Source organism: Bacillus sp. LB7, from assembly GCF_030449715.1.
GTDB classification, from domain to species: domain Bacteria; phylum Bacillota; class Bacilli; order Bacillales; family Bacillaceae; genus Bacillus; species Bacillus paralicheniformis.
Genome location: NZ_JASGCA010000017.1, coordinates 1 through 56618, shown reverse-complemented (window position 1 = coordinate 56618; position 56618 = coordinate 1). Strand labels below are relative to the sequence as shown.

The 56618-nt window shown below is 44.8% G+C and carries 55 protein-coding genes, 17 tRNA genes, 2 pseudogenes and 2 riboswitches (1 of these 76 running past the window's edge); of the genes and pseudogenes, 12 read left to right on the top strand and 62 right to left on the bottom strand.

Going from position 1 to position 56618, the window contains the following annotated elements:
* Positions 1-805, top strand: partial view of an RluA family pseudouridine synthase gene (locus QMZ64_RS18535; protein ID WP_243939283.1) — the 3' portion only. The gene continues 113 nt to the left of window position 1, outside the view; only the last 805 of its 918 coding nucleotides appear in the window; its start codon lies off the left edge, out of view; it ends in the stop codon at positions 803-805.
* A 291-nt stretch (positions 806-1096) separates the two neighbouring features.
* Here QMZ64_RS18535 and QMZ64_RS18530 read toward each other — a convergent pair whose 3' ends face one another.
* From QMZ64_RS18530 to QMZ64_RS18520, 3 genes are all read right to left on the bottom strand, one after another.
* Positions 1097-1681 carry a class D sortase gene (locus QMZ64_RS18530; RefSeq protein WP_020450696.1) on the bottom strand — a complete coding sequence of 195 codons (585 nt, stop codon included), beginning with the start codon at positions 1679-1681 and terminating at the stop codon, positions 1097-1099.
* Positions 1678-5298, bottom strand: a complete 3621-nt coding sequence (locus tag QMZ64_RS18525; protein WP_301441513.1) for a 5'-nucleotidase C-terminal domain-containing protein — start codon at positions 5296-5298, stop codon at positions 1678-1680. The genes QMZ64_RS18530 and QMZ64_RS18525 overlap by 4 nt, the downstream gene beginning before the upstream one ends.
* A gap of 112 nt (positions 5299-5410) precedes the next feature.
* Positions 5411-7432 (bottom strand): ATP-binding protein, encoded by a 2022-nt coding sequence (locus QMZ64_RS18520; RefSeq protein WP_301441512.1) that lies wholly within the window; start codon positions 7430-7432, stop codon positions 5411-5413.
* A gap of 687 nt (positions 7433-8119) precedes the next feature.
* Here QMZ64_RS18520 and QMZ64_RS18515 point away from each other — a divergent pair.
* Positions 8120-8767: a spore coat protein gene (locus QMZ64_RS18515; RefSeq protein WP_265627500.1), complete on the top strand. Its 648-nt coding sequence runs from the start codon at positions 8120-8122 to the stop codon at positions 8765-8767.
* Here QMZ64_RS18515 and QMZ64_RS18510 read toward each other — a convergent pair.
* Positions 8757-9656, bottom strand: a complete 900-nt coding sequence (locus tag QMZ64_RS18510; protein WP_243939280.1) for a hypothetical protein — start codon at positions 9654-9656, stop codon at positions 8757-8759. The genes QMZ64_RS18515 and QMZ64_RS18510 overlap by 11 nt on opposite strands.
* Before the next feature lie 116 nt (positions 9657-9772).
* Positions 9773-10327 (bottom strand): YhcN/YlaJ family sporulation lipoprotein, encoded by a 555-nt coding sequence (locus QMZ64_RS18505; RefSeq protein WP_265627501.1) that lies wholly within the window; start codon positions 10325-10327, stop codon positions 9773-9775.
* Positions 10328-10472: 145 nt separating this feature from the next.
* On the opposite strand from QMZ64_RS18505, the gene QMZ64_RS18500 reads away from it, so the two are divergent.
* Positions 10473-12269: a S9 family peptidase gene (locus QMZ64_RS18500; RefSeq protein WP_301441511.1), complete on the top strand. Its 1797-nt coding sequence runs from the start codon at positions 10473-10475 to the stop codon at positions 12267-12269.
* 47 nt (positions 12270-12316) lie between these two features.
* Positions 12317-12658 carry a hypothetical protein gene (locus QMZ64_RS18495; protein ID WP_265627503.1) on the top strand — a complete coding sequence of 114 codons (342 nt, stop codon included), beginning with the start codon at positions 12317-12319 and terminating at the stop codon, positions 12656-12658.
* A 46-nt stretch (positions 12659-12704) separates the two neighbouring features.
* Here the strand turns inward: QMZ64_RS18495 and QMZ64_RS18490 are convergent, their stop codons facing one another.
* The 4 genes from QMZ64_RS18490 to QMZ64_RS18475 form a co-directional block, all read right to left on the bottom strand.
* Entirely contained in the window at positions 12705-14093 is a 1389-nt protein-coding gene (locus tag QMZ64_RS18490) for an L-cystine transporter (protein WP_265627845.1), read from the bottom strand.
* 123 nt (positions 14094-14216) lie between these two features.
* Entirely contained in the window at positions 14217-15035 is an 819-nt protein-coding gene (locus QMZ64_RS18485; protein WP_265627504.1) for a MetQ/NlpA family ABC transporter substrate-binding protein, read from the bottom strand.
* Positions 15036-15056: 21 nt separating this feature from the next.
* On the bottom strand, positions 15057-15707 hold the full coding sequence (locus QMZ64_RS18480; protein ID WP_145645902.1) for a methionine ABC transporter permease: 651 nt from the start codon (positions 15705-15707) through the stop codon (positions 15057-15059).
* A 2-nt stretch (positions 15708-15709) separates the two neighbouring features.
* Positions 15710-16711, bottom strand: a complete 1002-nt coding sequence (locus tag QMZ64_RS18475) for a methionine ABC transporter ATP-binding protein (protein WP_243939271.1) — start codon at positions 16709-16711, stop codon at positions 15710-15712.
* A 100-nt stretch (positions 16712-16811) separates the two neighbouring features.
* Positions 16812-16925, bottom strand: a riboswitch (SAM riboswitch).
* Between the two features lie 303 nt (positions 16926-17228).
* On the opposite strand from QMZ64_RS18475, the gene cspB reads away from it, so the two are divergent.
* A complete protein-coding gene (gene cspB, locus QMZ64_RS18470; protein ID WP_003155376.1) occupies positions 17229-17429 on the top strand; it encodes a cold shock-like protein CspB in 201 nt (66 codons plus the stop codon).
* A gap of 119 nt (positions 17430-17548) precedes the next feature.
* Here the strand turns inward: cspB and QMZ64_RS18465 are convergent, their stop codons facing one another.
* From QMZ64_RS18465 to queG, 18 genes are all read right to left on the bottom strand, one after another.
* Positions 17549-18490, bottom strand: coding sequence for an ABC transporter permease (locus QMZ64_RS18465; protein ID WP_020450683.1), 942 nt, complete (start codon positions 18488-18490; stop codon positions 17549-17551).
* Positions 18483-19406, bottom strand: coding sequence for an ABC transporter ATP-binding protein (locus QMZ64_RS18460; protein WP_265627505.1), 924 nt, complete (start codon positions 19404-19406; stop codon positions 18483-18485). Before QMZ64_RS18460 ends, QMZ64_RS18465 begins: the two co-directional genes overlap by 8 nt.
* Positions 19407-19425: 19 nt before the next feature.
* Positions 19426-20127, bottom strand: coding sequence for an ABC transporter ATP-binding protein (locus QMZ64_RS18455; protein ID WP_265627506.1), 702 nt, complete (start codon positions 20125-20127; stop codon positions 19426-19428).
* Complete coding sequence (locus tag QMZ64_RS18450; protein ID WP_165426480.1) at positions 20124-20498, bottom strand: GntR family transcriptional regulator; 375 nt, start codon at positions 20496-20498, stop codon at positions 20124-20126. Before QMZ64_RS18450 ends, QMZ64_RS18455 begins: the two co-directional genes overlap by 4 nt.
* A gap of 3 nt (positions 20499-20501) precedes the next feature.
* Entirely contained in the window at positions 20502-21269 is a 768-nt protein-coding gene (locus tag QMZ64_RS18445) for a hypothetical protein (protein ID WP_265627507.1), read from the bottom strand.
* A 131-nt stretch (positions 21270-21400) separates the two neighbouring features.
* A complete protein-coding gene (locus QMZ64_RS18440; protein ID WP_265627508.1) occupies positions 21401-21733 on the bottom strand; it encodes a hypothetical protein in 333 nt (110 codons plus the stop codon).
* A 13-nt stretch (positions 21734-21746) separates the two neighbouring features.
* Positions 21747-22277 carry an NAD(P)H-dependent oxidoreductase gene (locus tag QMZ64_RS18435; RefSeq protein WP_075755418.1) on the bottom strand — a complete coding sequence of 177 codons (531 nt, stop codon included), beginning with the start codon at positions 22275-22277 and terminating at the stop codon, positions 21747-21749.
* Positions 22278-22294: 17 nt separating this feature from the next.
* Positions 22295-23893 carry a DHA2 family efflux MFS transporter permease subunit gene (locus QMZ64_RS18430; RefSeq protein ID WP_279599701.1) on the bottom strand — a complete coding sequence of 533 codons (1599 nt, stop codon included), beginning with the start codon at positions 23891-23893 and terminating at the stop codon, positions 22295-22297.
* A gap of 30 nt (positions 23894-23923) precedes the next feature.
* The gene (locus QMZ64_RS18425; RefSeq protein WP_265627509.1) at positions 23924-24556 is read right to left on the bottom strand and encodes an HlyD family secretion protein; all 633 of its coding nucleotides are present in this window, start codon (positions 24554-24556) and stop codon (positions 23924-23926) included.
* Positions 24557-24863: 307 nt separating this feature from the next.
* Positions 24864-26030 (bottom strand): sporulation protein YhbH, encoded by a 1167-nt coding sequence (gene yhbH, locus QMZ64_RS18420; protein ID WP_020450675.1) that lies wholly within the window; start codon positions 26028-26030, stop codon positions 24864-24866.
* A 167-nt stretch (positions 26031-26197) separates the two neighbouring features.
* Entirely contained in the window at positions 26198-28093 is a 1896-nt protein-coding gene (prkA, locus tag QMZ64_RS18415) for a serine/threonine protein kinase PrkA (protein WP_165426475.1), read from the bottom strand.
* A gap of 143 nt (positions 28094-28236) precedes the next feature.
* Positions 28237-28452, bottom strand: a complete 216-nt coding sequence (locus tag QMZ64_RS18410) for a hypothetical protein (RefSeq protein WP_130627167.1) — start codon at positions 28450-28452, stop codon at positions 28237-28239.
* 37 nt (positions 28453-28489) lie between these two features.
* A complete protein-coding gene (locus QMZ64_RS18405) occupies positions 28490-29191 on the bottom strand; it encodes a hypothetical protein (RefSeq protein ID WP_265627510.1) in 702 nt (233 codons plus the stop codon).
* Between the two features lie 14 nt (positions 29192-29205).
* Complete coding sequence (locus QMZ64_RS18400) at positions 29206-29916, bottom strand: polymer-forming cytoskeletal protein (protein WP_265627511.1); 711 nt, start codon at positions 29914-29916, stop codon at positions 29206-29208.
* 14 nt (positions 29917-29930) lie between these two features.
* Positions 29931-30545 (bottom strand): YhbD family protein, encoded by a 615-nt coding sequence (locus QMZ64_RS18395; RefSeq protein ID WP_265627512.1) that lies wholly within the window; start codon positions 30543-30545, stop codon positions 29931-29933.
* A 99-nt stretch (positions 30546-30644) separates the two neighbouring features.
* Positions 30645-31118, bottom strand: coding sequence for a tRNA (uridine(34)/cytosine(34)/5-carboxymethylaminomethyluridine(34)-2'-O)-methyltransferase TrmL (gene trmL / locus QMZ64_RS18390; protein WP_301441510.1), 474 nt, complete (start codon positions 31116-31118; stop codon positions 30645-30647).
* Positions 31119-31165: 47 nt separating this feature from the next.
* Positions 31166-32074 (bottom strand): amidase domain-containing protein, encoded by a 909-nt coding sequence (locus QMZ64_RS18385; protein WP_059231799.1) that lies wholly within the window; start codon positions 32072-32074, stop codon positions 31166-31168.
* A 63-nt stretch (positions 32075-32137) separates the two neighbouring features.
* Entirely contained in the window at positions 32138-33289 is a 1152-nt protein-coding gene (gene queG / locus QMZ64_RS18380; protein ID WP_243939242.1) for a tRNA epoxyqueuosine(34) reductase QueG, read from the bottom strand.
* Between the two features lie 80 nt (positions 33290-33369).
* Between queG and QMZ64_RS18375 the strand changes: the two genes are divergently transcribed.
* Positions 33370-33999 carry a hypothetical protein gene (locus tag QMZ64_RS18375; protein WP_265627513.1) on the top strand — a complete coding sequence of 210 codons (630 nt, stop codon included), beginning with the start codon at positions 33370-33372 and terminating at the stop codon, positions 33997-33999.
* A gap of 108 nt (positions 34000-34107) precedes the next feature.
* Here the strand turns inward: QMZ64_RS18375 and QMZ64_RS18370 are convergent.
* From QMZ64_RS18370 to QMZ64_RS18340, 7 genes are all read right to left on the bottom strand, one after another.
* Positions 34108-34181, bottom strand: a tRNA-Gly gene (locus tag QMZ64_RS18370).
* Positions 34182-34324: 143 nt separating this feature from the next.
* Positions 34325-34594, bottom strand: coding sequence for a 30S ribosomal protein S14 (gene rpsN / locus QMZ64_RS18365; RefSeq protein WP_023856470.1), 270 nt, complete (start codon positions 34592-34594; stop codon positions 34325-34327).
* 105 nt (positions 34595-34699) lie between these two features.
* Positions 34700-34984 (bottom strand): hypothetical protein, encoded by a 285-nt coding sequence (locus QMZ64_RS18360; protein ID WP_065643533.1) that lies wholly within the window; start codon positions 34982-34984, stop codon positions 34700-34702.
* Positions 34981-35889 (bottom strand): PqqD family protein, encoded by a 909-nt coding sequence (locus QMZ64_RS18355; protein ID WP_265627514.1) that lies wholly within the window; start codon positions 35887-35889, stop codon positions 34981-34983. Before QMZ64_RS18355 ends, QMZ64_RS18360 begins: the two co-directional genes overlap by 4 nt.
* A complete protein-coding gene (locus QMZ64_RS18350) occupies positions 35879-37348 on the bottom strand; it encodes a hypothetical protein (protein WP_265627515.1) in 1470 nt (489 codons plus the stop codon). The genes QMZ64_RS18355 and QMZ64_RS18350 overlap by 11 nt, the downstream gene beginning before the upstream one ends.
* The gene (locus QMZ64_RS18345; protein WP_301441509.1) at positions 37314-38060 is read right to left on the bottom strand and encodes an ABC transporter ATP-binding protein; all 747 of its coding nucleotides are present in this window, start codon (positions 38058-38060) and stop codon (positions 37314-37316) included. Before QMZ64_RS18345 ends, QMZ64_RS18350 begins: the two co-directional genes overlap by 35 nt.
* 107 nt (positions 38061-38167) lie before the next feature.
* On the bottom strand, positions 38168-38380 hold the full coding sequence (locus tag QMZ64_RS18340) for a hypothetical protein (protein WP_020450662.1): 213 nt from the start codon (positions 38378-38380) through the stop codon (positions 38168-38170).
* Positions 38381-38929: 549 nt separating this feature from the next.
* Here QMZ64_RS18340 and QMZ64_RS18335 point away from each other — a divergent pair.
* Positions 38930-39136 carry a helix-turn-helix transcriptional regulator gene (locus QMZ64_RS18335; RefSeq protein ID WP_020450660.1) on the top strand — a complete coding sequence of 69 codons (207 nt, stop codon included), beginning with the start codon at positions 38930-38932 and terminating at the stop codon, positions 39134-39136.
* On the top strand, positions 39133-39591 hold the full coding sequence (locus tag QMZ64_RS18330) for a hypothetical protein (RefSeq protein WP_176276198.1): 459 nt from the start codon (positions 39133-39135) through the stop codon (positions 39589-39591). Before QMZ64_RS18335 ends, QMZ64_RS18330 begins: the two co-directional genes overlap by 4 nt.
* A 29-nt stretch (positions 39592-39620) precedes the next feature.
* Here QMZ64_RS18330 and ssuD read toward each other — a convergent pair whose 3' ends face one another.
* The 7 genes from ssuD to QMZ64_RS18295 all read right to left on the bottom strand — a co-directional run bounded on the left by ssuD (position 39621) and on the right by QMZ64_RS18295 (position 47177).
* Positions 39621-40751 carry an FMNH2-dependent alkanesulfonate monooxygenase gene (gene ssuD, locus QMZ64_RS18325; protein ID WP_265627516.1) on the bottom strand — a complete coding sequence of 377 codons (1131 nt, stop codon included), beginning with the start codon at positions 40749-40751 and terminating at the stop codon, positions 39621-39623.
* Between the two features lie 13 nt (positions 40752-40764).
* Entirely contained in the window at positions 40765-41601 is an 837-nt protein-coding gene (locus QMZ64_RS18320; RefSeq protein ID WP_265627517.1) for an ABC transporter permease, read from the bottom strand.
* The gene (locus QMZ64_RS18315) at positions 41598-42566 is read right to left on the bottom strand and encodes an aliphatic sulfonate ABC transporter substrate-binding protein (RefSeq protein WP_483298506.1); all 969 of its coding nucleotides are present in this window, start codon (positions 42564-42566) and stop codon (positions 41598-41600) included. Before QMZ64_RS18315 ends, QMZ64_RS18320 begins: the two co-directional genes overlap by 4 nt.
* A 41-nt stretch (positions 42567-42607) precedes the next feature.
* Positions 42608-43375, bottom strand: coding sequence for an ABC transporter ATP-binding protein (locus QMZ64_RS18310; RefSeq protein WP_265627519.1), 768 nt, complete (start codon positions 43373-43375; stop codon positions 42608-42610).
* A 201-nt stretch (positions 43376-43576) separates the two neighbouring features.
* Positions 43577-45352 (bottom strand): phosphomethylpyrimidine synthase ThiC, encoded by a 1776-nt coding sequence (thiC, locus tag QMZ64_RS18305; protein WP_301441507.1) that lies wholly within the window; start codon positions 45350-45352, stop codon positions 43577-43579.
* A 148-nt stretch (positions 45353-45500) separates the two neighbouring features.
* Positions 45501-45609, bottom strand: a riboswitch (TPP riboswitch).
* Between the two features lie 106 nt (positions 45610-45715).
* A complete protein-coding gene (gene aroD, locus QMZ64_RS18300; RefSeq protein ID WP_301441506.1) occupies positions 45716-46480 on the bottom strand; it encodes a type I 3-dehydroquinate dehydratase in 765 nt (254 codons plus the stop codon).
* 127 nt (positions 46481-46607) lie between these two features.
* Positions 46608-47177, bottom strand: a complete 570-nt coding sequence (locus tag QMZ64_RS18295; RefSeq protein ID WP_020450652.1) for a TetR/AcrR family transcriptional regulator — start codon at positions 47175-47177, stop codon at positions 46608-46610.
* 109 nt (positions 47178-47286) lie between these two features.
* On the opposite strand from QMZ64_RS18295, the gene QMZ64_RS18290 reads away from it, so the two are divergent.
* Positions 47287-47802 (top strand): HXXEE domain-containing protein, encoded by a 516-nt coding sequence (locus QMZ64_RS18290; protein ID WP_301441505.1) that lies wholly within the window; start codon positions 47287-47289, stop codon positions 47800-47802.
* Between the two features lie 461 nt (positions 47803-48263).
* On the opposite strand, the gene QMZ64_RS18285 is transcribed toward QMZ64_RS18290, so the two are convergent.
* The gene (locus QMZ64_RS18285) at positions 48264-49877 is read right to left on the bottom strand and encodes a hypothetical protein (protein ID WP_265627521.1); all 1614 of its coding nucleotides are present in this window, start codon (positions 49875-49877) and stop codon (positions 48264-48266) included.
* On the bottom strand, positions 49877-50905 hold the full coding sequence (locus tag QMZ64_RS18280) for a hypothetical protein (protein WP_265627522.1): 1029 nt from the start codon (positions 50903-50905) through the stop codon (positions 49877-49879). Before QMZ64_RS18280 ends, QMZ64_RS18285 begins: the two co-directional genes overlap by 1 nt.
* Positions 50906-51110: 205 nt before the next feature.
* Here QMZ64_RS18280 and QMZ64_RS18275 point away from each other — a divergent pair.
* Positions 51111-51895 (top strand): annotated as a pseudogene (locus QMZ64_RS18275) (transposase); the annotation flags it as partial.
* Positions 51896-52138: 243 nt separating this feature from the next.
* Here QMZ64_RS18275 and QMZ64_RS18270 read toward each other — a convergent pair.
* From QMZ64_RS18270 to QMZ64_RS18255, 3 genes and pseudogenes are all read right to left on the bottom strand, one after another.
* A complete protein-coding gene (locus tag QMZ64_RS18270) occupies positions 52139-52276 on the bottom strand; it encodes a hypothetical protein (protein ID WP_265627523.1) in 138 nt (45 codons plus the stop codon).
* Positions 52277-53372: pseudogene (locus QMZ64_RS23190) on the bottom strand (response regulator aspartate phosphatase).
* Between the two features lie 179 nt (positions 53373-53551).
* A complete protein-coding gene (locus tag QMZ64_RS18255; RefSeq protein ID WP_095289807.1) occupies positions 53552-53920 on the bottom strand; it encodes a tyrosine-type recombinase/integrase in 369 nt (122 codons plus the stop codon).
* A gap of 23 nt (positions 53921-53943) precedes the next feature.
* Here QMZ64_RS18255 and QMZ64_RS18250 point away from each other — a divergent pair, with 23 nt between their 5' ends.
* On the top strand, positions 53944-54168 hold the full coding sequence (locus tag QMZ64_RS18250; protein WP_265627846.1) for a DNA/RNA non-specific endonuclease: 225 nt from the start codon (positions 53944-53946) through the stop codon (positions 54166-54168).
* A 10-nt stretch (positions 54169-54178) separates the two neighbouring features.
* Positions 54179-54640, top strand: a complete 462-nt coding sequence (locus QMZ64_RS18245; protein ID WP_265627526.1) for a DUF600 domain-containing protein — start codon at positions 54179-54181, stop codon at positions 54638-54640.
* A 383-nt stretch (positions 54641-55023) separates the two neighbouring features.
* On the opposite strand, the gene QMZ64_RS18240 is transcribed toward QMZ64_RS18245, so the two are convergent.
* From QMZ64_RS18240 to QMZ64_RS18165, 16 genes are all read right to left on the bottom strand, one after another.
* Positions 55024-55105: transfer RNA gene (locus QMZ64_RS18240), tRNA-Leu, on the bottom strand.
* Between the two features lie 14 nt (positions 55106-55119).
* A tRNA-Leu gene (locus QMZ64_RS18235) sits at positions 55120-55208 on the bottom strand.
* A gap of 12 nt (positions 55209-55220) precedes the next feature.
* A tRNA-Cys gene (locus QMZ64_RS18230) sits at positions 55221-55291 on the bottom strand.
* 14 nt (positions 55292-55305) lie between these two features.
* A tRNA-Gly gene (locus QMZ64_RS18225) sits at positions 55306-55380 on the bottom strand.
* Between the two features lie 53 nt (positions 55381-55433).
* A tRNA-Gln gene (locus tag QMZ64_RS18220) sits at positions 55434-55505 on the bottom strand.
* An 8-nt stretch (positions 55506-55513) separates the two neighbouring features.
* A tRNA-His gene (locus QMZ64_RS18215) sits at positions 55514-55586 on the bottom strand.
* 20 nt (positions 55587-55606) lie between these two features.
* Positions 55607-55680, bottom strand: a tRNA-Trp gene (locus tag QMZ64_RS18210).
* 7 nt (positions 55681-55687) lie between these two features.
* Positions 55688-55772: transfer RNA gene (locus tag QMZ64_RS18205), tRNA-Tyr, on the bottom strand.
* 8 nt (positions 55773-55780) lie between these two features.
* Positions 55781-55853, bottom strand: a tRNA-Thr gene (locus QMZ64_RS18200).
* 3 nt (positions 55854-55856) lie between these two features.
* Positions 55857-55932, bottom strand: a tRNA-Phe gene (locus tag QMZ64_RS18195).
* A gap of 11 nt (positions 55933-55943) precedes the next feature.
* A tRNA-Asp gene (locus tag QMZ64_RS18190) sits at positions 55944-56020 on the bottom strand.
* A 44-nt stretch (positions 56021-56064) separates the two neighbouring features.
* A tRNA-Met gene (locus tag QMZ64_RS18185) sits at positions 56065-56141 on the bottom strand.
* Positions 56142-56162: 21 nt separating this feature from the next.
* Positions 56163-56238, bottom strand: a tRNA-Val gene (locus QMZ64_RS18180).
* Positions 56239-56355: 117 nt separating this feature from the next.
* A tRNA-Glu gene (locus QMZ64_RS18175) sits at positions 56356-56430 on the bottom strand.
* 14 nt (positions 56431-56444) lie between these two features.
* Positions 56445-56536 (bottom strand) — tRNA-Ser (locus QMZ64_RS18170).
* A gap of 6 nt (positions 56537-56542) precedes the next feature.
* Positions 56543-56617: transfer RNA gene (locus QMZ64_RS18165), tRNA-Asn, on the bottom strand.
* Position 56618 lies beyond the last annotated feature (1 nt).

Here is a 56618-nt window from a genome sequence, read left to right as displayed (position 1 = left end):
CTGGATCGCAAATGAGAAAATTAAAGTGAATCATAAACCCGTGGATCATAACGTTCAGCTTGAGAGCGGAGACAGCGTAATGATCGATCTCAGAGAGGAAGAAGAAAGCGGAATCGTCCCTGAATACGGGGAACTTCCCGTTCTGTTTGAAGATGATCATATGCTCATTGTCAATAAGCCGGCGGGAATGGCGACACATCCGAATGAAGCTGGCCAGACCGGCACGCTGAGCAACCTTGTGGCGTTTTATTTTCAAATGAACGGCGAGGAGCGGAAAGTCCGGCACGTCCACCGTCTTGACAAGGATACGAGCGGCGCTGTCGTTTTTGCAAAGCACCGCCTCGCCCACGCCCTTTTAGACGAACAGCTGCAAATAAAAGAACTGGCGCGTACATATCTAGCCGTAGCGGAAGGGAAATTCAGAAAAAAAACGGGATCCATTTCGGCGCCGATCGGCAGAGACAGGTACCATCCCGTCAGAAGAAGGGTATCCAATTCCGGACAGCCCGCCGTCACCCATTTTGAATCAAAAGGGTATGACAGCCGGCACGATGTTACACTATGCAGCCTGCGGCTGGAGACAGGCCGAACCCACCAAATACGTGTTCACCTTGCGAGCATCGGTCATCCTTTGTCAGGCGACACTTTATACGGCGGTTCAGAGGGGCTTTTTCCGAGGCAGGCTCTTCACGCGATCGAAATCAATGTCACCCATCCGATCACAAAAGAACGCGTCACTGTCACAGCACCGCTTCCGGATGACTTGAAAGACGAAATCGGACGACTGTTCGGCACGATTGTTTAAACATAAAAAGGCTGTCCATTAAGGACAGCCTTAGATTGTTGACAAAATCCCAAAACGACTTTTTGTTTTGGGATTTTGTCATCCTTTCAGCGTGATTGAAAACCCTTGCAGTCTAGGAAAGCCGAGCATCGGAAGCTGACTTTCACAGGATGTGATGACGGCGGCGTTCAGGCAGGACGCCTGGGCGGTTAGCCGCCGATCCTTCTCCTATTCGTGAGCACCGACTTAGCAGGCCTGACAACGAATGCGAGGGTTTGCCGACACGCTGAGGCCTGTCCATTAAGGACAGCCTTAAAGCGGTTTTGCATACATAATATAGCGCTCAGGCGCATTTCCGACATAAGAAAACGGATAGCATGTCGTTAACAGCAATTCTTCTTTTTCGTGCTGCAGCGTGATGATGGATGTATCATCTTGATCAACAATTTTCGTGTGTGTGATTTCATATTCGAAGCTTCCGTATGGAAGCTCGATTTTCAGCTTATCTCCGATTTCCAGCTCTCCTGTTCTGCGAAAAACCGTATCCCTGTGCCCCGAAAGAACAATTTGCCCGTTTTGTTTTGGATAATAGCTGTCTTTATAATGACCGACGCCTTTTTCCAAATCATCGGGACTTGTTCCTTCAACGATAGGAAGCTGAGCGCCCAGTCTTGGAATATGGAGGATGCCTGCCGCTTCGCCGTTGGCGGGCTTAAACGATGCAGGCGCTGAGGGGTGCTTTGCTGAACGGACAGATTGACTCGATGCAATGGCTTCTTTTGCTTCAGTTAAAGAAATATCGGTCTGTCTGTTCATATCGAATATTTTCCAGCCGCCGTATGCAAAAATGGCAAGCCCCGCCGTCATCAGCAGAAACGATAACATCTTCACTTTCATAGTTTTGCAATACCCCTTTTCCGCATATAAAGAATCGCTCCTAACATAAACGTCAGGAAGCCGTACAAAAGAAAACCGCCGTAAGAAGCCGCCGTATCGGGCAGCTTGTGCTCTTCACGTGTATCTGACAGAAACGCATCATTTGACAGACCGTCCATCTTCTTCTCCGGCGCATCCGCCCCTTCACCGATCGTCACGCCTGCAACAGGAACAGCACCGCTCTTTGACGCATCGCCGGTATCGCCATGAACCGGCTTTTCTCCGCTGTCATTGCCGGGCTTTTCTCCATTGCCCTTATCTCCAGCCGGTTTTTCTTCGTCATTCGGATCAGCGCCTCCGCTTCCCGGCTTTTCTTCAGCATCAGGATCAGCTCCGCTTCCGGGTTCTTCTCCCGGACGTGAATCATCTTCTGCTAATTTTTTGATTCGTCCTTCGGCAGCATAAGCGATCGGTTCTTTAAAGCTTTTGACAAACTTTACTGTGGCTTCGATATCTTCCGGCCCTGTGACCGGATTTTTTCCAAGCCGCGAAATCGGCAAATACTTGCTGCCTGAAGCAGATGCCATAAAGTTGTTTACTGTCAGCGTATATGTCCGGTCTAAATCAATCGGCGTTCCGTCCTCAAGAAAAATATCCGCGGTTTTGTTTGTTTTCGGGTCCCACGTGTAGGTAAAGCCGCTGATCGAGTAATCCGGGCCGTATGATGGGGATATTTGCGCGTCTATAATATCGTATAGATCCCTGCCTTTTATTTCAAGCCGGACGAGTACATTGCCGAAGGGCTGGATATTGAACAAGTCTCCCCATGTAATCGTTCCTTTTTTTAAATCTTGACGGATGCCGCCCCCGTTCATTAATGCAAAATCTGAATTCATCGCGCTCCGCATCCCGTCAGCAATCAGATTCCCGAGAGGGGTGTCTCCGTCATTTGAATAGCCTCCTGCCATATCGTGTGCAGCCTCACCGACTTTCTCGCCGATGATCGGCGCAACCATCCGCTCATATTTATCCAGTATCTGACCGACCGCCGGATCCGGCTTGAGCTTTTCCTGATTCACATATTCGATTTCCGCTTTCTTTTGAACGATGTCTTTCGTTTCCCGATCGATTTCAAGGTCGACAACACCGATTGCCTTCCCGTATTCGTATGCTTGAACGATTAAAATATCATTGACTTGGCCGTTGACCACTTCATGATTGTGGCCGGCAAAGATGACATCAATCTCAGGATCTGCTTTTTTAGCAAGCTCTGCTGATTCACCGGTCACAACTCCGCCGTCCTGGGAAGCTGTCATATGAGCGAGCACCGCTATCGCCCGGACCCCTTTCGCTTTCAGTTCTTTTGCAGCCTGGTTGACGGCCTTTGTTTCATCTGTAAATTCAATTGAGCGAATTCCTTTGGGCATAACCATATTGGCGGCCGCCTGTGTCACGACGCCGATAAAAGCGACAGGCACTCCTTCAACTTCAATGATTTCATATGGAGGAAGAAAGCTGTCCCCGCTTGTTTTCAACTTGCAATTGGCGCAGACAAGCGGGAAATCCTGTCCGTCATAACCTTTGGTCCCTTTCCCTTCAGGGTGTTCGCCGCCGTTCAACATGCGCAGCAGCTCTTCGGTCCCTTCATCAAACTCGTGGTTCCCGACGGTCCCTATATCAAATCCGATTTCCTCCATGACTTCAACTGTCGGTTCGTCCTGAAGCAGGGAAGAAACCGGCGAGCTTCCGCCGATCATATCGCCTGCGTGAACGATCAGCGTATTTTCCCGCTCGGCTTTTTTCTCTTTAATCAATGCTGCTGCATAATCCATCCTGCCGAATGTTCCATCCGTCCGGCCATCGCCGTTTAGATCGAGCTCATATTGCTGATCGATCTTTCCGTGCAGATCATTCATGCTTAACATGCGCAGTGGAATATTGCCGCTTTGTTCTTTTTTCGAATAGCCTGCAGCTTCCGCTTCTTCAGCCGACGCAAAGAAAATTCGTCTTTCCACCGGAATCTCTCGCCACTTTTCAGGCGCGACATACGTTTTTTCCGCAGAGTCACCGACATGCCGTGTCAGCCCTTTGCCCTGCTCCCTGGCACGAAATTCAAACGGCATTTCGAGGAGCGGATCAGCGGGATTCCAAATGCCGATTTTCTCGTCTTTCGCCTTTTTGACGGCGCTTTGAAACAATTGATAGTCTTCATCACTTCCAACCGGCCAAATGAAATAGGTGACGGCCATCCCCTTTTGGACAAGCTGCAAATTCGTATTGACGCCGTCTTCAGTGATGACTTGGGCAAGCAGGCGGCCGTAGCTGTCTTTTGCTTCCTTGCCGACTTTCACGATGACTTTGTCTCCCGGAGCCAATATAGACTGCAAATATTCCTTCGCTTTGTTGCCGTGTTTCAGCTGGTTTTCATCTAATTCATTTTTCGGCTTATGGTAGGTTTCGGCTGTATCAATGTTGACATAGCGGACTTTTGTAGATCCGAGAACCGGCTCTTTTAAGTGGATCGTATCCCCGTCGACAACTCGTTCGACAACGCTTTCGTATTCCCCTTCAGCAGCGGGGGGAGGATGCGCGATGCCGTCTAATTTTCGAAGATCTTCCTGTTTTCTCGGCAGAAGCTGCACCGTATCATAACGGCTTAATATGCCGGTAATTTCGTACCATTGTCCTTGTTCTATCGAATCGGCGGCATTCGTTTGTTCCATCACCCTTAGTGTGAGCGGATGATAGTTTTCATCGATCATCGTGATATTATAGCCGCCGCCTGCCGGCGCATCCGGCTTTGTTTCAATAAAGCCTTTCATCTTCACTAGCCGGCCTTCGTATTTAACTGCCGTTCCCTGATCGAGCACATCTTTAATGGTCAGCGGAACAGGGTCGGGCAGTACCGCTCCTTCTCCGGTTACTTCAATGCCTGACGGTACGGGAACGATTTCTGTCAATCCTTTGTATGTCGTGATCTTCCCCGTGACCGAAACGGACATTCCCTCTTTCAGCTCCGGAAAATCGCCTTGTGCAGCGGAATAGATATTGATGCCCGCCGTTTCGTCCTGAATAAATGTGGACAGCTTTCCTCCTCCGACAGCCGCCTGATCCGCAGTGACGATTCCTGTGATTTTGACCGTTTCATTTAAAAGCTTGCGCGCTTCAGCTATCGTTTTGATCTCAGGCTTGGCAGGCGGTGCATCGCCTCCGGAAAATGTGATGGATTGAACGGATTTCAAACCGGGGGAATTAAAATATGTAGAGCGTTCGCCTTCGATGATGAGTTTTTTTCCGATGAGATGAGGGTTTGTCTTTAAACCGAACTGGTCTCTGAAAGATGCGGGTATCTGCACGGGGAGTATGTTCTCAGGCGATGTTTCCTCTTTTTTATCAGCCATTGCGATGTTATAATCGTTGGCGAAATTTCCGCTGAAACGATAATGGCCGCTCGAGACAGTGTGCCCGACGACATACCCTTCAACAGCTGCATGCCCTTCGTTGTGCTTAATCGCTTCTTCTACGGTAATCGTTTCCGAAGCGCGCGATACGTCCGCAAACGGCGTCAAAAAAGACGCAATCATCATAAGCGTGATCGTCAAACCAGCTAAAAAACGACACTTTAGAACATTGACCATATATTCGCCTCCCGTTTTTTGCTTCCTGTCAAGTTTATCTAATGATGATAAAGAACATATGATTTTTTTGTAAAATTTTCAAAAAAGAATGAGAACAGGGATGACCGCATTCTCATTCTTTAATCGGAAGCTTCAATTTTACGGTCGTTCCTTTTCCTTCCTCGCTTTCAAAATGAATGCTTCCGCCGTGATTTTCAATAATTTTAAATGTAACCATTAATCCGAGCCCGGTTCCTTTTTCCTTCGTTGTATAAAACGGCTCCCCAAGCTTTTCAAGCACTTCTTTTGAGATGCCCTTTCCCTGATCTTCAAAGGTGATGAATACGCTGTCTTTTTCATAGTAGGAACGTACTGTAATAAAGCCTTCAGCATCCTCCATCGCCTCGATCGCATTTTTTAATATGTTGAGGAAAACCTGTTTCAGTTCATTTGAAACAGCGAGAATCTCAGGGAGATCTCCGCTCAGCTGTTTCTCGATTCGCACATTGTTCAGCACGGCCTGCGACTCCAATACCATGCAGACATCTTCAACAATCGAGTTGACCTGAACCGGATCAAATGTAGTCGATTTTGTTTTGGCCAATACGAGAAATTCGTTGATAATCGCTTCAAGCCTGATGAATTCGGACATCATCACTTCCGCATAATCTTTTTGATATTTTTTAGACTGGATCATCAACTGGAGGAACCCTTTCAGAGATGTGAGGGGATTCCGTATTTCATGAGCGATCCCGGCAGCGAGCTGCCCGACCGCTGACAGCATTTCCGATTTCATGAGCATTTTTTCAGATCGCTTTTGGTTCGTAATGTCCTCGGATATCAGCATAACCTGATGCACGTTCCCCGCGCTGTCCTCCACAGGGATAAGGGAGATTTGCTCCCACCTGTCCTGCTGCTCCCCATCCTGGTAATTAAGCTCCCCTGACCATGGTTTCTTATCAAGGACGTGCTTCCAGAAGCGATTGAGATCATCACAGTGAAAATGCTTGCGGTAAATGTTAAATACATCGCCGCCGATGAGATCATCCGGATGTTTCTCGAGCATCCGGCAAAAGCGTTTGTTTGCATAAGTGACCGAACCGTCAACCGAAGTGAGCAATATGTTGGCCGGACTTTGATCAATAGCCTGTGAGCTGATATGCAGCGCCTCGTTCGTCATTTTCAATTCAGTGACATTCGTGAACGTGACAACAATGCCTTCAACCTTTTTCCCCGAAGCATAATAAGGGATCATTTTCACGGTATACCAGCCGCCGTTTGGCATTTCGAACTCTTTTACGACCGTCTTGTTTTCATAAAGCGTGCGCTTTATGTCATCGGCATACTCCTTATAGTTGAACCTCTCTGTCAGCTTATCGGCAGGCCTTGAAAGGTCCTCCTTTTTCAGGTCGAACATGTTGGCGGCTTCGGGCGTAAATAATTTCAATTTCAATTCCTGATCCCAAAAAACGGCGGCGATGTTCGTGCTCGTCAGCAGATTATTCAGATCATTTTTAAGGGTGTTGAGCTCATTCATTTTCTTTTCAAACGCCCTGTTTAGCGCCGTTAATTTTTTGTTTTCCTCCTGAAGCTTTTGGTTGGCAGACACCAAAGCGTCATTGGACGCTTCGAGCTCTTTTACCGTCCGGTACAGATGCTGGAGATGAAGCTGGCCGTCTTCTCCGCCGGATACCGGCGCGCGGGCTGCCTCTTCTTTTGCTTTTTCGATAAACAGCACATAAAGCTTGTGATACTGGCGGAAGAAACTTTTTAATGTTAAATGAACAAAGGATAGTTCTCCGCTTAAATAAATCGGAACGTTTTTAAACGACACTTTTTTCTCTTTCTTTGCCCGCTGTAAAGCGGCATTGACCTGCACGGATAAGCTCGCGGGAAAAGCTTGATGGATGTTGCCTTTTGAACTTTTCAAATATTGATCGGCACTTTCTGAGGACGCGACAATTTCTCCCCGGTCATTCAGGATCAGACAAGGAAACATATACTGGTCGATCAAGGAAAGATAAATATCATCCAGCCTATGAAAACCACTCAGTTCATTGATTTTTTTATATACTTCTGTTTGCACCTTCGGATACACAGAATCATTACCAAATAAACCTGACATTTTTCCAACCGTCTCACTTGAGCCCAGCATTACAAAACTCCTCCTTTTCTAAGTGCAAAATCAAAAAGGAAAACACCTTTTTTGCATTTTCATGATGATTGGCAGCTGAAATCATTTACGGAGGGAGAATCCTTTACAGATCGCGCAGGGGCAAAAAAAGTTTGCAGGCACCTTCTTTAAATGCCAAAGTTCTTCATGCCGATATCCACCCGGGCATTGCAAATCGATTGTTTTTCAGTCCATATTTAAACAAAGTGCGTGAACACAAGACCGACATCGTCTTTTATTCTTTCTTCCGGCAGCTTTTATTTGAATCCGACCTGTTTCGGTTCATTTGTTTTTTCGGATATCAGACATCCATCCACTCACCGAATTCCTTAACTGCCGGAAGCATGCATGAACATTTCATCACCGCCCGGCAGATATGTGCTTTGTTTACAAAGGTACGAGGGATCTCTAAACCGGTCTTAATTTCCTCTCCTGATCCTCAGTTTTTTTCAGTTTGACGCCAAAATAACCTCACTTCCACTTTCGACCAATGGGATGATATATTGTCTTGAACATAAGACCCCCATAATATTTTCTCTGAACTAAACTATTCGACGGTTAGAATAAAATCCCTTTAAATCCAGTTTATCGATTATTCCTTTTTTGAATAAACATGACGGCAAAAACGAAATATAATAGTTGAACTACATTTAAGGAGGATACGTTAGAGTGGAACAGCAAAACCAGCCGCAAATGCAAATCAATCAAGGTAATGAAGGAATGCAGCATATGAATCACGGGGGCCACGAAGTGTTTGACATGCATGAAGTGTTGTCCGGTATGATCGGCGTTCTTGAGCAATATATGATGTTCAGAGAGCATGTTAAAGATCCGGAGCTGCTCAATATTTTGGACAGGCAGCACCGATTTATTTCGTCTCAGTACAACATCACAACAGAATGCTTCAGAACAGGGCAAAAGCCGAGCCAGGAAACGGCAACATATATGATGAAAGAGGATCGTCAATTTGTCTACGGGTTAAAAGACGCCCAGCCGAAACAGCCGAAGCAATCCGTGCAGGCGATTGATGACGCCTGTATCAGCAGCTTTATGCTCGGCTTGATGAAAACCAATTGTTCGGCATTGGCCATGGCGGCTCCAGAAGTGACAAACCCTGTCTGCAGAAGGGTTCTCGCAGACCAGATTCCTCACTATATCGAAATGTCTTATGAAATTTTCCTTTATCAGAACAAACACGGATACTATCAAGTTCCTCAGCTTGCACCGCAAGACATGCAGAAGATGACTTCAGCATTCGCTCCGGTGCAAGGTCAGCCGCAAATGCCTCCGAACGGGCAGCAGAGACCTATTCATTGATAATGAAAACGGCACGGAAGGACGAAACCTTCCGTGCCGTTTTTTTCGCTTCATATTTCCGCTTGAATTCTTTTTCAAACCCGGATAACGACTGGCCGACGGCGGCCTTAAATCCGTCTTCAAAACTTCCCCGATCAGCCGTCTCCTCGATGATGTCGAGGATGACCCCCCTTCCTTTTTTCTCCGCGAGCTCTTCGATCAAATAATAACTTTGCAAATAAATATCGGTTTCATATCCAGTGCGGGCTTTTTGCCATTGCCTGTCGGTCTTCAGCTCGCTCAAAGGAACGGCTGACGGCAAAGCCCGGATCTCTATAGTGTCATGAGCAGAAGCCCATTCCGCCACTCCTTCGTGAAACCAGAGCGGGTAAGCTGCCGGGTCGGCTTTCAGTTCTCTCAGCTTGACGTGAAAAGCATAGTGGGTATACTCATGTATCAGCACCCGTTTGTACAGGAAGACGGCGAATCCCTCGCCGCTATTCAGATGCTTCCTCTCCTCGGGCAAAAGTCCGATCATCCGCATATCATTTGAGTAAAATCCGGTGATATCCTTTAATTTTGAAAATGACTCCATATCATCGCGGTTTGAAAAAAAGATCAAATCAACGCTGTCTTGAAGAGGGCTGGCAAACAGTTCCCGATTCATGTCAGCGGCATCCCGAAGCGTCTCCTTTGTCAGCTCCAGAATCGCCCTGTCTTCTTCAGCGTAATAAATGCTGACACTTTCATATTTAACCATTTCCAGCGATTCTTTCAGTTTTTCTTTTTTCCCCGAAAGAACAGCCGCCTCAGGGCTCTTTTGGCTGAACACGACAAAAACGGCCAATAACAAAGCGGATAGAGTGCCCGCCATAATTAAAATAAAGGCTGCTTTCATCTCTCCCGTCACATGTCTTCCCTCCATCCGCAATGTGCTTCTCTGTACTACACACTATGCGGAAAGGGTCAGGAAGTGGCCTGTATGAAAAGCAGCCAACAAAAAAAGCCGCTCATTGCGGCTTTTCATTATCTTTGATTCGGGAAAATTCTGTTGATCGTTTCACCAAATTCTTCAAAAATCCCTTCGATCGGTTCACCATTTTGGATTCTGTCGCCATAGTTTCTCATCCGGTCAACAAAGTCAGGGTTTGCCGAAACGAACACATTGTTGATGTTATTGTCTGCTTCTTTAACCTTTTTCGAGATTTTCCCTTTCAGCTCATTCGTCACGTTGCCCTTCGGATTGCCTTTCAAAACGACCGCTACATAAGCGTTGCGGTTTGTCGTAATGACGTTTGCACTACTGACTTCTTTCAGTTCCGCCACTTTATCTGCGGCTTTTTCCGCCACTTCCATATTATTATCGTTCCGGTTGCGGTTGTCTGTCACATTCATTTGGTCGTTGACGTTTCTGCCGTCATTGACATTCGTGCGGTCGTTATCTCTGTTTGTTACATTTTGAAGCGCATTGTCCTGGTTGCGCCGGTTGTTATCCGCCCCCTGGTTTGCCATGCCGCATCCGGCTGTGAACAACAGCGGAAGGAGCAAAGCAGCAATCGTGCTCTTTTTCATATTGAACATTAATATTGCCTCCTTTAATGATTGACGTATAGGTTTTTTCTTTTTCGTGTTATTTATTTGTCTAAAGGATATTTTTTATACGCGACTTTTGTTATGATCTTATTGAATGTAAAAATACCCAAATAAATCCGGAGGTGTATATGAAATGGAAAAAGCAAAAAGCATTTTGCATGTGCTTCGCATTAAAGACTTTGCGATCCATCCCGATGAGACGCAGCTTGTTTTTGATACAAACCTCAACGGAACATCAAACCTGTGGGCGATGGATCTTCCCGAGACATACCCGTACCAGCTGTCATTCTTGAATCAGGATGCAAAAGGAATCGCCTACAATCCCGATGGCTCTATTCTCTATGCCGGTTTTGACCATGACGGAAACGAACAAAGCGGACTGTACAAGCTTTCTTCAAAAAACGGGTCGTTCCATTCATTAAACGGAAATCAAACAGACCGCCACTTCGAGCCCGTCCCTGTCCAAAACGCCGTTTACTACTCCTCTACAAAGGACAATCCGACATTTCTAAATACATACAGATACGATTGTCTCACTGAAAAAGAAGAGCTTATTTTTGAAGGAAAAGACGGAACTTCAATGCTGGCTGATGTAAGCCCGGGCGAGAAAGCCGTCAGCATCCATGTCTACTATGTCAACAGCCACACTGTCTGCATGATCCATACCGCTGAAGGCGTGACGACAGGAATCGTCCCCGATGAGACGCTGCCTCATATCGTTTATTCTTCTCACTTTGCATCTGATGATCGGTTATTCGTCACGACAAACTACGAAGCCGAGTTCTCATACCTTGCCTTGTACACCGTTTCATCAGGTATTTTTGCGCCGGTGTTTTCGATGGACAAAACTGATTTAACAGCCATCCACGCTGATCCGAGTGGAACTTTCCTTTATCTGATTGGAAAAAAAGGCGTCAAAGATGTGATGTATGAGTACAACACAGCAACAGGAGAAAGCCGGCAGATCGATTGCCCTTGCACATCCATTTCGAAAATACACTGCGCCTCTTCGGGCGCGCTGTACATTCTCGGCTCGACGCCGACCAGGCCGGCTAATCTCTATGTATTAACGAAAGGACAGGCGAAATGGCGGCAATTAACGAAACATTCGGTTCCGGGTTTCTCCGAACAGGAGCTGTCATATCCGGAAGTTGTGACATATCCTTCTTTTGACGGTCTTGCAATAGAGGGGCTGCTGTTTAAGCCTCTCCCAGAAGAAGCGAACGGCTGGACGATTATTTGGCCGCACGGCGGACCGCAAGATGCAGAAACCTTTATGTTCTACGATATCTTTCAACTCGCTGCGAAAATGGGCTACCAGTTATTCGCCCCTAATTTCAGGGGATCTGCGAATTACGGCTATTCCTTCTTTAAAATGGTTGAACAAGATTGGGGAGACGGACCGCGCCTCGATATGACCGCGGGCATCGACTGGCTTATCGATCAAAAGCTTGCGGACCGCGAAAAACTTTTTTTAATGGGCGGCAGCTACGGAGGATATATGTCGCTATTGCTTCACGGGAGACATCCAGAGTATTTCCGCGCCGTCGTCGATATATGCGGAGTCAGCAATCTGTTTTCGTTTGTCAAATCCGTACCGGATTTCTGGCAGCCGATGATGGAAAAATGGGTCGGCAATCCGGAGCGGGATTATGAAAAAATGAAAGCCGATTCTCCTGTTACATACCTGGAGAGTATGACTCAGCCGATGCTGATCATCCAAGGCGCAAATGATCCGCGCGTCGTAAAGGAAGAGTCCGATCAAGTCGTCGATCGGTTGAAGGACATGGGGCGGAAAATCGAGTATCTTGTTTTGGAAAATGAAGGGCACGGTTTTTCTAAGAAAGAAAATAAAGTGAAAGCCTACCGTAAAATTTTCGAATTTTTAGAAAAACACCGCTTATATCTCACGGCACAGCTTGAAGAATAAAACCGATTCGGACTGGGGATGGTATACGTAAAAAGGAGGTAGACCCTTTGTTTAGAAGAAGATCAGGCATCCATCCCGCTGTATTGGTTTTAGGATCAGCTGCATTAACCGCGGCTTTCTCTCCCGAAATCCGCAAAAGATTGACAGGCATGTTCGCGAAGGGCATGGGAGGACGGCAGCAAGGTAACGGCCGCAACCAGATGATGATGAATCCGGCTGACATGATCAAACAGGCTTTCAATCCCGGAGGACAATCACAGGAACATCACCAGTCAGGCCATGCGGCAAACGACCAGCATCAATCAAGCCATATGACTGCCCCGGTTAATGTCATGAACGATGAGACTGCAAATCAGACGATGTTCGATAACGATCAAAGCTATTCATAAAAAAACGGCCCGCACGAGCGATCAAGCTGTGCGGGCCGTTCTTCTTTTACACTTCTGCTTCAATGATATTAGTACGGTCTTCGTACGTGTTTTTTTCAAGTTCATTTGTTACTTTGCTCGTCACAAGTCCTGACGTCATGCTGCCGCTGACATTAAGAGCCGTACGACCCATGTCGATGAGCGGCTCAACCGAAATCAGCAGTCCGGCAAGCGCTACGGGCATATTTAAGGCCGAAAGGACGAGAAGCGCTGCAAATGTCGCACCTCCGCCGACGCCTGCCACTCCGAAAGAGCTGATCGCAACAACAGCGATAACTGTGAACAAAAATGACGGCTCAAGCGGATTTTGTCCGACAGTCGGCGCAATCATGATCGCGAGCATTGCAGGGTAAATTCCGGCACATCCGTTTTGTCCGATGGACAGTCCGAAGGATCCGGCAAAGTTTGCAATACCTTCAGGAACACCGAGGTTGCGCTGCGTTTTAATGTTGAGCGGCAAAGCGCCTGCGCTTGATCTTGATGTAAACGCGAATACAAGGACCGGAAACGCCTTTTTCAAGTATGTGACAGGATTTAAACCGCTGAATGTAATGAGCAGCAGGTGAATGATGAACATGACGATCAGCGCCGCATATGAAGCGATGACAAATTTGCCGAGCTTGGCAATGCTGTCGAGGTCGCTCGTTGCAATCGTTTTTGTCATGATCGCCAATACACCGTAAGGCGTCAGCCTTAGAATCAATGTCACTACACGCATAATGATCGCATACACGGCATCAACCATCTTTTTGAAAAGCTCAGCTTGTTCAGGCTGTTTTCGATTGACTCCGAGATAAGCGATTCCAAGGAAAGCCGCAAAAATAACAACGGCGATCGTTGATGTCGGTCTTGCTCCCGTAAAGTCTAAAAACGGATTCCCCGGAAGAAGCTCGACAATTTGCTGCGGAAGCGTTTTGGCTTCCATGTCCTGCGATTTCTGTTCGAGTTCCGCCCCTCTCATTGACTCCGCCTGGCCTTGATCCACATGGACGGCCTGCAGGTCGAAAGCAAGCGCGGACGCGATTCCCACCGCAGCAGCGACAGCTGTCGTCGCGATCAAGAGCCCGATGATCAATCCGCTGATTTTTCCGATATTGTGCGTCAGTTTAAGCTTTGTAAAAGCGCCCAAAATCGAGATGAATACAAGTGGCATAACGATCATCTGCAAAAGCTTCACATAGCCGCCGCCTGCAATATTAAACCAATCAGATGTCTGCGTAATCGTTTCTGAAGACGAACCATATATAAAATGCAAAGCGAACCCAAAAACAATGCCGATTCCCAAAGCGGTAAATACCCGTTTAGAAAAAGAAACATGCTTTTTTTGCATCATATAAAGGAGCGCCATCAGGCCGAGCATGACGATAATATTAATAACAACAAATAATGTCATGATAACAAAAGCACCCCCAGAATTTTTTACATTTAAAAACTATAGTACAACAAACCTGATTGGTCAAGTAGGAATTATCGATGCATTTCAATATATGACCCGGGAATCAATTGCGCGACTGATATTTTATTCGCCGATGTCTTTCAGTGGAACAAAAGTCGGCAGCTGTGCACCGTCAAACTCTTTTTTGATCAATTCAGCGGTATCGTCTGCTTGGTACAGCTCGACGATCTTTTTCAAATCTTCACGGTCCCGGTCTTCTGTTCTGGCCGCAATAATGTTGATGTACGGTGTCGCTGTTTCGTCTTCCAGTTTAATCGAATCTTTGACAGGATGGAAGCCGGCGTCAACCGCTATGCCGTTGTTGATAACAGATGCAGCGACATCGGGAAGCACGCGCGGCGTTTGCTCTGCGGCCACCGTTGTGATTTTGAGTTTTTTCGGATTTTCTTTAATCGCATCAAGCGTTCCGTTTCCGTCAAATCCGTCCTTTAATTGAAGAAGGCCGGCGGACTCCAGCAGAAGCAAGGCTCTGCCCATGTTCGTCGCTTCGCTCGGAACAGCGATTTCCGCGCCGTTTGGTATATCGTCAGGCGAATCATACTTCTCGGAATAAATGCCCATCGGAGCGATGATCGTTGTGCCGATCGGTGATAGTTTAAGATTGCGTTCCTTTTTGAATGCATTAAAGTAAGATATCGTCTGAAAAGCGTTGGCGTCTATGTCACCGCCCGCCAAAGCCTGGTTCGGCTGAACATAATCGGAGTATTTGACGATTTCAAGCTTTAAGCCTTCTTTCTCGGCTTTTTTCTTTACAAAGTCCCAGATTCTTGTATCCGTTCCGCTAATGCCGATTTTAATTGTTTTCGCATCAGAGTCTGCCGCACACCCCGCGATCACTCCCGCAAGCAGCAATAAGATCACAACAAATGCAAATTTTTTCATCATAGCCGTCTCCCTCTTTGTTTATCTTCTTCTCAATTTTTTTGACAGAACGTTTCCGGATGTCTGCAATCCCTGCACAACGATGACGAGAATTGCAACCGTGATGATCATCGTCATCGTGTCAAATCTTTGATAGCCGTATGTGATCGCCAAATCCCCCAGACCGCCGGCGCCTATCGCACCAGCCATCGCCGACGCTCCGACCAATCCGACCGTTGCCACCGTAAAACTCAGCACAAGCGAACCGAGCGCTTCCGGAATCAGAAACCTGAAGATGATCTGCCGCGGAGTCGCTCCCATTGCTTCAGCGGCTTCAATGACTCCCGGATCGACTTCAAGCAGAGAGTTCTCGACGAGCCTTGCGATGTAAGGCCCGGCATAAAAAGTCAGGGGAACAATCGCTGCCGATGTGCCGATGGACGTCCCCACAATCAGCCTTGTCACGGGAATTAAAGCAACCATCAAAATGATAAACGGAACGGACCGGAAAATGTTAATGATCATATTGACAACCGTAAAAACTGCCGGATTTTCAAGCAGATGCCCCTTCCTTGTGACAACCAGCAAAATGCCGAGCGGAATGCCGATCACGCTTGAGAATAAAAGCGAAAAAACCGTCATTTGAATCGTCTGAACCAGTGCGTCAATGATTTGGTCATATGTAACAAGCATGCTTATACCTCCCTGATGCGAATGTTATCTCTGCGTATATATTCGAGCGCCCGCCCGATTTCACCGTCTTCCCCCTGCAGTTCAACCGTCATACTGCCAAACGGAATTCCCTGAAGTTCTGTAATCGTTCCGTGCAGAATGTTGACTTCTACGTCAAACCGCTTTGCCACTTGCGAAAGAAATGGCTTCCCGGAAGATTCGCCGACAAATTGAAGCTGATAGAGATGCTTCACATTTAATTTTTGAATCGATTCAGGTATTTCGTGGTCGATAGCTGATTTGACAAAGCTTTTCGCCGTTTCGGTTTCCGGCGCGGAAAACACATCAAACACGCTGCCTGATTCAATGATCCTTCCTTTTTCAATGACCGCGACTTTGTCGCAGATTTCTTTTGCCACATTCATTTCATGAGTGATCAACAAAATCGTGATGTTATATTGTTCGTTGACGCGCTTCAGCAGCTTCAAAATATCGCCGGTCGTCTGCGGGTCAAGCGCGGATGTCGCTTCATCACAGAGCAGAACCTCCGGATTTGTCGCCAGCGCCCGGGCAATGCCGACGCGCTGCTTTTGGCCGCCCGAAAGCTGATCCGGATAATCGCGGGCTTTATCCTCAAGTCCGACAAAACGGAGCAGCTCCGTCACTTTTTGCTTGATTTCAGCTTTCGGTGTTTTGACAAGCGCGAGCGGCTCAGCGACATTAGCGAAAATCGTCTTTGAATTTAGCAGGTTAAAATGCTGAAACACCATGCCGATCTTCCTTTTTACAGTGCGAATCTCAGCTTTCGACAGGGACATTAAGTCTCTTCCGCCGACGAAAACCTTTCCGGCCGTCGGTTTTTCAAGGAAGTTCACACAGCGGATCAGCGTGCTTTTCCCTGCGCCGCTGAATCCGATGACGCCGTATATTTCCCCTTTATCCACATGAAGGTCGATTCCATTGAGCGCATGGACCTTCTGTCCGCCGCTTTCATAGACCTTTTCAACGCCTTCAAATGTAATCATGATGATCTTCCTCCTCTTTTTGGCTAACAAAAAAGGCTTCCTCTTAAAAAATAAGAAGAAGCCTTAGACGACACGAAGTAAATAGAGTGGGTCCGCTCTCTTCTTATCTTCCAAGCCCTTACGGCTTGTTGGATGTGGCACAGTATTCTGCTGTATGCAGAACCCGCTGCCGAGGCTTCATAGGGCCAATTCCCTCCGCCTCTCTGAATAAGAAGTGTTGATGCATGAAGTTTTACCTAACTTTACAGCTTCTTTGAAATGTTGTCAATCAGATTTGTGAAAATTTCAAAAACATGCTTTTCAATGCTTTATTTTTCGCCCTGATTATTAAATTTCACTTTTTTTAAAAAAATTGTGTTTAGCAGTTGTAATTTCGCTTAAACACTGGTAAAGTAAAGGTAATTATTTTTGTTCGAACTATCTTTAAGAAGAAAGTTTTGTAAGAGTTTTCGTCTTGGAAGTTTGTTTTAGAGCAAGAATAGTGAATTTAAGCGTTATCGCTTTAGGAGGAAATTTCATGCTAGAAGGTAAAGTAAAATGGTTTAACTCTGAAAAAGGTTTCGGATTCATCGAAGTTGAAGGACAAGACGATGTATTCGTTCATTTCTCTGCTATTCAAGGCGAAGGCTTCAAAACTTTGGAAGAAGGCCAATCTGTATCTTTCGAAATCGTTGAAGGAAACCGCGGACCACAAGCTGCTAACGTAACAAAAGCGTAAGCTGTGAACCGCTGATCTTCATACAGGACTGCTGACCGAATGTCAGCAGTCTTTTTATATTTTATTTAAAAAAGCCTCACGCCCGGAAAACCGGGGTGAGGCTTTTTCGTGAATACCGCTTATGAAGCGATGTCTCTTTTTGTGAATGCCCCAAAGGCGAGCACATGAAAAACGATAAAATAGACAGCCAGCACGACAATCGAGAATCCCAGCGTCATATCTGAAACAAGCGGAGATCCGTCAAAGTATTGAGTGAGATCAGTGTTGGCAAATAAGATGTATTTCACCCATTCAAATTTTGTCGCGAGCAGGTTTGTCACCGTTCCACCCATTGCCAAAAGGAAAATTGAAATACCTACGGCAAGCGAACTGTTTCTGAAAACAGCTGAAATCATAAAGGCCATTGTCGCCATCATCAAAAGCGAGATTGAATTCAGCAAATAGCTGCCGGCCAAGTGCAGCAGCAGGCTTTTTTCTTCAACTGTTCCATCGGCGTACGCCAAGTGAACCTGGCTGCCGTCGCCTGCCCCGAATAAAGCAAGGCCTGTGATACCCGCGCTTGCGAACAGAATGAAAAGCAAAGCCAATGCAAAAAGCAGAACTGTAAAATATTTTGCCAGCAGAATTTTAAAGCGGCTGATCGGCCTGATCACAAGCAGCTTCACCGTCCCCCAGCTGAATTCATTCGCAACGATTCCCGCAGCCACCGTGATCACAAACAGACCGAGGAGGGGAATGATGCTGCTCGCGTCGCTGATGAACGACAGGGCCGAATAGTCCCCGTCTTCCGGCAAATCGTGCTTGATTCGATACTCATTAATGGCGGTCGACCGTTCATAGCTTTTTTCAAGTGCCGGATTATTGACCCCTTTAAGTTGTTCTTTCATATCTTTATTTTCCTGCATTAATTCTTTTTTCCAGTCCGGGTTGTGGTCTGTCTCTCCGATCGTCTTTGTGAGAACGCCCAGCCCGATGGCAGATAACAGCAAAATCGCGATCATGACGTATGTGCCTTTTCGATTAAAAATTTTGATCCATTCATTTACGATGAGATTAAACATGCTGAGCTTCCTCCTTATCTGCGGTGATTTCCAGGAACCGGTCTTCCAGCGACTTGTTCACAGCCTTCACTTCATATAGGCGGACACCGCTGTCTGTTAAGTGTTTGATCAAATCAGGCACTTCATCCTTTTGAAGGCTGAGCTCTATCCCGCCTTCCGCTTCGTCAACCTTCATCTTTCTGAAAGCAGCCGCTTCCCGCATCAGAGCCTGATTGTCATCCGCTTGAAGATAATAGCGCTTCTTTTCATCCCGAGCGGGTCCGTGCACATGCTGAATATCCCGGAGCTTTCCGTTCTGGATAATGGCGATCTTGTCGCACATCAGCTCCATTTCTGAAAGCAGGTGGCTTGAAACGATGACCGCCATACCTCTTTCTCTCGTCAGCTTTCTTAAATGATCGCGGATTTCCCGGATACCGGCCGGATCAAGCCCGTTCGTCGGCTCATCGAGAATCAACAGCTTCGGATCGTGCAAAAGGCTTTGGGCCAGGCCAAGCCTTTGTCTCATTCCTAAAGAATACGTTTTGACCTTATCGTTGATCCTGTTTTTCAATCCGACAAGCTCGACGATTTCGTCAATTTTCTGTTTCGTTACGCCTTTCGTCATGCGCGCGTATTGCTGAAGGTTTTGGTAGCCCGTTAAAAATTTATACAGTTCCGGATTTTCAACGATCGCTCCGATATGCCGTGCAGCCTTTTCAAAATTTTCTTTTACGCTGACGCCGCACACGGCGATTTCACCGGCGGTGATGTTCATATGCCCGACAATCATCCGGATCGTCGTCGTTTTTCCGGCGCCGTTCGGACCCAGGAAGCCGAAAATCTCGCCTGCCTGCACGTCAAAGCTCAAGCCGTCGATGATCTTTTTCCCCCTGATCGTTTTTGATACATTTTTTAATTCTAAAAGTGTTTCCACTGTTTCTCCTCCCACCTTTTCAATCTTTTTCTTCGATAAACCGTTTCAGCCATTCCAAAAGCGACATTCCGGATTCCTCGCGCAGCCGTTCGACATCCTTTTTTTCTTCAATTCGGCCATTTAAGACGACGACGACCTCATCCAAAATTTGTTCAATTTCATGAATCTCATGGGTGGCGATGACGATCGTCTGCTTATCAAGCTCCAAATATGTAAGAAGGCTTTTGACGATCGACTCTCTCACCATCGGATCAAGACCGGAAAATGGCTCATCAAGCAGTACGACCGCTGCATCGCGCGCCAATGTGAGCGCGAGCTTCAGCCTGCCCCGGTTGCCTTTGGAAAGCTTGCCGATTTTTTTATCCCTGTCGATTTTCATGTCCTTTAACAGGTCCCACGCTTTATTTATACGGAAATCGGAAAACTGGGTTTCATAAAAGTGAATCATATCCTTGACGCGAAATGGATCGTAGAACATATCAAGCTCTGTTAAATAGGCAATGTTCTTCATCTCCTTTCTGGCTGCCGGCCGTCCTCCGATCAGCACAGAGCCCGAATCCGGAAACGAGAGCCCTGTGATCAGCTTCAAGATCGTAGATTTGCCGCTGCCGTTCGGTCCTGTCAACCCGTAAATTTTCCCGGGAGAAAGAGACAGATCGGCCTCTTTGAGCGCATACTCTTTGCCAAACTTCTTCGTGACGTTTTTCAGCTCAATCTTCATTTGGGATCTCCTTTCTGAAGAAAACGGTCAAGTTCTGACAACATGTCTTGTTTAGACAAGCCAAGCTCTTCCATGCTCTGGACAAATTGCCCGATAACTTCCGATCTCATTTCCCGCTTTAAATCATCGATGACTTCCGTATGTTCAACAACAAAGGTGCCCTGTCCCCTTCTGGTTTCCACCACGCCCATCCTTTCCATTTCATTGTAGGTTCTTTGAATCGTATTCGGATTTACTTGCGTCTGAACAGCCAGCTCACGGACCGACGGCAATTTTTCTCCCGGCTTGATCTCTCCGCGAATCATTTTTTTGAAGAGCTGTTCGGCTATTTGCCTATAGATCGGCTTTGAAGCAGAAAATTCATTTGCCATCTTTTACACCTCAACTCTTCTGTTCAATAATTTGCAGGAGAGATAGAAGAGACAGACGCCTAAGACTGTGTAATACACCAGGAGAATACCCGGTAAATCAACTTGAGAAAATGTAACAGTCCATCCTGAATGTTCGTAATGGAATTTGAATTCAGCTGTTAAAGAAATGCTCCACAATTTCTGCAATTCCTCGAATAAGCCGCTCTCGATGAACAGCGCCTCGATGAATCCGTAAGCACTGTAGATCAGCAAGGGAATGATCCAGCGGATTTTTTTGATAGCCGGATATTTTCTGAGCGCTTCATATATCGTCCACAGAAACATCACCCATGTGGAAAAAATAACGGAGCCTAAAAAGACAGCGATATTGACGAGAAGCAAATCTGACACGGAAAACAGGCCGGCGCTGCTGGAGAGCAGAACGCTTCTGACAATCAGCCCGAAAATGAATAAAACAGCGTGGGAAATCAATTGGTATACGGCAGCTGAAGCAAGCTTTGACAGCAGCAATAACGCACTGTTGTTCGGATTATATAACCAAAGCTGCGTCTTCCCTTCCAGACGGAGCTGAGCAAGGATCATTAAAGGACAAAACAGGCTATGAAATAATAAAATGGTCACTAGCGCCCCAAAAAGAGCCATTGATTCGCCTGTATAATGAGCAAACCAAAAGCTTGCAATAATCGCACAAATCATGCACAGCATCCAAACCAAAAACCAAAATCTTGCCATGAGAAAGTCTTTTTTAAATAAACCGCTGAAAGATCGCAAAACATATCCTCCTCTAGTCACTGTATCGGTGTACTACGACAATAGTACACTGATACAAAGAAAATCGCAATCAATATTTCAAAAAAATGCAAATAAAAAAGCAAACCCGCTGGTTCCCAGCGAATTTGCCTTTAATCCTGTTCCCGTTTTTTCATGGATTTTAATGCTTTTCGGTAATCCATATCGTCCATTTCCGACTTCTCGGGTTGTTTTTTTTCCTCTTTTGGGTGTTGAAGTTTTTGCAGGATCGCCCGATAGGTTTGATCATTCATTTCGAACGGATCTTGCTGAGCGGCTTCAACTTGCTGAGGCGCTTCTTCTTCTTGAACATGAGGAATGTCAGCTTCAGCTGCCGCGTGATCCTCATGTTCGGGTTTATCCTGTGAAGACGCCGACCGCACATTAAATACCACCAGACCGATAATGACGAGGACAGCAGCGATGATGGTCAAGATAATGGTCATGTCAAATCGCTCCTCACTGTCCTGCTGTAAAGCGGTCTGTCACTTGGGCGACGCGTCTGCCTAAAGCCCGGCCCAGCTCCAGGCCTTCTTCGCCGATCAATTCGTCACTGTCGACAGGACACGTGATGCCTGCACCGTAATAAGACCCGTATAAAGCATTTTCAGGTACATTTCCAGGCAAGCCGACGACCATCATGCCTTGATGAAGCATCGGTGTTATTAAGTTGAGCATTGTCGCTTCAAGACCGCCGTGGGTCGTCGCTGTTGTGCAGAAGACTGCGCCGACCTTATTGATCAGCTTGCCTTCCGCCCAAAGGTAGCCCAGCCTGTCGATCCAAGTTTTTAATCCGGAACTGATTGTACCGAAATGGCCCGGGCAGCCCCAGATGATAGCGTCCATTTCTTCGAGCTTTCTGATATCCGCCTGGCTGACATGATCGATCAGCACGTCTGCAGCCTCATGTTCCCCTGCGCCTTCTGCAATGGCTTCAGCCAGCTTTTTCGTATGCTCGCCTTCACTGTCGTACACAACATAAATTTTCATGTCAGAACCTCCTCATTTTAAGATTCTTTCGCTTCTTTAGGAGCCGGAAGCAATGTCAGCTCCTCCACCTTGTTCTTCCTGCGCAGCTTGTCTTTTCTGACATCTCTCAAAAACAGGCTGAGAACAAGGCCGATGACACAGAACCCGGCCGCCCACATAAATGCGTCATTGATGCCCATGACATTCGAGTTGAGCTGGGCCTGTCCGGTCAAATATTTCACGACATATTGTTGTGCTTGTTCAAGAGATATATGCATCGATTGCGCTGTTGACTGAATGGTTGACTGCAATGTGCTCATAAATGACGGATCAGCCGTATTTGTCTGATCGGCCATTGATGCATAGTGGAATGTCGTGCGATTTGTATAAATCGTCGTGATCAAGCTCGTTCCGATCGAACCGCTGATTTGGCGAAGCGTATTCGACATCGCCGTTCCGTGGCTGTTTAAATGCTGCGGAAGCTGGTTCATGCCGGCAGTCATGATCGGCATCATCAACATGGACATCCCAAACGCCCGAATCGCATAGATCAACACGATATGCATATACGGTGTATCGATCGTAAGCGTCGTAAATTCGTAGGTCGTCACAACAGTGATCAATAATCCGACAATCGCCAGCGGCCTTGGGCCGACTTTATCAAATAAAATTCCTGAGATCGGCGACATCACAAGCATGACGAGTGCGCCCGGCAGCATCAGAAGCCCCGACTGAAGCGCTGTAAAGCCGACTAGGTTTTGCAAATAAATCGGAATCAGGAACATTCCGGCATACAAAGCAACTGTAATGATGGCGTTGATCACGCTTGACAGTGAGAACATATCGTATTTGAACACTCTGAAGTCAAGCATCGGCTCTTTCGATTTCAACTGCTGGATGATAAAAGCGGCAATGCCGATCACACCGATCACAACTGTGGAAAGTACGAGCGGATCATCCCAGCCGTCTGATCCGGCTTCACTCACACCATACAGCAACGCCGCAAATCCGACAATTGAAAGAATCGCGCCTGCTGTGTCCAATTTGATTTTTTTAGGTTCCGTCATATTTTTAAATAGGAAAAAACCGAAAATGATGACGATCACACCAACCGGCACAAGACCGTAAAACATGATTCGCCAGCTGTAGTTTTCAATGACCCAGCCGGATAGCGTCGGACCGACAGCAGGAGCAAACATCATCGCAAGCCCGAAGATTCCCATCCCTTTCCCGCGGCTTTCCGGAGGAAAGATAAAGAGAATCGTAGTCATGACCAAAGGCTGAAGTATGCCCCCGCCGACTGCCTGAATGAGGCGTCCGGTTAACATTGTCGAGAAATTAGGCGCAATTCCGCATATCAGCGTTCCGGCCGTAAACAGCAGCATCGCCGTTAAAAACAGGCTCCGTCCGCCGAACCGCATAATCAGGAAGGCTGATAAAGGAATCAAAACGCCGTTGACAAGCATATATCCGGTTGTCAGCCATTGAATCGTTGTGGCGCTCACATTGAACTCTGTCATGAGATGAGGCATCGCCACATTCAGTAGCGTTTGGTTTAAAATGGCCAGAAACAAGCCGCCCATTAAAATGATGAGCAGTGACATATTTCCTTTTTTCTGAGAAGCCACTGATGACATCCTCCTTTCGCTCGTTTTTATTTCCCCCGGTTATTTTGAAATTTTCACGGATGCGTTCATTCCCGGCAGCACTTTATCAGACGGGTTTTTGATTGAAATTTTCACAGGTACTTTCTGCGTCACTTTCGTGTAGTTTCCGCTTGAATTGCTTTGAGAAAGCAAGTCAAATGTTGAGTTTGTCGCATAGCCGATTTCTTCGACATTTCCTTCAAATGTAGTGTCTGAATCACCGTCAACGACGATATCGACTTTGTCCCCTTTTTCGATGTCTTTCAGGTCGTTTTCTTCAATGTTAGCTGTAATGTACAGATGATCCATGTCGATTGTTTTCGCAAGCGTTTGACCGGCTTGTACGATCTGGCCTTCTTTCGCTTCGTTTTTCACAATCGTTCCGTCCATGATCGACTTCACGTCAACCGTTTGTTCCCCTTTGATTTTCGCTGCTTTTTCGTCCTTTGAAACTTTTGATCCTTCTTTCAAATCCCAATCTGCGAGCTTCCCTGAAGCAGGCGCCGTAATGTCGGCCATCTCACCGGCCACGTGTGCTTCGTCGGTTTTCACATAGCTGATGCTGTCATAATAGAAATACGCACCTCCTGCTAAGATGGCAAGCACGATGATGAGTCCGATAATGTTCGTCGCAATTAAACGTCCTTTGCTCATGTTTATTTCTCCTTTCATATCCTTTTATTTTGGATGAAGCCGGTTTGCTCGGCTCCCTCGGGTTTTGTTTTTCCTATTTCCTGCCCAGCAACTTGCGGGACGTGTACTGAAAAAGTTGTTCAAAACTGAGCAAGAAAGATCGGAAGCGGTAAATTTGTTTTTACCTCTGTACAACAAAATAAATAGTTAACAAGATTAAATATTAGTTAAAGTAATAAAGAATGTCAATAACCTTGCACTTAAAATTTTGATTTAAATATTTTCCAAACAAAAAACCTCCGGGAGCGGAGGTTTCATTCGCGTGTTTTCATGTATATTGATGCCGTTCTTCATTGCTGAAGAAGCTCTTCAGAGCCTGAAAAACATCGGCTTTCTGTTTCAGCACATAATACTTGAATTTTTCATTTTTAATATTTTTGTAGGCTGACATTAATGTTGAATGTCTGTTGTACTGGTTGACTTCGCCATAGCAAAATATATTCGCTTTTTCCATAATCTCTCCGACAAGCTTAACGCACCGAGCATTGTCGGATGTCAAATTATCGCCGTCCGAAAAATGAAACGGATAAATGTTATAGCGTGTCGGATGGTATTTGTCTTCGATCAGTTCGAGGGATTTGCGGTATACAGATGAACAAATCGTGCCCCCGCTTTCCCCTTTCGAAAAGAAATCTTCTTCTGATACCACTTTGGCTTCAGTATGATGGGCGATAAACTCGATATCGACCGTTTCATACTTTGTCCGTAAAAAACGTGTCATCCAAAAGAAAAAGCTTCGCGCCATATATTTTTCCCAAACGCCCATTGATCCGCTCGTATCCATCATTGCGAGCACAACGGCTTTTGATTCCGGCTTGACGGAGTCATTCCACGTTTTAAATTTTAAATCTTCGGGGTAGATCGGGTAAAATGAAGGTTTTCCCGTCATTGCATTTCGCTTAAAAGCGCTGAGCATCGTTCTTTTCTTATCGATATTACCGGTCAAACCCGTTTTGCGGATATCGTTGAACTCAATATCTTCGACAACGATATCATCGCGTTCTTTCTGTTCTAAATTCGGCAGTTCCATTTCGCTGAAGAGCGCCTCTTCCAAATCGATGAGCGAAACTTCCGCTTCATAATAATCTTCGCCGGCCTGATCGCCCGCTCCCTGGCCTTTGCCGGCGCCCCGTTTATCCGAACCGTCCCTTGCGACGATATCTCCGACCTCGCTGTCGCCGTCTCCCTGGCCGGCATGTTTATTTTTATCATAGTTATAGCGGATTTTATACTCATCTAACGATCGAATCGGAATTTTGACAACATCTTTACCGTTGGACATAATAATGCTTTCTTCTGTAATCAGGTCAGGCAGATTGTTTTTGATCGCGTCCTGCACCTTTTTCTGGTGACGCTGTTGGTCATCATACCCTTTTCGGTGGAGGGACCAGTCTTCCTGAGAAATAATAAAATGGCCATTGTCTTTATGGGACATGAATTCCCCTCCTTATTAATAATCCCCTTAAATGGCTTCGGTTTATAGCCCTGCGGATGCAAGTCTAAAAATGGTTATTGTTATCTTATGCAGATCCAAATAACTTTTGACAAACAATTTTGAAAATGGGACAAAAGGACCCGCCCTTCTCCGGACGGGTCTTCAAGTTACCGGTTTAATAAACTTCCTACATATTTTAAGAGTTCGTTTGCACTTGTCGAGTTATAGCCGTGCTCATCAATGAGACGGGCGACGACCTCGTTGATTTTCTTGAGCTGCTGTTCGTCCGGCGTTTTTGTCGATGTCGTGATTTTGACAACATCTTTCAAGTCTGCAAACAGCTTTTTCTGAATGGCTTCTCTGAGCCGCTCATGCGAATTATAATCAAACCGTTTCCCTTTTCTTGCATAGGCAGAAATACGAATAAGAATTTCTTCGCGGAATGCCTTTTTCGCATTTTCGGAAATGCCGATTTGTTCTTCGATTGACCTCATCAGCTTTTCATCCGGGTTCATTTCTTCTCCCGTCAGCGGATCGCGAAGCTTAATTTTATTGCAGTATGCTTCGACATTATCAAGATAATTGTCCATCAGCGTTTTCGCAGATTCCTCATAAGAGTACACAAACGCTTTTTGGACTTCTTTCTTCGCCATTTCGTCGTATTCTTTTCTGGCGGCGGAAATAAAGTTCAAATAACGCTCGCGGTCTTCTGCCGAAATCGACGGATGCTGGCTAAGCCCTTCTTTTAAAGAACGGAGGACATCGAGCGCATTGATCGATTCCATGTTTTTGCGGATGATCGTCGACGAGATCCGGTTGATGACATAGCGCGGATCGATTCCGCTCATTCCTTCGTCAGTGTATTCTTTTTTCAAATCCTCGACATCGACAGAATTGTAGCCTTCAACACTCTCTCCGTCATACAGCCTCATTTTTTTGACAAGATCAATGTCTGACCGCTTCGGCTCTTTCAGCCTCGTCAAAATCGAAAACATCGCAGCCACTTTTAGCGTGTGCGGCGCAATATGAACATCAGACACATCGCTTTCAGCAATCATTTTTTCATAAATTCTTTCTTCTTCTGATACTTTTAAATTATATGGAATCGGCATGACGATAATCCGCGAATGGAGCGCTTCGTTTTTCTTATTGGATATAAATGAACGGTATTCGGTTTCATTCGTGTGGGCTACGATCAATTCATCCGCTGAGATGAGCGCGAACCGGCCCGCCTTGAAATTCCCTTCCTGTGTAAGCGATAAAAGATGCCAGAGGAATTTTTCATCGCATTTCAGCATCTCCTGAAATTCCATCATTCCTCTGTTCGCTTTGTTTAATTCTCCGTCGAACCGGTATGCGCGCGGATCGGATTCCGATCCGTATTCGGCAATCGTCGAAAAATCAATGCTTCCCGTCAGATCAGCGATATCCTGCGATTTAGGGTCCGACGGACTGAACGTACCGATCCCCGTCCGTTTATCCTCTGAAAAAAAGATTCTTTCAACCTTCACGTCTTCTATTCTTCCGCCGTATTCCTGTTCCAGCCTCATCATGTTCAACGGGGACAGGTTGCCTTGAATACGGATGCCGTATTCATTGTAAAAATCGTCCCGCAGATGCTGAGGAATTAGATGAAGCGGATCTTCGTGCATTGGACAGCCCTGAATGGCGTAGACAGCCCCTTCATCTGTAAGAGAGTATGCTTCAAGCCCCCTTTTCAGCATGGTGACCAAAGTCGACTTTCCCCCGCTGACAGGCCCCATCAAAAGCAGGATTCTTTTTCTGACATCAAGGCGCTTCGCGGCCGGATGAAAGTATTCTTCAACAAGGCGTTCCAAAGGCTCTTCAAGACCAAACAGCTCTTTGTCAAAGAAGCTGTATACTTTTTTCCCGTCTTTCTCTTCAATGCCGCTGTCTTTAATCATATTGTAAACGCGGGAATGAGCAGATTGCGCGACAGTCGGATTTTCCTTTACGATTTCTAAATATTCAGCGAAGGTTCCTTCCCATTGCAGACGCTGCTCTTCCTCTCTATACTGTTCAATCTTTTTTAATATATCCATAAGAACCTCCTATATGATGATAAATGCAAGGTGCCAAGTGAATCACTGTTACATTCAATCTATGCGGAGATGTCCCTTTAGATGCTTTTCATATAAAAAATGAAATGTACTTTCCTCGAATTGACAAGGATGGAGCAAACCATTCATAATAAGAGCAGAAAAGTTCCGTCCGCAAGTGCTCCTGCGGTACGGCTGACCGCATCGGTGCAGATGACAACAAGGGAATAAGGATGAGGGGGGATTTTAATGAGAACGTTGATCATGATGGGGGTCATCCTCGCGTTCCTCGTATCCATTTTTACTGCCGGATACGAAAGCAAACCCGGCAAATAAAATTTAAAAGAAAAAGGATGGCTCACGTTTGAAGCCATCCTTTTTCCGTAACATAACACTGTTTTACTCCTGTTGATCTTCATTCACTTCAGACTTAGGAGATACCCGGTAGCTGCTTTTGTATTCAACTTTCTCAATCCTGCATCCGGGTCCTATATACACGCGGTTTCCCCTGACCATGCGGGCCTTCGTGTTTTCCAAGTAAATATCGTCTCCTTCAATTGTCCCTGCCGAGAGAAAACCTCCGTTTCTCTTAAACAAGAGCCCGCGTTTTTTGACGACCTTAATATGCGTGCCGCCGATATCACCAATCGAACTGTTTCCGAACTTTAAGCCGATGTCAATCGCGCCGGCGTTCAGCAGACCCTTTACATCGAGGCTCCCCGTCAGTGTAAAATCCTCTGCCTCACAATCGCCTCTTACGTTCAGCGCGCCTTTGACATCGCACGTTTCAGCCGCCATATTTCCCCCGATATTGATGATGCCTTTTACGGCTGCATCGCTGATGTCGGCGTCCTCAGAAACATCCGCCGTCCCGTACACTCTGGCTTTGTCGGCTTTCAGCCTCCCCCTGATCTCTGTTTCCCCGTGTACACTAAAGCTTTTGATTGTCGCATCGCCTGACAGTTCGCTTGTACCGTGTGTACTGAATTTTTCACATTCAATGTTTCCTGTGATCGTTCCTTCACCTCTGATGAGAACATGATGGAATGATCCGCCTCCGGCATTTCCGGAGCCGTGTATTTTCAAGTCGTGTTTCTTCATGTCCTATCCCTCCGCTAGATTTTCCTTTTCTCTCCGACTTTTGCCGTTTCCGCCACTTGGATATCTTCCTTATACTCAATCAGGCCGATGTCGCAATTTTCGCCGATGATAACCGAATTGCCGCGGACAACTTTCGCGGCCGTATTGGCGAGTTCGATTTGATCCCCTTCAATCAGCTCGGCAGACAGCCTTGGAGGAGAAATAAGCGGCGTTAAAAACGAGAACAGTTTCGATTGATGGGCTGTGCAGACAATCCTCCGGCAGCCGATTTCTTTCACTTTACTTTCACCGCCGTGAACCTTAATCTCAATTTGTTCCGCGTTTAAAAGCCCGTCGATTGTAAAATAGCCTTCCGCAGTAAAATGTTCCACTTCGCAGTCTTTGCCGATCGACGTTTTTCCGCGAACGATTGCTTCGTCGCCTTTCACATGTCCGCTAATACCGGCATAGCCTAAGATTTTAAGCTGTTCTACTTCGACATCGCCATCCACCTTTGCAGAACCGTCGATTCTGACCTTGGAAGCTGCGATTGCGCCGTTTAGTTTGGCATGGCCGCTGATTCTCAGCTCATCCGCTTTCACATCTCCGTTTACAGTTCCGGTGCCGCTGCAGCTGAACCTTTCGCAGTCAATATCGCCGTTAATCGTTCCTTTGCCGTTTAATTCAACCGTTTGATACGTACCTCCGCCTGAACTGCCAAATCCGTTTATCAATAAATTCTCCATCTTTGATCCTCCATTTACATGAATTTTGTTTTCAATTCTTCGCTGCTCGCTGCCAGATTAATGTCAGCGGCGACCTTGACTCCTTTTTCCAACACGATGCTGCCCTCGGTGATCAGACATGTTGCAACGCCGAGCTTCCGAAGCACAATGAGCCTCCCTTTGTTCTCCGCCTCGTGCGACATGATGACATCCAGCACCATTTTTCCTTCATCCAGACTGATGTCGCCGGATTGGAGCAGGCCTTCCAGCACGTAAGCCGCGAGCGCTTCTGTCAGATGAAATGGATCATCGCGCTTTCCGGTGCATTCTTCAAAAAACGTCATGACCGATTGTGAAACGATGCCTTTTTCAAGCAGTTCCCCGCGGCTCGCGCTAAGTTCGGTCAGACCGGGCGAGAACATTTCCGCCATTTCATCAAGGGAAAGATTTTCTTTCATGCTTTGAATGGTTTCAATTCTTTTTAAAATGTCTTCCTTCGGAAAAAACGTTTCTTGTCCGGTGAACGTCGACTTCCGGATAAACCACTCTTCCGGTATTAAATTTTTCCGTTTCCATCTGTAGAGCTGCCCGTACGAGATCGAAGTCAAATCCAGCAGCTCTTTTTTTGAAATTAAATCATCCTGAACCATCTGTTTCAGCTCCTTTACACACATTGTAACATAACACTGTTACATTAGAAAGTAAAAAAAGAAGCCCCTGTTAAAAAGGGGCTCTTTCCCTGATGAAGCTTAAGTCAAATCTCTGTAATTCTGCTGGCGAAGCGCCTCATACACGAGGATTGCTGCAGTATTTGATAAGTTCAGTGATCTGACATGCTCTGTCATCGGCAGACGCAGACAGCGATCCATGTTTTGTTCGATCAGCTCTTTCGGCAAGCCGTTCGTCTCTCTGCCGAAGACAAAGAAGTAATCTTCGTTTTGATCTGAATAATCAAATGAAGTGTGCGGTTTTTGACCGAATTTTGTAATGAAGAAAAAACGGCCGTCAGGATGGGCATTAAACAATTTGTCCAATGAGTCGTGGTAGACGACATTGACGAATTCCCAATAATCAAGACCTGCCCGCTTGAGCATTTTATCGTCGGTTGAAAAGCCGAGCGGTCTGATTAAATGAAGCGTTGTATCTGTTGCTGCACAAGTCCGTGCGATATTTCCTGTGTTTGCAGGAATTTCTGGTTGATATAGTACGACATGCAATGCCAAAAGTATTCACCTCTGTTTTTCTGATCCGCTGTTTATTATACCACTCATTACGATTTTGTCGTATCATCTGATATATGAAAAAACGCATATCGAATCGATGAAGTATAAGCAGGCGAATCCTCATAAGACCAGTACCTCATCCGGCAGTCGTGCGTTTGCGCGTTCACCAGCGGCATATTGCTTTTATCCTTTGCCGTCACAAGAGCCACGTGGTCAAATCTTCCGTCACCGTTAAAATCATAGCAGATGACATCGCCTTCGATCAGCTCTTTCGCGGCCCGCTTTTGCACCGCTCGGAGGCCGGCTTTTGACTGCTTCAAAAAGGTTCTGAGCGAATGAGCGACAGTCCAGCTGTAACTCCAGGAATGGTTTTGCATCCACCAGCCTTTGCCTCTGTTCGGATAGCCGCGCATCGGCGCATCTCCAGCCCTTATGCACTGGGAAATAAAGTTTGTGCAATTGTCTTCAAAGTTTTTGTAAGCGGGATTTCGTTTATTCCAGTACGTTTCCGCATAGCGCACCGCGGCCAGCCGGTCATAGCGGAACGCCCTTCCCAGCAATTCGCGCATCTCATCATCGCCGCTTTCAGGCTCAGGATAAGACTGTGCGGCCGGACGCGGACGCGGGGTCTCGGAGTCTTTGATGACCATCTGATCGTACAAAAGGGCGTTTCTGTCTTCCATATGTTCTTCCATATACATATCATCCCCGTCTTTGCACAAGTATGCGGTATGGGTTTGATAGTTCACATGTGACGCGCCGTCTTCATCAAGCCAAAGCTCTTTTACAGCTGCTTTTATATTGGCCTTCACGATCTGCACGCCGCGCTTTTGAAAAAGCCTCCGCTTCCGTTCAATGACTTCAAAACCCCCGGCATCCCGCCAGTTTGTTTCATCATTGCCGTTGATTAAGTAATGAAGTCTGGCTTTCAGGAGCTGCTCGATGATCTGTTTCAAGGGCTACACCACCATATGTTTGTTAATTCATTTCTCATCATTAAACATATGTCAGGACAGCCCTCAATTAGTCGCACTCGTTTCTTTTAAAAGACCGATGCCTTTTTGGATTTCAGCTTTTGCTTCTTCATCCTGCTCGTGCGCGAGCGCGCGCTCCAATTCACCCATCACATCCGCTCCTCCGCCGATCTTTCCGACCGCCCATGCGGCGGTTCCCCTGATGACCGGCCGCGGATCTTTGTGCATCAGCTCAATCAATTCAGGGAGAGCGTCCGTTTCTTTAAAATGGGCAAGTGCGATAATCGCATTTCTCTGAATCGGCTTTTTGCCTCTCCATGAGCCGGCCACGTGGCCGAATTTTTCTTTGAATTCGCGATTCGACATTGTCAGAAGCGGTTTTAAAAGCGGCTTGGCAATCTCAGGGTCCGGCTCCATTTCAGGATGCAGGTGAAAATCGACCCCTTTATTTTTCGGGCATACCATCTGGCACGTATCACAGCCGTAGATCCTGTTCCCGATTTTCGTACGAAACTCGTCGGGCAGAAAACCTTTTGTCTGCGTCTGAAAAGCGATGCAGCGCTGGGAGTTGAGCTGCCCGGGGTTGACGAGCGCGCCGGTCGGGCATGCCTCGATACATTTGTTGCATGAGCCGCATTGATCTTCGATTCTCTCATCAGGCTCGAACGGAATATTCGTAATCATTTCCGCCAAGTAAACGTAAGATCCGAATTCAGGCGTAATGATCATGCAGTTCTTTCCGCTCCAGCCGATGCCCGCTCGCTCTGCGACAGCTCTGTCCGACAGCTCTCCGGTGTCAACCATCGATTTCGTTCTGATATCGCTGCGCTGCGCTTTCAAAAATTCTTCCAGCTGATCAAGCTTTTCCCGCAGGACATGATGATAATCCTTTCCCCAGGAAGCTCTGCAAAAGATGCCCCTCCGTTCGCCTTTCTTGCTTCTCGGCGCATCTTTCATTTTTGAAGGGTAAGCAAGAGCGATGGCGATGATCGATTTCGCCTTCGGCAAAAGCAGGTCCGGGTTCGTCCGCTTTTCAAGATCGGGTTCTTCAAAGCCTGATTCATAGCCGAGGGCCCGGTTCTCAATCAATCGTTCTTTTAATGTTTCAAATGTATCTGCACTGGCGAACCGGATTTTATCGATGCCGATTTCCTGTGCGAATTCGATGACATCCTGTTTCAGTTTTTTCACATCCATCGTGCAGAGCCTCCTTTCTTTGTTTTCGTTTTCGCTCTCTGTATAATAGAGTGTACCATGACACGGGAGATGAATTTAAATTGGAACTTCGTTTGCAAATCGCGCCTGCTATTTTAAACCGCATTCCTTCATTTAAGGTTGGCGCTGTGTTATATCAAAATATTGAGATCACCGGCTCCCCGCAAATGCTCAAAGGCCGGCTCCGCCTTTTTCAGGAATCGCTGTTTTTTGACTATGCCGATCGCAGTCCCGAAGATGAATCGGCCGTTAAAGAATGGCATGATGCCTTCCGTGAGCTGAACCCGTCTTATTCAGGACGGGAAAGCGGACTCGAACGGATGCTGAAAGATATCAAAGAACAACGCTTTGTTGAGCCGGAAAATTCAGCGATTGATCTGAGCCGTTTTTTCTCCCTCAAATATTTGATACCGGTTCATATATATGATGCCCGGAAATTAAACGGTCCGATCAAAATCGAACCCGGAAGTCCTGGCGAGATCATCACGTTCTCCGATGATGCTGGAGCATTCGGCACGATCACCGGAAACCTCAGCCTTCATCATGCAGGAACGGATACAAAAGATGCCTTGCAGCTCGTCTTTTTCAGGCCCTCATTATCTATAGAAGAATCCCGCCGCCTGCTCGAGTCTTTAACAAAAATGTTCGAACAAATTCACGGCGGCGAACATATCTCAACCGTCTTTCCTTAAAAACCTGTTCTTAAAGAGAGCAGGTTTTTTACGATGATTTCATACATGAAAAAACGCAATGCTTCGTTTAATCTAAGAAACGAAACACTGCGTTATAAACAGTATGTATGGAGCGGGTGATGGGAATCGAACCCACGACATCAGCTTGGAAGGCTGAGGTTTTACCACTAAACTACACCCGCATATGATCTCTAAAAACAACATCATCGTTTTGACTTTTATTATGTTACACGTTTATTAAAATTTCGTCAAGGGTATATTAAAAATTTGTCGAAAAAAAGCCGCCGATATGAACATCGGCAGCTTTTTTCCGGACATTGACAGATTACCAGCTGGATTTCTTCACACCTGGTACCTGGCCTTTATATGCTAACTCTCTGAACGCGATCCGCGACATTTTAAACTTTCTCATATATCCTCTCGGCCTTCCGGTCACTTCGCAGCGGTTATGCAGCCTTGATGGCGCCGAGTCGCGCGGAAGCTTGCTCAAAGCTCTGTAATCGCCTTTTTCTTTTAGTTCTTTTCTGAGTTCCGCATATTGTTCAACAAGCTTTTGGCGCTTTTTTTCTTTAGCAATTTTTGATTTCTTGGCCACTCTGAGTATCCTCCTTCTCAATAAAGCGTAATGATTACGATTTAAATTTATCACAACCCGTCTTCCGATGCAAATAAAAAAAGCCTGCTCAAGTAGCAAGCTCTTTTAAGATTCACCCTTTTTTTTCTGATAAATTGATGAAATCGCGGCCGTTATCATAAAAATGCCGATAAACAGCCCGATCATAATGAAGAAAAAGTTGGGCTTCACCTGGAATGAAAAAGCCGATTCGCTCTCCATGACAAACGACAAACTGTTAAACAGGATATCGTTGCTCGTTTGATTTGAAAAAAGATGATAAAACAAAAGCGCAGCCGCAAGCATCGGAAATGCGAGAAAGCTTGAGAAACTGGCAAAGATTAGCCCCTGCTTTAAAGAGTTTGTATTCATGATGATTTACCTCCAATTCCTCTGATCATCAGCTGTTTCATAATCGACTTTCCGTCACCCATAAACGGAAGCAGATACATCATATGCAGAGCATAAGTGGAAAAGAACAGAAGCATGCCGACCGAGACCGCGTTTTCCTGAAGAAAAAAGATCGTAAACAGCACGCCGGCTATTCCGAGCGCCCCTGGTATAAGCGGCCCCAACGCCGTAATCCAAATCGACTTTTTATCATACGGCGATATGACAGGCCTGATAAATTTGACGGACATCATATCAGCCGCTAAAAACCCTTGAGGCCCGTTTTTTCCGACAAATTTCCGGTGCGCGATGCCGTGCACCACTTCATGAAGCGCTGTGCCGGTGATCAACCCGAAATAGATGACGGAAAAATAAGCGGCAATGCTGATGATTGAACCGTCCGGAACGAAAATGTAAGCCGAAAGCGACAGCATCAAAAAGACGAGCCAGAAAACAATAATTTTCTTAGAAATCACATGAAGAAATTTCATGTACAAAAACAGAAATGAATCAGAATCGCTTGAGAACCTTTCCTTGTAGCGAATATGGTACTGGCCGAAAAACTGATAGAGAAAACCGAGGAACGACGGGCGTTTGCCGTACTTCCAATTGATTAAATAATTGCGGTTGAGCCCTGTCAGCAATTGGTGCAAATCCTTTAGCAACACCTCTTCACTGACGCGAAAGACGCCGGCAAGATCCCCGGCTATCTCCAGTTCGTCTTTTTTTCCGTCGACTTCTTTCAGCATTTGATAGGCTGTCGGATTGATGGGAAAATCCGCATCAAGATCGCGATCTGAAATATGCTTCCGATCCAGCTTCACATGCTCTGGAAAATAGGGGATTTTTTTGATTCCGACCAGTGCTTTCAACATCCTAATGATCATAATGGTACCTCCATTTAAACCCTCCGTATAACAGCAGGATCAGCAGTAATTCGAGACACGGTATGAAAAACAGCAGCGCTTCGCCCGTGACTTTATCGACCGCATAATTCACGATGAAAAACAACGGGATCATAAAGATGAGGAGCATTCCGAAAGAGAAGATCCCCATATAAGGGTTGTTGCGGTCAAGCGGAAAAATAATGCCCGCTAAATAGAACATCGCAATCGCGTTTAACAGCACGGCAATCGTCTTGACAAAGACCGCAAAGCTCTCCGGAAAAGTCCACGTCAACACGGAAAACAAGCAGAGTTGAATGAGACCAAGCGCACACAGCCCGAGATACTTTGACCACAAAACCGTTGTGATTTTCAAGTGCATCGCCTTGTACACCTGCATCATCCGCAGATCATTCCCATATGAATTGAAGGCGATGATGCCTGTCAAGCCTCCAAGCACCAAATAGCTCTCCCCGGTAAATCCGAACTGAAATTTGTATTTTAAAAAACATAGAGCCAAAAGTAAAAAAATGAAGTTTAAAATATTTTCTTCATTTCTGGCCTGTGATTTTATTTCTTTTACCGCCAAAGACAGCGGTTTTGACGACGGGATTTTAATAAATGAAAACAGTTTGGATGATTTTTTTTCAGTGAGGATCGGCACAACATTCAGCGACATAAACGAAGCAGTTACTGCGGCTGCCAAGATCAGCACCACCAGTATGATTCCGGCGCCTGCCGACTGACCGTTCAGCACGAGAAACAGCGGCGCTGCAAAATACGTCAGATTATAATCAAAGGTTGAATAAGCGTTCTGAATCTTCCCCATATCAAAAGAGGTGAATCCGTAAATAACAGCTAATACGACAAGAACAAACATTGAAAAAAATTTTTGCAGCGGAAAACCGAATTTCAAGATCACCATATACACCAGGTTATAAACAAGGTTGAGAAGCGAAAAGAAAAAAATGATCTGCACAAAAAGCAGGGCAAAAAACGTAAAAGCAAACCAAAAGCCTACACCGCTGGCGACAAAATTCGGAATCAGCAGAATAGACATGATAAACAGGACAAGGAATGAAACCGCACCGGCAAACGGAATAAAATATCCGAGACTCCTCTCGAAAGCCGTCAGCGGGAACCAGCTCAACTGCATGGAGAAGCTGTTCTGTTCAGGCGTCCTTACTTTAAATAAAATGAAGAAAACAAACGTAAAAATCGAGACGTTCATAAACATTGAAATCACGAACAACCCGAGTGAGCGAATTTCTCCATTCAGAAAAGCGCTTAAAAACATTCCCGTAAAGCTGTAGCCAATGATGCTCCCCATCGCAACCGCCAAAATTAAAAAAAGGGCGGCGATCATTTTTTTGGTGCCGGTATTTAAGAGCTTGCCCATTTCCTTCTGCCACATTTTCAGCATCATTTTAGAAATTTCGAATGATTTGATCAAAATGCGCACCCCTATCACTCAGCATCGAAGCTTTCAAGAATACTTCTTCAAGCGAATTACTGTTGTATTTAGCCTTTAATTCTTTGACTTCTCCTTCATCCATTTTGACGCCTTTGGAAATAATCGCAATTTTATCGCACAATTCTTCCGCAGAAAGCATGTCATGAGTCGCAAGCAGTATCGACCCTTGTGTGGCCGCATAGCGCTTCATCAGCTTTTTCGTATTGATGACCGCTTCTATATCGAGCCCGCGAAACGGCTCATCCATAATGACAAATTCGCTCTCCAGCATAAAAGCAGCGATCAGCTGCGTCTTTTTTTTCATTCCGTGTGAGTACGTTTCAATCGGCTCCTGCAAAGCCTCTTTCATATCGAAAAGCTCAATTAATTGTCTCCGCTTTTCATTTGATGTACAATTATACATAGAAGAAACAAAATCCAAATATTCGGCAGCTGAAAGGGCATCAGGCAAAAGCAGTTCATCGGGAACATACGCCAGCTTTTGCTTGAATTCCGCCGTCGTGTTCGGCAGGTCATCCAAAAGAATGGTTCCTTCGCCAGGCGTAATGATTCCTAAAATGGAATTAATGATCGACGTCTTTCCTGAACCGTTCGGACCCGCTATCGCGACAATCTGATTTTTTTCAATCTTTATTTGAAACCCGCTAACGGCAGTCACATTGTTTTTATATGTTTTAGATAGGTTATCTATAATAAACATAATGCCTCCAGGGTATGATTAATGTCAGGAAGAGCTTAACCGTCCCCCACAGACGGTTAAGCCTCATCAAATATGTCTCTTGTTGTGAACAGATACTTTAAGTATGGCTATTTCCTACATTCAATGTTGACTTTCAAACCGCTGACCCATTGGACGGATCCTGTGAAGCTGCCGTTTCCGTTAACTACACACCATACAGCGGCGCCAAGAACAACAGTTGCGCCAAGTGCCAAAAGCACTGCAACAAACACCAAGAACCAAGCCTGATCTTCGATCGACGGATTGACAGAATAGTCAACCTGAGGTGCTGCGTATGTCATTTTTCCCCCTCCTTTCTATCAAGTAACCAAAGAGTAACATATCCAAAATCATACTGAAATCTATGAAATTTCCTATTTCATAAACACTACGTTCCAACTATTTATTTAAGGATCTCGCGGTTTTTCAATCTAATGGCCCACGCTTTTCGGCTTGGCAGAGAAGATGAAAGCCCCGTTTCCACTTTATGATGTCTTTATAATCTTTTTGTCTTATTTCTCCTCCTTCTTTCTCTCTCATTTTTTCTTTTTATAAATCTCGTGTCTTTCAAGGATGTTAAGAAAAAAGAACCAGCTAATAAGACCCTCATTCTCCTGAAATCCGAACCCCAAAATACCCTCAAAGTCCCTTTTTTCAAAAAGTGAGATAATTCTATTTTCTCTATTCCATTTCTGTTAATTTTATGTATAAATTTAAATGTTACAGTTAATAACCTGCCGATCCTAGATCAAAAGATGTTGATTACATTGTAAAATCAAGTTAACATTATGTCAAACCCATTTAACAATATGTCAAATATACTATATAAACGAAGAATTGCAGGTGGTAGGATGAACAACAGGGTTAGAGAATTGAGAGCAAGGTACGGGTATTCACAGGAAGCCCTTGCAAACGCGATCGGAGTTACAAGGCAGACAGTTGCGGCCATTGAAAAAGGCAATTACATCCCGTCGCTTCTTTTGGCTTTGAAAATTTGCGAGGAATTTCAATTAAAAATGGAAGACGTATTTTGGTTAGAGGGAGGCAAACACGAATGAATATGATCACACGGACTTTCTTTCACATCCTTCTGTTCGGACTCGCATGCTGGACGTTTATAACCTTTTTTCACACATCGGAACAAATCGCCAAAAGCTTGAAAACAAACGCTTCAGAGCTCCATTTTGTTTTTAATCTGATTCCCATCCTTCTCTTTGGGCTCGTCCTTTCGATTTACACATACTTGGAGAAAAAAAGCGGTTCACGCAAGCAGCGCTTTATGCTCGTCCCTGACGAATTTAAAGAACAGGATGAAAGAGAACAGATGATTACCGCAAAAGCATGCAGGACATCTTATATCGTGCTGTATGTGGCGATGCCAGTCGCAGCGCTCCTATTGATCTTTTATCCGTTTTTCCAAGTCAGGCTCCCGTATTTTCCGATCATCGTCATCTTTGTGCTGATCATTATTCAGCATCTTTCGTATATGTTTTCATTTTATAAAAACAGATAAAAAACTCCAAAATGTCTGGAGTTTTTTATTTAAATCGTTCTTTCCTTTTGCCTCGTCGGAAAATGGTCATTTCCGATGACTTCGCCTGACGCTTTTCTTTGAAGTTTCGGGCGAAACGGAAGGAGCGGAAAGACCTTTTCGGCAAAATGGTACGCTTCTTCAAGATGAGGATAACCTGAGAAGATAAAGGATTCGATGCCGAGGTCAGCATATTCTTTTATCCGGCTGGCCACTGTTTCCGGATCACCGACGAGCGCTGTCCCCGCTCCGCCCCTGACCAGTCCGATGCCCGCCCAAAGATTCGGGCTGATCTCAAGATCGGTTCTGTTTCCCTGATGAAGCTGGACCATCCTCTTTTGCCCTGATGAATCCGTCCGTTTCATCGCGTTTTGGGCTGCGGCAATCGTTTCATCATCCAAGTGGCTGATCAGTCTATTTGCCGCTTGCCACGCCTCTTGTTCTGTCTCTCTGACGATCACGTGCAGTCTGATTCCAAACCGGACGGTTCTCCCTTCTTTTTCAGCCTGTCTTTTGACAGATTGGATTTTTTCTTTGACGAGATGGGGCGGCTCTCCCCATGTTAAATAGACATCTGCGTGTTTGGCGGCGGTCTCCTGCCCGGCCTTTGACGAGCCCCCAAAATAGATCGGCGGATGAGGGTGTTGGGCGGGCGGAAAGAGTAAGCGGCCGTTTTCGGTCTTCAAGTGTTTCCCCGAATAGCTGACAGTCTCGCCTTTTAAAAGCGACCGCCAGATGTCGAGAAACTCATTTGTCGCTTCATACCGTTCATCATGGCTGATAAACAGGCCGTCGCCGGCTAATTCATACGGATCACCGCCGGCGACCACATTGATGAGGAGCCTGCCCTCTGCAAGCCGGTCGAATGTCGAAGCCATCCGCGCCGCAACCGACGGCTGCATCAAACCCGGTCTTACAGCGACTAAAAACTTCAGATTTTTCGTGACTGACGCCAGAGCGGCGGCGGTAATCCACGGATCTTCGCACGATCTTCCCGTCGGAAGAAGAATCCCTGTATACCCCAGCCTGTCAGCCGCCTGCGCTACCTGCTGAAAATAGGTGTGATCTGCAGCTCTTCCTCCCGTGTTTGTACCGAGATAACGTCCGTCGCCATGAGTAGGAATAAACCATAAAATGTCCAAAAAGATCTCCCCTTTACTTTTGGTTTCCTTGATAGCTGTTTCTCCAGCCAAGGCACTTTTTTTCCAGAATTCTGACGAATGAATCCGTCAGCTTGCCGACGGCTGCGAAAATCAAAATCCCGACAAACACCTTATCGGTTTGTGAAAACTGTCTGGCATCCATAATCATATAGCCGACTCCGGCGCTTGATCCCATCAGCTCGGCAACAACAAGGCCCAGCCACGAAACACCGAGCGACAGGCGGATGCCTAAGAGGATGCTTGGGAGCGATGCGGGAAGAATCAGCTTTGTCACCTGCTTCAGCCAATGGAACTCCAATACTCTCGCCACATCGAACAGTTTCGAATCGACGCCCCTGATCCCTGAAAATGTGTTGATATATACCGGGAAGAAGGCGCCGAGCGCGATCAAGAGCACCTTTGACAGCTCATCGAAACCGAACCATAAAATAAACAGCGGTGTGACGGCGAGATGCGGAACGGTTCTCAGCATTTGCAGAGAGGGATCGAGATAATCCTCGGCGATTTTTGAAAACCCGATCACTAGCCCCAGCAGGAGCCCGAGTCCGGCCCCCAGGCAAAAGCCGAGTGCGGCGCGCTGAATGCTGATGCCTAAATGAGTAAAAAGCTCTCCTGATACGGTAAGATCCCGACATGTAATCAATATATCTAAAGGAGCTGGAAGCACGGTTTTTGATATGAGCTCAAATGACCCGACAAGCTGCCATAATAAAATCAATATCACAGGTAATACAATTCCCTTCCCCCATGCCAGCCGAAAAGCGGCCGGTCTCAGTTTTGCGCCTGCTTTCGGCTGGATCGAGGGGGTGCTTGATGAAACAGCCCTCATTTGTCATCTCCTCCTTTCAGCGCTTTTTTAATAAATGAATTGTCAACCACTTCTTTTACATCAATCTCTTTGTTAATCGCTTTTAATTTGAATTGAAAATCGGCAGTCTCCTGCTGCGTTTCAATAATGCGGTCTGTGATCGGCTCATTTAACGGTTCGGTGTTATTCAGCACGTTTTCAACGACCTTTTTGTCGAGATTTTTAATTTTCGCATACGCTTCAACCGCTTCTTTCTTATGGTTTTTATGCCATTTCACGGCCTTGTTATACACCTTCAGAAAACGGATCACCTCATCAGGATACTTCTCGGCAAATTCGCTTCGTACAAGCGTAAAACCAGGGGAATACTTGTCGATTTGTTCCCCGTCAACCAATATTGCCGCGTCACTTTTGATCGTTTTAAGGGACAAAAACGGCTCCCAAATCGACCATGCATCAATCGCGCCGCTGTCAAATGCCGGTATGGCTTCGTCAGGCTGAAGCTGAATGATGTTGACGTCTGTTGGCTCCAGACCTGCTTTATCGATCACTTTATACAGAAAATCGAACCCGCTGCTGCCTTTTGCCACCGCCACCTTCTTTCCTTTCAAATCTTTTATGTCATCGATGCCGCTCCCTTTCTTCACAAGAATGCCGTTCGCCTTTAAACCGTCTTGCGAAAGACCGATTTCTTTAAAATCAATGCCGGCCGCCTGCCCTGCGATCACCGGTGAATTTCCGACTTGGGAAAAATCAAGCTTACCTGCGGCAAGACCTTCAAACTGCGGCGGACCGCTTTGAAACTCTGTCCATTTCACTTGAATCCCTTCTTTTGCGAATTCTTTTTCAAACCAGCCTTTTTCTTTCGCAAGGAGCAACGGGCTTAAGCTTTGCTGCACTCCGATGTTGATCTCTTTTAAATCTCCGCCCCCTCCGCTTGATTGGGCTGCTGAACAGCCCGCAAGAAGCATCAGGCAGCCCAGCATATACAACGGCCATTTTTTCACGTTTTTCCGCTCCTTTCTGCTCAAATCCCTGAACCTTCCTGAAAGCTGAATGTTTCCGTTGTCTCGAATTCTTTCAGCACTTTTTGTCTGATTGATTGAAAAACGGGCGATGTTCTGCTGCGCGGAAATGGCAGATCGACCGGAATCAGCTTATGGATTCTCCCCGGCTTTGCGGTAAGAATCGCGACCCGCTCAGCTAAATACACCGACTCGTCAATATCGTGCGTCACGAGGATCATCGTCATCTTCTTTTCTCGCCAAATGTCTGTCAGTACATCCTGCAGATGCTTTCTCGTAAAGGCGTCCAAGGCGCCGAAGGGTTCATCAAGCAGCAAAATTTCAGGCTCCCTGAGCAAAGCCCTGGCAATCGCGACCCGCTGCGACATACCTCCGGACAGCTCGCGCGGATACTGTTTCTCCGCGCCTTTCAGCCGCACCGTTTCAATCAATTCATCGACTTTTTTTCGCACCGCTGGTTCTTTCAGGCTTAAATCTGCGGCGATATTTTGCTCAACCGTCAGCCATGGAAAAAGCCGATGCTCTTGAAAGATGAAGCCTTGCTGAATCCCCGGGCCCTTGATTTCTCTTCCGTTCATGCTGATTAGCCCTTCATAATCCCCGTCAAGACCGGCAGCGATTTTTAAGAGCGTGCTTTTCCCGCACCCGCTTGGACCGATGACAGTCAGAAATTCGCCGTTTTCGACCGTCAGTTTCACGTCTTGAAGCACGCTTGTTTTAAGGCTGCCGTTTCCAAATGCTTTTTCATTTACACGAATTGATAAAGACATCTTGTTCCCCTTTCTTTTCTAAACTGAAAATAAAAAACTCTTATCCCAATTGAGATAAGAGCCTTCGGTTGACCGATCAGCGCTGATGGAATTTTCCGAAATATTAAACAACATACTAATTCATATTATTCCGACCTGTCAACCCCATATTATAAAAAAACAGATGAAAGGTTCCCCTTTCATCTGCAGTATTGCCCGTTTTTAACTGTAAATGCTGCCGCCTGCTTTTTTAAATTCCTTCGCCTTCTCTTCCAATCCTTTTTGAATAGCCTTTTCTTCATCAAGGTCGTTTTCCTTGGCATAGTCGCGAATATCCTGGGAAATTCTCATACTGCAAAATTTAGGCCCGCACATTGAACAAAAGTGTGCCGTTTTGGCGCCTTCCGCCGGAAGGGTTTCATCATGGTATTCAAGCGCTCTTTCCGGATCGAGCGACAAATTGAACTGGTCCCGCCAGCGGAATTCAAAGCGCGCCTTGGAAAGCGCGTCATCGCGGATTTGCGCGCCGGGGTGCCCTTTGGCAAGGTCAGCCGCATGGGCCGCGATTTTGTATGTTATGACGCCTTCGCGGACATCGTCTTTGTTCGGCAGTCCCAAATGCTCCTTCGGCGTCACATAGCAAAGCATGGCCGTGCCGTACCAGCCGATCATCGCCGCTCCGATTGCCGATGTAATATGATCGTAGCCCGGTGCAATATCGGTCGTCAGCGGGCCGAGCGTGTAAAACGGCGCCTCTTTGCAAATTTCCATCTGCTTGTCGACATTCTCTTTAATTTTATGCATCGGCACGTGTCCCGGTCCTTCGATCATCACTTGAACATCATGCTTCCAGGCGATTTCCGTCAGCTCGCCGAGCGTCTCCAATTCGGCAAATTGGGCCTCATCATTCGCATCCGCAATCGAGCCGGGCCGAAGGCCGTCCCCGAGCGAAAATGCGATATCGTATGTTTTCATAATCTCGCAAATCTCTTCAAAATGCGTGTACAGAAAGCTTTCCTCATGATGAGCCAAACACCATTGCGCCATAATTGCCCCGCCGCGGGATACGATTCCAGTGACGCGCTTTGCCGTCAGCGGCACATACCGAAGAAGGACGCCGGCATGAATCGTAAAATAATCAACGCCTTGCTCAGCCTGCTCGATTAATGTATCGCGGTAAATCTCCCAAGTGAGATCTTCCGCGACGCCGTTTACTTTTTCAAGCGCCTGATAAATCGGCACGGTTCCTACAGGAACTGGACAATTGCGGATGATCCACTCCCTCGTTGTATGAATATCTTTACCTGTGGACAAGTCCATCATCGTATCGGCGCCCCAGCGAATGGCCCATGTCATTTTTTCCACTTCTTCTTCAATCGAAGAGGTGACAGCGGAATTGCCGATGTTGGCATTGATTTTGACGTGGAAGTTTCGGCCGATAATCATCGGTTCGCTTTCCGGATGGTTGATGTTTGACGGAATAATCGCCCGTCCGCTTGCTACTTCATCACGAACAAATTCAGGAGATACGTGCTCTCGGATCGCGATAAATTCCATCTCGGGCGTAATGATCCCCTTTCTTGCGTAATGCAGCTGCGTGACATTTTGACCTTTTTTCGCGCGCAGCGGTTTTCGTTTCAATCCTGGATAGCTGTGGCTCGCTTTCTCTTTGCTTTTATAGCCGTTATCCTCCGGTCTGATTTCTCTGCCTTCATATTCTTCGGTATCGCCGCGCTCCCTGATCCAGGTCGCCCGCAAAGGTTTCAGCCCTTTAAGAATATCAACCTCCGCATTCGCGTCCGTATAAGGACCGCTTGTGTCGTAAACGCGGACAGGCTGATTTTCTTCGGCGCCAAACGAACCCGTCGTCGGACTTAGCGAAATTTCTCTCATCGGCACTTGAATGTCAGGCCGCGCCCCTTCGACATACACTTTGCGGCTCCCTGAAAAACTTGACATGATCGAGATGTTTTTTTGCTGTACTGACTCCTGTTTCATGTAAAAACCCTTCCCCTCTAAAAAATTGATCAGGACGAAACTCCGGAACAGCACCAGCACAAAAAAACCAGGCTCATATGATGAACCTGGTTTTACAGTCAGTAAAATCACTGGAAGACAGACGGACCATACCCATTCCCCATCTTCTCCCGAATCCTTTTTACTTCCCCACGCTGGTACGAACCAGATCAGGTCCAAAGGGTTAAGAAACACGTGTTTCTCTCTCAGCCCGCATTCGGGCACCCCTAGTAAAGCTATTCAATTCATTTTTTATCGTAACACACCGATTTGGCAAGTGAAAAGGATGGAAAAATATATGAATCTTTTTAACTATAAAAGGGACCTTAGCGGCGCACCCAATGATTATAAATTGCGACGAAGCACATCGAGTATATGTTTCAAATCCGCCGCCTCAATTTGGCCAGGTGCGGATGCTTTTTTAGCTGCGCCGAACGTCACGGCCGAGCCAAATACCTCTCCGGCGAGCCGGCTGATCAAGCCTTTTCCGGCCATCGACATCGTGATAATCGGCCGCTTCGCATACCGCTCATGCATCATATGAGTCGCCTCAAGCAACACCAGCACATCTCCCGGTGTTTCAGGCATCACCGCGATCTTAGGGAAATCGGCGCCAAGATCCTGGGCTTTTCGGAGACGGGAAACGATCTCTTCCGCTCTCGGCGTCTTCCCGAAATCGTGGTTGGATATAATGACAAAGACATGTTGCATATGAGCCGCTTGAACCAGTTTTTCCACATAATGCTCTTCATTGAACAGCTCGACATCAATCACATCTGCCAGCCCTGTTTTGACTACGGCATGATTCAAGGCAAAGTAAAATTCCTTACCGACTTCTTTTTCGCCGCCTTCCTCCGCGCTGCGAAATGTAAATATCAACGGGATATCCTTTAAGATCTCCCGGATGTCAGCCAATACCTCTTTCACTTTGTCAACGTCTTCGACATCTTCAAAAAAATCCGCCCGCCATTCGGCAAGATCCGGATTAATGGATAGAAGAAAAGCAGCTTCTTCTTTCAATTGTTCATGCGTTTTTCCGATGAGCGGCACGCAAATTTTCGGGGCTCCTTCTCCGATGGCCACCCCTCGTATCTTCACCGTATTCACCAACGGCCTCACTCCTGTTCTCTATATTACAAGGGTCTTTGCATTAACGGTACCGAAGATTGACCGTAAGCACAAGCAGAAATTAAGAAAGAACGCTAAACGCTTCAAGCACTCATATACCAACATGAGATCACCTTTCGAAAGCTTGCTTGTTTAAAAATGAATCTACTATTCCTTGCAGAATATGACTCATTTCTTCAGGAGTTTCCTTCCGGCCTCTCTCAAACCATTTTGAAAGGATGTTCCAAAAGCCCCCTGCGCTGAATGAAAGCCCGTACTCCAAGTCGATTTTGCTTTTAAAATGAAAGGTTTCTTCTTTAAATTTTTTATGAAGATCCGGTAGAAGTTCATTATATTTCTCAACAATCAAATAAAACAAATGGTTCTGATAAAGGGCTTGTAAAAAATCGGCATGTCGGCTCCAAAAGTTGAAGTATGCATGTCCAAGACTGGATAAGTCAATATGTTTTTCCTGAACAATGTAATTGGAATACTCACTGCAAAGCTGCTCAAAATAGCGGTCTAATATATCTTTTTTTGAATGGAAATGCCGATAAAATGTTCTTCTGTCAAGCTGCGCTTTTTCCGCTATTTCTGTAATGGTAATGTCTGAAAAGCTTTTTTCCTTCATAAGCTCCAACAATGATAGCGTCAGCCAGCTTTTAGATTGCTGAGCTGTTTTTGAGGGCATTTGCTTCATATTCTCGCTCCTGTCGCACTTTTTATGGCAATGTAGCACTTTTCGTTGCCTTATTGACTTTGTTCTCTATGAAATGTCACAATTGTGGCACATAAGAGGGGGAATGTAAATGGAAAACATGCAATTTATCGCTTGGATGCTGCCGATCTTATTTATACTGCATGATTTTGAAGAGATGGTGATGGTCGAGGCATGGGGCAAAAGATATCGAAACGAACTGAAACAACTGAAAAAAGCTCCATTCGGACATGCCAAAACCGCTTCTTTTGTTTGCGCTGTGCTCGAAGAATTTATTCTAGCTGTTGGTGTAACTGTCATCAGTATTTATTTTAATCAATATATCGTCTGGTTTGGTTTCTTTTTTGCTTTTACTGTTCATTTCCTTTTTCACATCGTCCTGTGGTTGAAATTTAAACATTATGTACCCGGCATATTAACATCGATCTTTATGCTGCCATTTTGTTGCTATCTGCTAACCGCTGCCGCAGAGATAGAAAAATTCAGTTTTCCTGCAATGATCTTATCAGCCATAACCGGAACACTTATCGTCTTTTTTAACCTTAAGTTTCTGCATAAAAAAATGGGAAGGATTCAAGAAAGGCTGGAAGCATATGGCCGCCCATGAAAAGCAGGCACTTGCGGAAACTTCCGGCTTGTTTAAAGAGTCCTGTTTCTTTTAACAGCACCTTTGACTAAAAGTTTCTTTCTCAGTGATAAGCTGACTTCTTAACGGCTGTTCTACCTTCGCGTACTCCAATATATTTCGGAGTTCCCGATAGGCTGAAGGCCTAAAAGGACTTCCTTCTCAGCCCCTTCAGGCAAATATTAAAGACCGCCTACCTGGATATCGTCGTTCCCGTGACGGGTCCCAAGGTGCTGAAGGCCCGGTCAAAGCGCCGCGGCGCTGTCTCGAGCGGACCGGCAGGAAGCCGTGCAATCAGCCATCCTGTCACGAGAAGTTAGATGGACATTTTGAATATAGATTCACAGGACAATTAGTCGACAAACAACTCGAAACAGTAAAAGTGGGACAATTTTTAATAGAACTGGATACTGATTGTAATTTTATTCACATGAATTAACGATTTAGATATGTACAGAAAAATTCAAAAGAAGTTTTTTAAACTCGTTAACATACCTAGATTGAAGAATTTTACTTGGAGAATGATTAGAATAATTAATATGATTAATAAAATCAAACCCTTTTTCATCATATTTTCTAATTTCTTCACTCTTTAATGTAGTTGTAAATATTACTTGAGCATTCAACTTGTGAAATAAATCTAAAATAATTTTTTCTTTTTCAGTCGATAAATCTTCTGCTCGGAATGAATCGACAACAATTGGATAACCATGATTTAATGTTTTGGCTAGAGAATAAACTTTTACTAAATGATAGATAGTTTGTTCACTACCAGAATAAACTTCTGTTTTTTTAGTGAAAATGCTATCGAACTCTAAATTACCCGAAGAATCTATTAATTTATAATTTTCATTCATGCTACTTAGAATAGCATTTAATAGGTTATGTTGTTGCTCCTTAACAACTTCTTTGCTATTTGAAGCTTCTTTCATTTGATTTTCTAATTGTTTTATATTATCTTCGATGGAATTTAATTTGTTTTCAGCATCTGAAACACTATACACATCATCTTTATATGCAACCAAAGATTCCAAAGAGATTTCTTCAACAGATAATAATTCTTTAAGTTTAGCTTGTTCACTATTAATTAATAAAGTTATACGCTCAACTTCTTCGTCATAACCATTAATTTTATTGTTAATTGATTCTATTATTTGTTTTCTTATTTCCGGAGTTGATACATCAAAAGAATACATTTGCTGAGGAGAAGCTTTATAGCCAATATGATTGGACCCACAGTCTAAACAAACTAACTCACCTGATTCTAAATTTCTATTTAAAGAATTTAACTCTTTAATTGTTATTTCACATTTTAATTTTCTATTTATATTTTTATTACGATCTTTATTTAATTCCGTTAATTTATCTTTAACTTTTTCAATTTTTCCAAGATGATTTTTAAAATTAAGCCTGTCATTAACGCTGCTTAAATATGAAATAGGCTTCTTCTGGGATTTCAAAATTTTTGATTGTTGAAGTATAAGTTTTTTCTCATCTTTTAAATTCGCAATGTTCTGTTTTATGTTGTTAGTGCTATCAAAATCCACAATACTATTCTTTATTCCAGCTATAGAATAAAGCATATTTTTAAAATCCTCTTTATTATACAATCCTTTATTAGCAATATTAGAAGTATCTTTTTTATCTTGCCCTACAAAAAAAACTTGCAAGTAAAGTTCAGGGTCAACTATTCGTGTGAAATTATTTTTTGTTATTATAGGCAAAGGGAATATATTTTTATGCCAATATCGCTTCAATTCCGATACATTTTCAAATAGCAACAATGACTCATTAAATTGAACAAAAAATAGATCTTTGTTTCTACAGATTTTATAAATAATATTATTATAAAAAAATTCAACAACATAATAATACTTAGTGTAATTGAAGGTTGAAGGGAATACAGGATTATTACCAAGTGCGTACATCATTCCCTGAATCAAAATAGTCTTCCCTCGATTGTTATCATCACTAGAAATAATATTCATTTTCTCAGAAAATCTATCTTCAATAAATGCTTCTTGCTCATTGCCAATAGCAACTTTTTTAATTAACATTATTCAATACCATCCTTAATTAAAGAAATAAAATACTTTAATGAAATCACATCAAAATCGTAACATTGTTCCACTATGTCGTGATCTAATTTATCATAAAGCACATTTACATTGTCCACAGGATTCTGAATTATTATTGTATAAGTGTTTTCAAATAGTCTCCAAAAAGTATTAGCATTATTTTTATTAAATAATGCTCTAGATAATGCTAATTGGCTTTCTAAAATCACATCTTTTTTCCTTTCATCTGGGACACTATTTAAAATAAGATAGAATGGCAAAGGAGGTCCTTTCTCAAAAGGATCTCTGTTAATAATTCGTGAAATTGTTAATAATCTAATCTCGCCAGCAGTTAAATGCCTAGAATAACTTAATGCTTCATGTGTAGTTTCAATTGTGATATTTTCCACGACGCCGGAATTTTTTTTACTTGCTTGTTTATCTCTAATCTCATTAAAAATAGCGTTTAACACTTCTTCATCAGGAATTAACTTTGTATGGGTTTTTATAATGGATTTCACATATTCATGGGGCTTTTTATCATCAACAACAAATTGAACTTTACTCAAAAATTCATCTAGCTCTTTATCGGTAATGTTCGTATTGTCTATGTAACTTTTATCATTACACTCTTCTAACAACCCCTGTTTCATCTTTTTAAGTGCTGTCGGATGAATGTTTTGAATATCAAAAATATTTTTAGTTTGATCAATTCTTACAGTAGGTGAAGTTCCACCTAAAAATAATACAAAGCAATTGAAATTAAAGTCACTTCTATAATTTTTAAATAGAGTAACTAGTTCTTTCCCTATTGCTTTAGGGGAAGAATTTTTTGCACCTTTCGATTGTATATCCCACATTTTTTTGCCCGTTCTATTTATTCCTGTTAAATCATTAAAAAAATCCACAACATAATAATAGACATCCGGACTATCTGCTCTAAAATTCATTAAATATAAAAGCGCCTTTGTTTCATATTCAGCACCAGATGGTCTAAGTTTCTCAGAAGACTTGATCGTATAAGGCATAGATAAAATCCCCTCATAAGTATAATAATTCTATTATAATACTTATATCGACACGTTTATAGGTCTCTTTGAAAGTAAAAAAAGAACCCTTATATATCGAGGGTTCTCAGGCTGTCGAGAAAATCTCGACAGCCTTTTTTTCTTAAATTATCCATTTTTTCATTTTATAATAAAGAAAAGGATTGAAAAGGACGGTGTCATTCTAATGTTCTACACAAGGAATTCTTCACAAAACGAAGCCGAATTTGTACTGCTTGACCAACTTGTTGAAGAGGATCACCTGCTCCATAAAATTGACAAGTACATAGATTTCTCATTTATCATTAAAAAAGTAAAGCCTTACTACAGTGAAAATAATGGTCGCCCCTCACTCGATCCATTGATTTTATTCAAAATGATGTTTATCGGATACCTGTACGGTATCCGTTCAGAAAGGCAGCTCGAGAAAGAGATTTACTACAATATGGCCTACAGATGGTTTTTAGGATTAAATATCAACGATCCAGTTCCTCATCATTCAACCATCAGTTGGAATAGACGCACCCGGTTTAAAGATACAACCATTTTTCAAGACATTTTTGATGAGATTGTTCTTCAGGCCATCAATCACGATATGGTAGGAGGACGTGTCCTTTTCACCGATTCAACCCATCTCAAAGCCAATGCCAACAAGCATAAATATACGAGGAAAACGATTGAACAGGATACACAAAACTATATAAAGGACTTGGATGAAGCCGTTCAGGAAGATCGGGAAGCACACGGAAAAAAGTCCTTAAAAGCCAAAGAGGAGGTGAAAGCTGAAAAAAACATTCGGCAAAGCACCACTGATCCAGAAAGCGGCTATCTTTACCGTGAAAATAAACCTGAAGGTTTTTTCTAGATCACCGAACAACGGATATGAAATACAATATCATCACCGATGCCTACGTAACGCCTGGTAATGTTCATGATTCTGCACCTTATCTTGACAGATTAAATTACCAAATCGCACAATTGATACCGGTGGTCGGGGTCGAACCGACACTCCCGAAGGAACACGATTTTGAGTCGTGCGATTCTATCGGAAAGCCCTAGCCCGCGGTATATTCGATATAATAAGCCATTACGGTCTAGCATAGCGTTAAATTCGTATTTTGATATAACTATAGCGCAGCATTCAAGTTACCAAGGCGGCTGAAATCATAAAAAAGACGGCTGTAATAGCCGTCCTCTTACTGTTGTATTTTTGTTTTATGAGCCCGCTCCTCTTGAGGCAAGTAATGTTACTGAGTCTGCTGTTTGGATATTTTCTGCGAGGAAGTCTGCTGCGCTGGTTAAAACGAGTCCAAGCGATGTAGTAAGGAAAGCAGTTACAATAAGTTTTTTCATTTAAAGAACCTCCTTTCCTGTTAGTTTACTTGATTTTATTGCTTTTTCCAAGAAGTATGTGGAATATTTGTAATTATTTAATGAGCTGTAGACGTTGGCCACATCCTCAGCAAGCGCCTCAATGTCTACGTAAGCCTCCCTCTCCTCGAGCATTTCGATAAACTCTTTTACTTGCGGTACACCCTCGAGGGGAGCGCTATAGCATATATTTAAAATCGAGAATTTGAGCGAAAAGTTGATATTATTCGTTTTCTGAGCAAACTCAAAACCAAGATGAACCCACTTAAGCGCCTTATCAACCTCACCTATCTTATAAGTCGACCTAGCTGACTCGTATATGCACTGCATGTACATAATAGGCGCATTTTTTTCGATGTCATCCGTTTTAAATGAGAGGTCGAAATACTCGAGTGCTTTTTCGTGCTTGTCCTCTTGAATTTTTAAAAAGCCGAGATCATAGTAGACAGCCGCCAGCAGATGATTATCGCCCATCTTGATCAGTCTTTCTGCGCAACTATTAAGCATATTTTCAGCTCTTGTTAAACGTCCGTCGTCTATATAATTGAGTGCGAGCAGGCACCGTACAGTTTATCGACTGTGTCTTATATTCTTCATAAGCCCTATAGATGCTCTTCGCGATTGAAAGATGATGAAAAGAAAGTAGAGTTGTTTTCGTAAAATAATAGAGATTTCCAAGCTTATAATGAAACTCGGCCTTTTCGATTTCATCTTCGACATTATCGAGCTGCCGCTCGGCAACTCTAAAACAATTAAGCGCTTTAGAGTAGTTGCTCCTCGCACTTTCATACATTCCTTTAAAGAGAAAGTGATAGTATCTTAACAAACCGTCTGTCTTCGCCTTATCCTCAGCAATAGGCGGAAGCTGCGGCTCCCCCGCGACGTCTTCCATTAATACTCTGAACCTGTAATCAAGTAGATTAAAGTAAAGAAAAACGTCCTGATCTTCTTCCATTACGTTTAAAAGGCCTTTTATTCTGTCCCTAAGTTCTACGGCATTTGAGACATCTCTCTTTTTTATGTGAACATACCACTGATTGATGAGATTGGCTACGTTCACAGAGGCTACTGTTTTCATTGTCAAACCTCCCACACTTTACTGCCTCTATCGCTATGAGAACATTTTACAGAAAGTTACCAATCTTTGCAAAGGAATTTGTATAAATAATTTACTTTTCGTCCTATAAATGGCTAATAAAAAGTAAGGGCATGCTAATTAACTGTGCGAATACCGCCCGATAGAAGTTACGGCCAAACTTATCCGCCCTCTTCTCGAATGTTTCTTATTTCAATGACAGGCTTTCTATCGAGAGTAATAAACAGCGCGTCTGTCTCAACATACCCTCGGATAGAAATGTACTTTTTAAGTTGCTTCATCATTGCGGATGTAATCGGAACAATTCTTTCTTGATTCCCTTTTGCATTTCTTTCGTGTATGACTGATTCTTCGATTTTTACATCTTTTAAATTTATGCTTACGAACTCATTCGTCCGAATACCCGTCTCCAATAGAAGCAACATCATCGTATAGTCTCGAATACCTGTGAATGTTCTAAGATTTGGCTGGCTTAAAAGTTGCTTCCGCCTGAACGTAGCGATGATCTGCTTCCGGTCTTTAAGGGTCATGCCGGACACTTAGCTGCCGATAGATTTGGTGCTCTCCTGAATTAGACAATCTCGTTTCGCAGTCCAGTAACGTTAACCAGAGTAAATACAAGAGATTAGAAAACAAATGGGCTAAAGCGATATCTGAAAAGAAAAAAGTAGCCGTTAATGTTAAAATTAATTATGATGGGAACAATCCTAGACCAAAGAGTTTTGACATAAAATACAGTATAGATGGTAACTTGAAGAAAGTAACTTTAGAGAACTAGGAGTGGTTATATGACTAAAACATTTGAAGATTATTTATCTGAATTACAAACAGATATGGTCGCCATTTGTCTTGAGTATGTCGAAAATCAGGCTGATGCCATTTATATTTATTGCTCATATGAACCTGAAATGTATTCCTTTGATGTATTTTATAAAATAAATGGTAAGTTGGTTTACAAGCACAAACTTAACGACGCGGTAAAAGAGAATGAAAAATACGATACATCGGAAAATCGTCAAGAGGCTGTTTTAGATATCGGGTTAAAAAATTTAAAGGAAATCCATAAGGTATGTACTGAATTTGGTCAGGAGATGCCTACAGAAATAAAGTTAATTTACAAGGTTAAACAAAACAGTTTGAAAGGCAATTACAGATATGATTTAGTTTATTCAAATGATGATGAACTGTTACCCGATGATATTTTTGACTCATGGTTTGAAGAAATGAAGAAGTTTGATGTAGAAAAGTAAGCTGTTTAGTATAGAATTAAATTATAAGCAGCAATCAATACCGATACTTGGAATAAAATTTAATTTATAGACGCCGATTTTGCGTCTTTTTTGGGATTGTAAAATAAACTGTGTGAGTAAAAGAGCGGACACAACTTTTACTTACACAGTTTATTTCAGGAGAATAAGATAGCATTATATGCTCCTCTGTCATCAACGAGGGGTCGCCAGATACATTTTTTGCTCCTGTAAGAGTTACTGCACCTTATTAAGCTCATTTCGATAATATCTCACGGTATGTTTTCACAGGTTCCGGAGCTCGCAGTTCTTAAGAGAAAATTCTTACGGCCTCGTTCCAAGATAAGGAACGCTCTTTCATCGTTTGGCAATACGATGATTAGTGATACCGGTGGTCGGGGTCGAACCGACACTCCCGAAGGAACACGATTTTGAGTCGTGCGCGTCTGCCAATTCCGCCACACCGGCATGTGTGTGATCAATGGTGCCGAGGGCCGGACTTGAACCGGCACGGTAGTCACCTACCGCAGGATTTTAAGTCCTGTGTGTCTGCCAATTCCACCACCCCGGCACGAGGCAAATAAGGCGACACCCGGATTCGAACCGGGGATAAAGGTTTTGCAGACCTCTGCCTTACCACTTGGCTATGCCGCCATCATTTTAAGAATTGGAGCGGAAGACGGGATTCGAACCCGCGACCCCCACCTTGGCAAGGTGGTGTTCTACCACTGAACTACTTCCGCATTTTAACTAATATTCATCTTATCATATGCAGGATGATAAAGAAAGATGAAAACTGGGCTAGCTGGATTCGAACCAGCGCATGACGGAGTCAAAGTCCGTTGCCTTACCGCTTGGCTATAGCCCAATATGAAGGGCGATTGATGGGAATCGAACCCACGAGTGCCAGAGCCACAATCTGGTGCGTTAACCACTTCGCCACAACCGCCATAAATTGTGAATTAAAATTGGCAGGGGCAGTAGGAATCGAACCCACACCGGAGGTTTTGGAGACCTCTGTTCTACCGTTAAACTATGCCCCTAAAAACATGGTGGAGGGGGACGGATTCGAACCGCCGAACCCTGAGGGAGCGGATTTACAGTCCGCCGCGTTTAGCCACTTCGCTACCCCTCCACAAACAGTGCCGGCCAGAGGACTTGAACCCCCAACCTACTGATTACAAGTCAGTTGCTCTACCAATTGAGCTAGACCGGCAAATGGTGGCTCGGGACGGAATCGAACCGCCGACACACGGATTTTCAGTCCGTTGCTCTACCAACTGAGCTACCGAGCCTTTATTTAAAATGGCGGTCCGGACGGGACTCGAACCCGCGACCTCCTGCGTGACAGGCAGGCATTCTAACCAACTGAACTACCGGACCATTTTAGTTGCACCCTTCGGGTATTTTTCATTTAATGAGTAATTTGGTTGCGGGGGCAGGATTTGAACCTGCGACCTTCGGGTTATGAGCCCGACGAGCTACCGAACTGCTCCACCCCGCGATAATATGATTTTCATAGAAATGGTGGAGGATGACGGGATCGAACCGCCGACCCTCTGCTTGTAAGGCAGATGCTCTCCCAGCTGAGCTAATCCTCCGCAGTACAGGACGTACAAGTGCATGCATTGCAACAGGATGTTGCGATCTTAGCATGCCTTTCTTCAAAAAGCTCTGGCATTCGCCTTCTGCTTTTTAACGTGCTGTCCAAAAAAGAATGGTGACCCGTACGGGATTCGAACCCGTGTTACCGCCGTGAAAGGGCGGTGTCTTAACCACTTGACCAACGGGCCAGATGTATTTAAAGTGGCGGAGAGCAAGGGATTCGAACCCTTGAGACGGCGTTGGCCGCCTACACGATTTCCAATCGTGCTCCTTCGACCACTCGGACAGCTCTCCAATAAATGGCTCCGCAGGCAGGATTCGAACCTGCGACCGATCGGTTAACAGCCGATAGCTCTACCACTGAGCTACTGCGGAA

What these genes read in the sequence shown, in the direction of transcription:
- QMZ64_RS18530 (WP_020450696.1), bottom strand. Translation starts at nt 1,681, where the DNA reads ATGAAAGTGAAGATGTTATCGTTTCTGCTGATGACGGCGGGGCTTGCC.
- QMZ64_RS18525 (WP_301441513.1), bottom strand. Translation starts at nt 5,298, where the DNA reads ATGGTCAATGTTCTAAAGTGTCGTTTTTTAGCTGGTTTGACGATCACG.
- QMZ64_RS18520 (WP_301441512.1), bottom strand. Translation starts at nt 7,432, where the DNA reads ATGCTGGGCTCAAGTGAGACGGTTGGAAAAATGTCAGGTTTATTTGGT.
- QMZ64_RS18505 (WP_265627501.1), bottom strand. Translation starts at nt 10,327, where the DNA reads ATGTTCAATATGAAAAAGAGCACGATTGCTGCTTTGCTCCTTCCGCTG.
- QMZ64_RS18500 (WP_301441511.1), top strand. Translation starts at nt 10,473, where the DNA reads ATGGAAAAAGCAAAAAGCATTTTGCATGTGCTTCGCATTAAAGACTTT.
- QMZ64_RS18485 (WP_265627504.1), bottom strand. Translation starts at nt 15,035, where the DNA reads ATGAAAAAATTTGCATTTGTTGTGATCTTATTGCTGCTTGCGGGAGTG.
- QMZ64_RS18480 (WP_145645902.1), bottom strand. Translation starts at nt 15,707, where the DNA reads ATGCTTGTTACATATGACCAAATCATTGACGCACTGGTTCAGACGATT.
- QMZ64_RS18475 (WP_243939271.1), bottom strand. Translation starts at nt 16,711, where the DNA reads ATGATTACATTTGAAGGCGTTGAAAAGGTCTATGAAAGCGGCGGACAG.
- cspB (WP_003155376.1), top strand. Translation starts at nt 17,229, where the DNA reads ATGCTAGAAGGTAAAGTAAAATGGTTTAACTCTGAAAAAGGTTTCGGA.
- QMZ64_RS18465 (WP_020450683.1), bottom strand. Translation starts at nt 18,490, where the DNA reads ATGTTTAATCTCATCGTAAATGAATGGATCAAAATTTTTAATCGAAAA.
- QMZ64_RS18455 (WP_265627506.1), bottom strand. Translation starts at nt 20,127, where the DNA reads ATGAAGATTGAGCTGAAAAACGTCACGAAGAAGTTTGGCAAAGAGTAT.
- QMZ64_RS18450 (WP_165426480.1), bottom strand. Translation starts at nt 20,498, where the DNA reads ATGGCAAATGAATTTTCTGCTTCAAAGCCGATCTATAGGCAAATAGCC.
- QMZ64_RS18440 (WP_265627508.1), bottom strand. Translation starts at nt 21,733, where the DNA reads ATGACCATTATCTTGACCATCATCGCTGCTGTCCTCGTCATTATCGGT.
- QMZ64_RS18435 (WP_075755418.1), bottom strand. Translation starts at nt 22,277, where the DNA reads ATGAAAATTTATGTTGTGTACGACAGTGAAGGCGAGCATACGAAAAAG.
- QMZ64_RS18430 (WP_279599701.1), bottom strand. Translation starts at nt 23,893, where the DNA reads ATGTCATCAGTGGCTTCTCAGAAAAAAGGAAATATGTCACTGCTCATC.
- QMZ64_RS18425 (WP_265627509.1), bottom strand. Translation starts at nt 24,556, where the DNA reads ATGAGCAAAGGACGTTTAATTGCGACGAACATTATCGGACTCATCATC.
- yhbH (WP_020450675.1), bottom strand. Translation starts at nt 26,030, where the DNA reads ATGTCCCATAAAGACAATGGCCATTTTATTATTTCTCAGGAAGACTGG.
- prkA (WP_165426475.1), bottom strand. Translation starts at nt 28,093, where the DNA reads ATGGATATATTAAAAAAGATTGAACAGTATAGAGAGGAAGAGCAGCGT.
- QMZ64_RS18405 (WP_265627510.1), bottom strand. Translation starts at nt 29,191, where the DNA reads ATGAAGAAACACGACTTGAAAATACACGGCTCCGGAAATGCCGGAGGC.
- QMZ64_RS18400 (WP_265627511.1), bottom strand. Translation starts at nt 29,916, where the DNA reads ATGGAGAATTTATTGATAAACGGATTTGGCAGTTCAGGCGGAGGTACG.
- QMZ64_RS18395 (WP_265627512.1), bottom strand. Translation starts at nt 30,545, where the DNA reads ATGGTTCAGGATGATTTAATTTCAAAAAAAGAGCTGCTGGATTTGACT.
- queG (WP_243939242.1), bottom strand. Translation starts at nt 33,289, where the DNA reads ATGGATGTGAAAAAACTGAAACAGGATGTCATCGAATTCGCACAGGAA.
- QMZ64_RS18360 (WP_065643533.1), bottom strand. Translation starts at nt 34,984, where the DNA reads ATGAATACAAACTCTTTAAAGCAGGGGCTAATCTTTGCCAGTTTCTCA.
- QMZ64_RS18355 (WP_265627514.1), bottom strand. Translation starts at nt 35,889, where the DNA reads ATGATCATTAGGATGTTGAAAGCACTGGTCGGAATCAAAAAAATCCCC.
- QMZ64_RS18345 (WP_301441509.1), bottom strand. Translation starts at nt 38,060, where the DNA reads ATGTTTATTATAGATAACCTATCTAAAACATATAAAAACAATGTGACT.
- QMZ64_RS18340 (WP_020450662.1), bottom strand. Translation starts at nt 38,380, where the DNA reads ATGACATACGCAGCACCTCAGGTTGACTATTCTGTCAATCCGTCGATC.
- QMZ64_RS18335 (WP_020450660.1), top strand. Translation starts at nt 38,930, where the DNA reads ATGAACAACAGGGTTAGAGAATTGAGAGCAAGGTACGGGTATTCACAG.
- QMZ64_RS18330 (WP_176276198.1), top strand. Translation starts at nt 39,133, where the DNA reads ATGAATATGATCACACGGACTTTCTTTCACATCCTTCTGTTCGGACTC.
- QMZ64_RS18320 (WP_265627517.1), bottom strand. Translation starts at nt 41,601, where the DNA reads ATGAGGGCTGTTTCATCAAGCACCCCCTCGATCCAGCCGAAAGCAGGC.
- QMZ64_RS18315 (WP_483298506.1), bottom strand. Translation starts at nt 42,566, where the DNA reads ATGCTGGGCTGCCTGATGCTTCTTGCGGGCTGTTCAGCAGCCCAATCA.
- QMZ64_RS18310 (WP_265627519.1), bottom strand. Translation starts at nt 43,375, where the DNA reads ATGTCTTTATCAATTCGTGTAAATGAAAAAGCATTTGGAAACGGCAGC.
- thiC (WP_301441507.1), bottom strand. Translation starts at nt 45,352, where the DNA reads ATGAAACAGGAGTCAGTACAGCAAAAAAACATCTCGATCATGTCAAGT.
- QMZ64_RS18295 (WP_020450652.1), bottom strand. Translation starts at nt 47,177, where the DNA reads ATGAAGCAAATGCCCTCAAAAACAGCTCAGCAATCTAAAAGCTGGCTG.
- QMZ64_RS18290 (WP_301441505.1), top strand. Translation starts at nt 47,287, where the DNA reads ATGGAAAACATGCAATTTATCGCTTGGATGCTGCCGATCTTATTTATA.
- QMZ64_RS18285 (WP_265627521.1), bottom strand. Translation starts at nt 49,877, where the DNA reads ATGTTAATTAAAAAAGTTGCTATTGGCAATGAGCAAGAAGCATTTATT.
- QMZ64_RS18280 (WP_265627522.1), bottom strand. Translation starts at nt 50,905, where the DNA reads ATGCCTTATACGATCAAGTCTTCTGAGAAACTTAGACCATCTGGTGCT.
- QMZ64_RS18270 (WP_265627523.1), bottom strand. Translation starts at nt 52,276, where the DNA reads ATGAAAAAACTTATTGTAACTGCTTTCCTTACTACATCGCTTGGACTC.
- QMZ64_RS18255 (WP_095289807.1), bottom strand. Translation starts at nt 53,920, where the DNA reads ATGACCCTTAAAGACCGGAAGCAGATCATCGCTACGTTCAGGCGGAAG.
- QMZ64_RS18245 (WP_265627526.1), top strand. Translation starts at nt 54,179, where the DNA reads ATGACTAAAACATTTGAAGATTATTTATCTGAATTACAAACAGATATG.